The following is a 55,063-nucleotide window of genomic DNA, read 5'->3' on the forward strand; positions in this document are numbered from 1 at the left end:
CACCGAGCGCTAATATAGTCGCGTCTGGGGTGCAAAACTGTGCCCCAATGGGCGTTTCAAACACCAAAGCGCCATTTTGCCAACCTTTCCAGCGCCATCGGGTTTTGATCTCGACACCAGCCCGATCAAGTCGGGTCAACCACGCCCGCAATAAGGGCGATGCCTTCATCGCTTTGGGAAATACCCGGCCGGTTGAACCTGTAAAAAGTTCTTGCCCCAGACCACCGGCCCAAAACATGACCGCCTGCGCGTCAAACGCTTGGATCATCGGGTGCAGCCAGTTCGCAGCTTCCCCATATGCGGAAATAAGAGTCTCAAAGGATTCGTCTTTCGTCAGGTTCAGCCCGGACTTTCCTGCCATCAAAAATTTGCGCGCCACCGAAGGTTTCGCTTCGGCCACAAGAACCTTATGCCCCGCAGCAGCAAGTTGCTCGGCAGCAATCAATCCCGCTGGTCCTGCTCCTATGACAACGGTTTGCGCCATTGTGTTCCTCTTGCCCAATGCACGCTTCGGCGCAAAGTTAGGTCATGGCAAATTCTGATCCGATCTGCCCGCTCTGTAACCGCCCGATCCCTGAAGGGGGTGGTAGCCTGCACCATCTGATCCCAAAGCTCAAAGGAGGCAAGGGCGGGCCAACCGTTTTATTGCATCAGATCTGCCACAAAGAAGTACATGCTACACTCACCGAGGCCGAATTGGCGCGCGACTACAACACGGTCGATTCGCTGCGCGCGCACCCAAGGCTGAAAAAGTTTCTGGATTGGGTGCGTAAACGCCCACCGGGTTTTCGGTCAAAGGTGCCCGGTAAACGGCGCGGTCGTTAACTACCCGGGAGCCATGGATCACCGAATGCATCCTCTCGCGGGTCTGCCAAACCTTCGACCTCGATCCCAAGATAATCCGGCACCGGCGCAAACCGGGCACTTGGGATATGTTGGAACTCCAACGTCGTGTAGCGGCGCTTCCACAGCCATTCGCGATTCTCGACCGCCCAGAGATCGGGGTTAGGAGGCGCGTCGGCTGTAAACGCATAAAAATGCAGATCAAAGCCGTAAGGTTCGACATCTTGCATAGATAGCAAAGTCATTCCCTGAGATCGGCAAAACGCATCTTCAGCGGCGATGTCACCAGTCCGCAAGGTGATCTGACCAATGTGGGCCTCGGCAAATGGGGTGTCCGGGCCGGCGGCTTCGTCGGGTCGGTTACCCTCGAAATCATGCTGCAGCAGCTCGATGACAAACCCCTCGGGATCACTCAGATGGCACATGTAGCCAATGTCCAAAAACTGTCCCGGCGCGCTGACCGCGATACCCTTCTGGCGCAGTATATCTGCCGCAAGATCAACATTCGGCAGCGTGATCCCGATCTTCCAATAGCGCTGACCACGGTCGTGGTGATAGCCGCCGCCACCCGGCATCAGCAAAAGATCAGCATCTTGGCCGGGGTATCCCACGCGGCGATTGGCACCTTCGGCCTGAACCGACATACCAAGCGCATCGCGATAGAACGCAGCTAACCCATTCGGATCTGTCACTCGCAAGCGCAGTGCAGCCATCCTCATGGGCACAATCCGGCGATACCAGCTGCAATCGCTGGGTCAGCAGACAGACTGTCTGCTACCAACTCCCGCGCGGTGGGCATCAGTAGATCGGCCTCGACAACCCGATCAACCAACCCAAAGTTGTACGCTTCTTCGGCCGAGATCTTTTGCCCGGCCATCAAGATCATTTTAGTTCTGGATGGGCCAATCAAAGCGGCCATCCGTTTCGGATCAGAGGGTTGCGGCAAAAAACCCAGCTTCATGACTGGATAGAAAAACTTGGCTGACGGAACTGCGATACGCAGATCACAGGCCAGAACCATACCGTTGGCCCCACCCGCCAGCGTGCCATTGAGCGCCGCCACCGTCAGGCAGGGCAACGCAGCAATCGCACCCGAAAGTCGTTCCCACAGATCTGAGGTTGCAAGTCCCGCCCGCGCTTCCTCGAGATCTGCACCTGCGCTGAAAACCCGGCCTACGCCGGTCAGGATCAACGCGCGGGCCTCAGTTGCGGTCTCTGCGATGTGGACCAATTCACCCAGCATCGCTGAAGTCAGTGCATTGGCCTTTTCCGGGTTGTTCAACGTGACCGTCCACAACCCGTCTTCTTGGGTCAGATCAATCACGTCAGACCAACTCGTTTGCGGATTTCTTCATTGCGCAGCGATATCTCGGTCCCCAAAAACTCATCCGCATCCGCCGAACACATCCACATCAACGCCCGAGCCGGCCAATCTGCGGGGATATGATCGTCCCAATCCAGCTGGCTGACCGGGTTGATACCGCTGGCCTTGATCACCCGCTGCATATCGGTGGCCACGGTCCCCGGCGACAAGCCCATGGCGCGGATGCCATGATGCGCCTCTTCCAAATGCACGCATTCCGTTAACATCTTGGCACCAGCTTTGGAGGCGCAATAGTGGCTCCAGGCTTCCACGGGATTAGACGCCGCGCCGGACGAGACGGTCAAAACCGTGCCCCCGCCTGACGCCCGCATGATGGGCAAAGCCGCGCGCATTCCATAGAAGATACCTTTTAGATTGACATCGATCGCATGGCTCCAAGCCTGTGTATCCGCGTTCGACAGATGAAAAATCGGATCGATCACACCCGCGTTCCCGATCAGCACGTCCAGTGCACCAAACCGATCAATGCAGTCGGCAACTGTCTGTTCTACCTGCGCAAAATCGCTGACATCGCAAGCCAACGCGATCACATTTTCACCCAGCGCCGCAGCCAACGCTTCGATCTGATCACGGCTGCGCGCGACCAGAGCCACATTGGCCCCGGCTGCGGCAAAAACGCGCCCGGCTTCTGCGCCGATACCTCGGCTGGCCCCAGTGATCAATACAGTTTTCCCTTGCATATGCATCGCTTAAATCCCTGCATTTGAAATTGTCTTAACTCGTACCCTGCAAATGGGGAATTGGTCCACCCCTTCCCCCTTGACGCTGATCGCTACAGGCACGACGATGCCGTCAAATTGATCAAGAAGGGTTCTCTTATGACTGTTTTCCTTCGCCGCAGCTGCGGTGCAGCTTTGGCATATGCCGTTGCCACAAACGGCGCATTTGCAGATGTAACAGCCGATGATGTTTGGTCCGACTGGCAGGCCTATCTGGGCGGGATGGGCTATGACGTAACCGGTGAGCAAAGCGTATCAGGCAGCGTCACAACCATCTCGAACATGACGATGGCGATGGCGATTCCGGATACCGAAGGCACATTTGATATGGTCATCCCTGAGATGACGCTGACCGAGAATGGCGACGGCACGGTCAATATCGGGTTCCCTGCCAGCTTTCCAATGACGATTTCGGGTGAGGCTGAGGGGGAGACATTCTCGGCCGATCTGGTCTATTCTCATGACGCTCTGGAAATGGTCGTCTCGGGTACTCCCGAAAATATGACTTACGACTATACGGCGAACAGTCTGTCTCTCACGCTGGACTCGATGGAATTCGACGGTGAGACTGCGCCGGATGACATGCTGGCCCTGAATGTCCAGATGAACGATATTGCTGGCGCTTCCCAGATGGAAATCAATGAGAAACGCAATATAGAGCAGCAACTTACCGCTAGCAGTCTGTCCTATGACGTCGCCTTTAACGAGCCCGATAGCGAAGATACGGGCCGGATCAGCGGCAAGCTTGATGACCTGAAGTTTGACGGTGATACAATCATCCCACCCGGCATGGATGTCGCAAATATTGAAGACATCTATAAGGCAGGGTTTGCCGCGTCAGGGACCTTTACCTATGCCTCGGGTAGCACCGAAATGGCGGGTACATCAGAGGGCGAACCGTTCTCGCTGAGCAGCAGTTCCGAAGGTGGCAGATTTACCGGCAGCATCGATGCCCAGAGGCTTGTTTACGATCTTGCGCAGAACGGCACGAAGCTGGCGGTCACAACGGCCGACCTGCCGTTCCCAATCGAAATGGCAATGGCCAATGCCGGGCTGAAATTTGAGTTCCCCGTTCAGGCGTCGGAAGAGATCCAGCCCTTCGGGTTTGGCATAAACCTGACCGATTTCACCATGTCCGACATTTTGTGGAGCATGTTTGACCCTGCAGGCGCGCTGCCCCGTGATCCGGCAACCATTGCGTTGGATACGACCGGCACCGCCAAGGTTCTGGTTGATTTCATGGACCCAGAAGCAGTGGAAGAGCTTGAGACATCTGATGTGGTTCCGGGCGAGTTGCATTCACTGAAGATCAACGAACTGCTTGTGTCGCTGGTCGGGGCAGAGTTGACCGGGAATGGAGACTTCACGTTCGACAATTCCAACACCGAAGAGTTTGATGGTCTACCCGCCCCGTCGGGCGTCGCCAATCTGAAACTTGTCGGGGCCAATGCTCTGCTCGACAAGCTGATCGGCATGGGCTTTGTCTCGGAAAACGACGCGCTGGGTGCCCGTATGATGATGGGTCTGATGGCTGTTCCAGGCGAAGAACCCGACACGTTGAATTCGAATATTGAGTTCACCGAGGACGGACAGATTCTGGCCAACGGTCAGCGTATCAAGTGATCAACATATGGGGAAAGGCCGCAATCGTGGCCTTTCCCGCCTGAGGCACATTACGCTATTGTGCTGCAGGCCTTGCGGGACGAACGATCCGAGGCTAGGTCCAGTATAACCAGACCGGAGGCCTCATGACCCGAACACCTCAGAACATCAGCGACGAACTGCTGGACGCAGCCCGCAGGGCTGGCGCCGAGGCGGCCGATGCCATTGTTATTGATGGATCATCCGTTTCTGTCGAGGTGCGTGGTGGTGCGTTGGAACATGCCGAACGCTCGGAAGCAACCGATCTGGGGCTGCGGGTTTTTCTGGGCAAGCGTCAGGCGATCGTTTCCAGTTCAGACAGCCGTCCCGAGACCCTCAAAGCGATGGCCGAAAGGGCTGTTGCCATGGCCCGGGAAGCCCCGGAGGATCCGTTTACCGGTTTGGCTGAACCCGACCAGTTGATCACCGACTGGGACATGGATGCACTGGAACTTTTTGACACGGCCCCTGAACCCAGCGCCGAAGCTCTGATGCAGGACGCGTTGGCTGCCGAAGCAGCGGCGTTGGAAGTTGCGGGCGTATCGCAGGTTTCTGACGCGGCGGCGGCTTATGGCACTCACCGGGTCCATCTTGCCGCGACAAACGGCTTTTCGGGTGGCTACATGCGCAGCAGCCGTTCAACCTCATGCGTTGCCATATCCGGCGCGGGCACGGGGATGGAACGTGACTATGACGGTGACAGCCGTACCTTTCAGTCAGATCTGCGCAGCCCGGCCGAGATTGGCCGAACAGCGGGTGAGCGCGCGGTTCAGATCGTGGGTGCGCGCAAACCGCAGACCGGCAGTTTCCCTGTCGTCTTCGACGAGCGTATTTCTTCGTCCCTGATCGGCCATCTGCTGGCGGCCAGCAATGGCGCCGCTATTGCACGCGGAGCCTCTTGGCTGAAGGAAAGCCTAGGGCAGCAAGTTCTGCCGTCACACCTGTCGCTGATCGAGGACCCGCATCGCCCGCGCATCTCCGGCTCGCGCCCATTTGACGCCGAAGGCCTGGCAACACACCGGCGGGCTATCGTTGAGGATGGCGTGCTGACTGGGTGGACGCTGGATTTGTCCAGCGCGCGCAAACTGGAAATGAGTTCTACCGGGAACGCCGCGCGCGGCGTATCCGGGCCACCCTCACCCAGCAACTGGAACCTTAGCCTGACGCCGGGCGACAAAACACGTGCTGACTTATTGCGCGATATGGGGACAGGGCTGTTGGTTACGTCGATGATTGGTTCGACCATCAACCCCAATACCGGCGACTATTCCCGCGGTGCATCGGGTTTTTGGGTCGAAAACGGTGAGATCACACACCCTGTCAACGAATGCACCATCGCGGGCAATCTGCGCGATATGCTAATGCGCATCATTCCTGCCAACGATGCGCGGGCTTACCTGTCGCGCGTTGTACCCTCGCTGCTGATTGAAGGGATGACCCTTGCCGGCAACTGACCTGTCCCTGCTGATCGACGCCGCGCTTGAGGCGGGAAAGATCGCCACGCGCTATTCGGGCCCTGACGCCCAGCGCTGGGACAAACCCAAAGGCGCAGGACCGGTTACCGAAGCTGATCTGGCCGTCAATGCAATGCTCGAGCGTGAACTGCAGGCTGCCCGCCCGGACTATGGCTGGCTCAGCGAAGAAACCGAGGATTCACCTGATCGCCTGACCCATAATCGGGTCTTTGTCATTGACCCCATCGATGGCACCCGCAGTTTTGCCGAAGGATCACGCACCTGGGCGCATTCGCTGGCCGTGTCTGAGCAGGGGGAGGTAACGGCAGCGGTCATTTATCTGCCAATGCGCGATCTGCTTTATGCCGCCGCAAAAGGGCAAGGCGCAACGCTGAATGGCAGACCCATATACGTTTCTGGGCGGGTGCAGCTGTCCGACGCCGAGATTCTGGCCGCAAAACCTAATCTTGATCCGCGCCATTGGCTGTCTGAGGCTGTCCCGGACTTTCGCCGAGTGTACCGGCCGTCACTCGCTTATCGGATGGCATTGGTTGCACAAGGACGGTTCGATGGAATGCTGACCCTGCGCCCCAGTTGGGAATGGGATATCGCCGCCGGTGATCTTATCCTGCGTGAGGCGGGCGGACGCTGTACAGATCGGTTGGGGCATCCTTTACGGTTCAATAATGCTCACCCTCGCCTGAATGGCGTTGTAGCGGCGGGCTCAGAGGTTCATGAAAATCTTCGTTCCAGATTGGACCCGCGCGGGATCGGCATCTCAGCATGAATAAACCACGATCTCTCAGCCTGGCGGCCTATCGGGTCCTTTCTTGGGGTGTTCCCAAGAACACCAGCTTTGCAGGTGTAGCGCGACCTGAAGGAGAAGTTTTATGGGTGCATGTCAGCACACCATACCGGCTGCGCGCCGTTGATGATTTCTGTCGCCGCTTGATGTCCGCGCGACCGGGATTGTCGCTGCTTCTAACAGCGCCTCCCGACGCCGATTTCGGAGAATGGGAAGAGTGCAGCTGCCAAATTCTAAAGCTCCCGGCCGAACACACCGGTGCCGCACGAGCTTTCCTGGACCATTGGCGCCCCGATATGGGACTTTGGTTCGGCGGTGGATTAATGCCAAACATCATTACCCGTGCGCAGGAACGGTCAATCCCGCTCGTACTGCTTGAGGCATTGGTTGAAGTGAAGACGGCACGAGGTGGGCGTTGGCTCCCGGATATTACCCGTTATACGCTGGATTGCTTTACGACCATCCTCACCACAAATGATGAAACAGCACGCCAAATCCGGAGATTGGGGGTCAACTCGGCAAAAATTTCGGTGGAGCCTCCTCTTCATGTCAGCCCCAACCCAACCCCCTGGCCCGAGGATGAATTGATCGAGACCAACCACATTCTGGCCGGTCGGCCAGTTTGGCTGGCCGCATGGGTTCAGGCCAAGGAGTTTATTTCGGTACTCAGTGCACATCGCCAGGCACTACGATTGTTACCGCGTCTTGCTATGGTTCTGCACGTGGCCGATGCATCCGAGGCCGCGCCATTGTACAAACGTTTAGAGGCGATGGACTTGCGATGCGCTAATTGGGACGAAGGTCATGCCATTGAGGATACAACGCAAGTCATCGTGACATCAGAACCCGAAGATCTGGGCCTTTGGCATCGTGTTTCAGCCGTGACATTCATGGGCAGTTCGTTGGAACGCAACGCAGGTGGTCAAGACCCGTTAATTGCAGTCGCGTTGGGATCGGCGGTGATTAATGGCCCGCATGTCGGCAATTACCAGGTCCTTTATGATAGGTTGAACCAAGCCAACGCCGCCATAACCATAAAATCGGCGACTGAGTTGGGCGATGGCGTAGTCGAGTTGCTGGCTCCGGACCGTACCGCAGACATGGCATTGGCCGGTTGGCAGATTGTAACCGAAGGCGCGCCACAGGCGGATCAACTGATCGACATGGTGCAAGACACGCTGGACCGGCGGAGGGCCCACCATGCGCGCCCCTGATTTCTGGAATTCGGCCCCCGATCAGTTGGACTTGCGGGCCAGATTACTTGCACCACTCGGCCGCATCTACGCGTCCGCGACAGCCCGCCGCGTGGAGAGCGGGCAGAGCCTCTCACCGGGGATACCGGTAATCTGCGTCGGCAACCTGAACGCGGGCGGCACCGGCAAAACGCCAACCGTAATATGGGTACTGGATTGTCTTAGGGGCATCTGGCACCAGCCTCATGTTGTCACCCGCGGACATGGTGGATCTCTGGAAGGCCCAGTGCAGGTTGACCCACGGAAACACACCGCGGCGCAGGTGGGCGACGAACCCCTTTTGTTGGCCGCATTCGCCGAAGTCTGGGTTGCCAAGGATCGTGCCGCCGGAGCACAGGCTGCCGCAGCTGCGGGCGCGACCGCAATTGTACTGGATGACGGATTTCAAAATCCCTCTGTCAACAAAGACTTTTCGATCATCGTGGTGGATGCCGCGCGGGGATTTGGCAACGGGCTGTGCCTTCCTGCCGGACCCTTGCGAGAACCTGTGGAGGCGGGGTTGAAGCGAGCTGATCTTGTATTGTCCCTTGGCGATTTCGAGGCGCAATCGATTTTCGCTGAAAGATGGAGCCACGCCCTTTCGGTGCCCCACGCCACGGGTGAGATGCGACCGCTGCAAACCGGGATGGACTGGAGCGATACCTCTGTTCTGGCATTTGCAGGCATCGGATACCCCGAGAAGTTTTTTGAAACTCTGCGGCAACAAGGCGCAAAACTTCTGCGCGCCGAAGCTTTGGACGATCACCAGCCGCTGACAACCGCCCTTATGAGCCGCTTGGAGAAGGACTCCAAAGCGTTGGGCGCCCAATTGGTTACAACCGAGAAGGACGCCGTGCGCTTACCTGCGGCGTTCCGAAGTAAAGTCCTGACACTTCCGGTCCGGTTACACATCAATCAGGATGATATGGTCAAAGCGATGTTAACCAAAGTCGCGCCCTCACCCTGAACGAATGGCCAGCCCGATACAGGCTGGCCCAACAGGAATTAGCTGCCCAGCTCGTCTTCGATCAACTTCTTGAAGTCGTCATAAGACTGGTTATCAACCTTCTTGCCATTCACGATGAAAGAGGGTGTCGCCTGAATTCCATCACGTTCAGCGTTCTCTTGGTACCAGGCTACCAACGTCTGCGCGCGGGTGCCGTCCTGCAAGCAGGCTTCAAGCTGATCATTGTCGATACCTGCTAGACGACCAATCTTGCGCAGCTCGTCAACGATTTCGGCGGGACCTCCGGCGCGAGTCCATTCGGACTGACCTTCATACAGCAGATCGGTAATGCCAAAGAACTTCTCGGGGCCCGCACACCGCGCCACCATCGATGCCCAAAGGCCATAGCGGTCGAAATACACCTCGCGGTAGGTGAACTTGACCTTGCCCGTGTCGATGAAGTCCTTCTTGAGCTGCTTATACGCGCCCTGATGGAAATTCGCGCAGTGCGGACAAGTGTATGATGCATATTCGATGATCTCGACTGGCGCGTCTTCGGCACCCTGTACCATCTCAACGATGGTTGACGTGTCCAGATCCGCCTCTTGCGCCTCGGCGGTACCGACAAGCGGGTTCGAAGGGATCGTATTACTCGACGTTGTCAGCCAATAGCCGCCAGCGGCTACGGCGACAGCCGCACATATTACGGTTGCAATCCGGCTCATTCCTCAGCCCTTTCTTAGTGTTTCTGTCTGGATAAAACGTTGCGGCCCAATCGTTCAAGGGCTGCACGCAAATCTTCATCATGAACTGCGCGCGACACATTGTCGGCCTCAGCTGCAACGTCTGGTGAAACAACAGGTTTTGTCTGTTTCGGTTTATGATCGAAACTCGCCTGCCCCTCGGCAAATCCGGTCGGCGCGGTCTGGGTGATACGTACCCGATTGATCGCGTTGTAACCATAGACGGCATTCACCTTGTCACGGAGCTGCTCTTTCTGCATCTCCAGCATTGGAGCCTGCGGCCCGGTTGTCAGCACCGTCAGCGTCGCCCCAAATCCGCCCTTGGCGTATCCTACATTCACCGGCCGAGCGATCGACGCGATGTCCTGGCCCACAATCTCGGCCCAATGAGTCAAAAGGCGCGAGACGGCAAAACCCCGGCTTTCCCCGGCCTGCCTGATCCGGTCATTCAGCAAAGTGGCGGTGCGCTTGAACCCGCGGGTCGAAGAACGTCTGCGTTGCATCTGGTTTCCAACTCTTGCGCGGCTATTGTAATAAGCTGCGACCTGTGCGCCAGTGAAACCCGACAGGGAGTTACATAAAACTTGCGTGACTGCACCGAAATCGACCTGAGCAAGACGCTGTTGGACTGGTACGACCGCCACGCGCGGGAAATGCCGTGGCGCATTGGCCCGGTGGATCGCGCCGCCGGTGTCATGCCTGATCCCTATCGGGTCTGGCTTTCCGAAGTTATGCTACAGCAGACCACCGTAGCCGCTGTGCGCGACTATTTCATCAGATTCACCACCCGTTGGCCCACTGTCAAAGCCTTGGCACAGGCCCAAGACGATCAGGTCATGGGCGAGTGGGCTGGCCTTGGCTATTACGCCCGCGCGCGCAACTTATTGAAATGCGCGCGCGTTGTCGCTGCTGAATATGATGGTCGATTCCCCGAGAGATACGACGGATTACTGAAACTGCCGGGAATTGGGCCCTACACCGCTGCTGCTATTGCAGCGATTGCATTTGATCAATCCGAGACTGTTTTGGACGGCAACGTCGAACGAGTCATGGCGCGGTTATTTGACATTCACGATCCCCTGCCTGGTTCAAAACCCCTGTTGAAAGAAAAGGCCGCGTCACTGACACCACTGCTGCGGCCCGGGGATCATGCTCAGGCGGTTATGGATTTAGGCGCGACGATCTGCACCCCTAAATCTCCAGCTTGCGGGATTTGTCCACTCTATGCGCCCTGTCTGGCGCGGGCTGCGGGTACGCAGACAGAATTACCGCAAAAAACACCCAAGAAACCGAAACCTACACGGCTGGGCCATATCTATATCGCCCAACGCAGTGATGGCGCTCTGCTATTGGAACGCCGCCCCGACAAAGGCCTGCTGGGCGGCATGTTGGGCTGGCCCGGCTCGGACTGGTCCGATACGCCTGTAGAAAATCCTCCGTTCCGGGCGCGTTGGCAAGAAATACCGGGCGAAGTGCGGCACACTTTCACCCATTTTCACCTGATCCTGCGTATCTGGACGACCAAACTGCCCGATGGGTTTACTCCGGACGATCTTGTGATCATGGACAAACACCAGTTCAAACCCAGCGACTTACCCACCGTTATGCGCAAGGGTTTCGATCTCTGGCGCGGCCAATAGACCGCTGTGCAAAACATAAAGAGCGGTCTACTGTTCGGGCAACGTTTTGGAGCCCCAAGATGATTGCATCTGACACCCTCTCTCGCTGGCAATCTGCCGTTCCATTTTGGGTCTCATACCTGCTGGTCCCACTCATTTGGATGACTTCCTTCGCTGGTGGTTGGTGGGTCTTGCTTGTGCCTCTTTCAACTTGGTGGGCCTTTGCTGTGCTGGATCAACTGACGGGGCTTAACTTGGAAAATGCCGACCCGGATGCGCCAGATGAAGCGCTGGACTGGTATATTTGGCTGACCAAAGCATGGGCTCCGGTGCAGTTCCTCACGCTTTACGGCCTGATCTGGTACACGACCCGTACAACGGGACTGACCACAATCGAAAAAATCGGCGTGTTCTTCGGTATGGGCGTTATTTCAGGCACGATCGGAATCAATTACAGCCACGAGTTGATGCACCAGAAAGGAAAGCTGGAACGATGGCTGGGTGATATCCTGCTGTCGATGGTGCTTTACTCCCATTTCCGGTCCGAACATCTGCTGGTCCACCACCGCTATGTTGGCACCCCACGCGACCCTGTGACCGCACGCTACAACGAAGGCTTCCACCGTTTTTATCCGCGCGTCCTGCGCCAAAGTCTAAAATCGGCGTTTCACGCCGAAGCGAACAAACTGGCCCGCAAAGACCGCCCCTGGACAGCTTCCACGAACCCCTTCTGGCGGTATTGGGCCTTGCAATCGACCATGCTGCTTCTGGCGTACCTGCTCGGAGGATGGGCCGGGCTAGGCTTGTTCCTACTGCAGGCAGGTACCGCGATCTGGCAGCTAGAATTGGTCAACTATGTCGAACATTACGGCCTGACGCGCAAATATCTTGGCGACGGGAAGTACGAACACGTCCACCCGCGCCACTCGTGGAATGCGTCGCATAAAGCGTCGAACTGGCTACTTATCAACCTGCAACGCCATTCGGATCACCATTACAAACCAAGCCGCAGGTTCCCTTTGCTGCAACACCATTCCCAGGACGCCGCCCCGCAACTGCCATATGGGTATCCGGTCATGACAATTGCTGCGATGATCCCACCATTGTGGCGACGCATCATGAACCCCAAGGTCCGAGCGTGGCGACGTCAATACTATCCCGAGATCGCCGACTGGCAGCCCTATAACAAGGCGCAGAACCCTCTGCCTCGCACCTAACCGCAGCACGCGCCAGTGTGCTGCCCCGCCCAACAGGAAGGATCGCATCTTTGATGCGGTTCTGACAGGCGGGAGCCCCTATTTTTGGAGAACCCAAAAATCCATCGGGGCGGCGACACCTCGCACCGTCTGATCCGGCCGCTGTTCAAATCCTGCCATCAAGTCTTCTGAGTTCGGTGTTTCTTGCAACGCTTGGGTGCGCAATGCATCGCTGATAATTATGCGGGCAGCGCATTCGCGCGTCATGGCCTCAAGCTTTGCAGCAACATTTACCGCATCGCCTATCACGGCGAACTCCAGCCGGTTCGCTCCGATATCACCCAGGACAACTGAGCCATAGTGAACCCCTACTCCGATCTGAATCTCTGCCTCACCGGCGCGTTTGCGATCAATATTCCAGCGGTCGATCATATCGACCATCGACCGGGCACAAGCCAATGCATTGCTCGCATCCAATTCACCCGGCAGCGGTGTGCCAAACGTCGCCATCAATCCGTCTCCAAGATACTTGTCTAGCGTTCCATGATGGCGAAACACCTCTGTCTCCATCCGCGCATGGAACCCGCGCAAGACCTCGATAACCTCATACGGATCGCGCCCCGCAGAAAATTTGGTGAACCCAACGATGTCGATGAAAAGAACCGCGATGTCTTCTTTGCGGACCTGCTTCAAAGGCTCATCGTTCTGGCTGAGCTCATCAACCACATTCGGAGAGAAATAGCGCGACAAGTTCGCACGCTCACGTTCAAGCCCGGCATTCGACATCAACAAGCGATTGAGGCGCCGCATCGAAACACCAAGCGTCACTGCAACCATGACAAAAACAATCACCTGCTGAATACGAAGCGTCGGCATGAAACTGTTGGGATCCATGAATTCTGCGACGTCTGGATAACCTGCCAAGGCCTCGGATACGCGCTCGCTGATCCCCGGTATCGGGGTGGAGACCCACCATGCGATCACCCAACCTGCTGTCCACATGAACGCCGTCCAAGTTCCAATCGCAATGACGGTACGCCAAGAATAGGCAAGAGTTCCTGCAGCCAGAATGATGAAGAAATACTGGAAGTTGTCGAACCGATACTGCATTGCCAGCGGCCGCACATCGTCGCTGAACGGGTTAGGAACGATCATACCCAATGTCATGATCAGCAGATCAATGAAGATCAATAATAGCTCTGTTCGGGACTGACCAACGCGCCCCGCACGTCGGATCAGCCAACCATTGGCGCAGATCAGCAACAGAATGAAATGGTACCAGAGAACCTCCCAGTGGGGGTTCAGGTAAATCAGCAATAGTGCTGTAAAGGCCATTGCGATCCAACGCGCCCGAACTGCAAGCTCCAAACCCTCACGCTTATTTCGTTCCAGCGCGGCTTCGGTGTACTTGTTGTCTAGGTCATAATTGTCCGGCTGCGTGAAGAACAGTCTGCTCAGACGAGATTGACTGGCGGTTGTCTCGGTCATTGCATCGGTCTCCCATATGCGCTGTCAGGGGCTACCCTATGCAAACATCCTATAGAGGAAAACAAAAGACCCCGCCTAAACGGCGGGGCAAGGCTTAGTGCCTTGTGTCAGGCCACAGGCACCGGCGGTATTGAGTAAATCAGCTATGCATCTCTGATCGGATCTGCTGACGCAGCACATCAATTGGCACAGTCTTGCCATCGCGTTTGAAGCACCAGTAAGTCCAGCCATTGCAGGACGGCGCGTTTTCAAGATGCGCCCCCACTTGATGGATCGAGCCCTTGACGTTGTCGCCTACCAACGTCCCATCCGCGCGTACCTTGGCCTTGTGGCGCTGGTTCATGGAATAAAGCTCCTCACCCGGACGCAGCATGCCGCGTTCGACCAATTGGCCAAATGGCACGCGTGGCTCGGCGCGTTTGCTGGCACTGACTTCCAGCGCCTCGCGGTCGAATTTACGGACCTTGGCGATGCGCTTTTCAGCCACCTTGCGATAGCTTTCTTCGCGTTCGATACCGATGAACTCTCGCCCAAGCATTTTCGCGACAGCACCCGTGGTGCCAGTACCAAAGAAGGGATCGAGCACAACATCACCCGGATTGGTCGAGCCAATCAAAACACGATGCAGCAGTGATTCTGGCTTCTGTGTCGGATGCGCCTTGTCGCCATTTTCATCCTTCAAGCGCTCATGCCCTGTGCAGATCGGCAGCACCCAATCGCTGCGCATCTGTACGCCTTCATTCAGCGCTTTCAGCGCTTCGTAGTTAAACGTGTATTTCGCACCCTCACGTTTGGAGGCCCAGATCATCGTCTCATGCGCATTGGTGAAGCGCTTGCCGCGGAAATTCGGCATCGGGTTCGATTTTCGCCAAACCACATCATTCAGAATCCAATAGCCCGCATCCTGCAGGGCGGAACCCACGCGGAAAATGTTGTGATAAGACCCTATCACCCAGATCGCACCATTGGGCTTCAGCAAACGATGCGCCGCTTTCAGCCATTCACGCGTGAACTGGTCATAGGCGCCAAAGCTTGAGAATTGATCCCAGTGATCATCGACCGCATCGACCTGAGAGTTGTCTGGCCGGTGCAACTGGCCTTTCAACTGCAGATTATAAGGGGGGTCCGCAAAAATCAGATCAACCGACGCCTCGGGCAGACTGTTCATCACCTCGATGCAGTCCCCGGATAGAATCGTGTTTAAAGGGAGCGCGGTTGCGCCCTTCGTCTTGATTGTGGTCATATCACTGCCTCAGTTCCACGGCGCTTTTGCGCTCATTTGGTTGAGACAAGGATGAGTCAAAGATGATTCGCCGTCAATTTCTTTTTTGAATCAGCGACTTACGATTTACTCTTGATACAAGATATTGTGGACCGGTTTGAACGAACGTCTATGGTGTGGGGTCACCCCGAGATTTCGCAGCGCCTCGCGGTGCTGTTTTGTCGGATATCCGGCATTTGCCTCCCACCCGTAGCCGGGATGCTGTTGCGCCAAATCCACCATCAACTGATCGCGCCAGGTTTTCGCGATGATTGACGCCGCCGCAATCGACACCGACCGTGCATCGCCCTTCACCACCGCCTGCGAGGGCAGTTTCATCCCGCGCGGGATCAGGTTTCCATCGATCAGCAGAAAATCCGGTGCAGGGTCGAGCGCCGCGACCGCACGCACCATCGCCAGATGTGAGGCGCGCAGAATGTTGTGCTCATCTATCTCGGCGACTGTGGCTTCGGCCACCGCGACCTCTGCCCGATTGCGCAATGTCTCATCCAAACCAACGCGACGTTTGGCCGTCAGTTTTTTGGAATCGTTCAGCCCGTCCGGAATATCCTGCGAATTCAATACCACCGCTGCCGCAACAACCGGCCCGGCCAATGGACCACGCCCAACCTCATCCACCCCGGCAATTCGGGTGTATCCGCGCGCCAGCAAAGCCCGTTCGAGTTCGAAATCAGGTGTCGTCATACAATTGGCAAACCGCGTTTCCTTGCCGGGCGCAAGAAAAAAGAAGAGGGCAGCTTGCGCCACCCTCTCCCGCGTGGCGCTTCTGTGGCGCCACTCCTGCTCGAAACCGGTTACTGGTAAACGACGCGGTATCCTTTCTGGCGCAGGCAGGCGGGTTCGTATGCCCGTTTTACCCTTTTACCATTCCAGAAACCAACCTTGCATTGGTGTGGCAGGCTATCGGCATGTTTATAGTGCTTCTTAAGGCAGTTCGGCCCAAGCAAGGGACGATTGCTCGAATAGGCATTGAACGTGCGTAGGCAGCGCTGCGGCAGATCATAACGGGCCACCCGCTTTGGCAACGGGCGTACAGCATGTTTTTTCTTGGCCTTCTTCGCCTTGGCTTCCGCCTTCCTATGACGCTTGCGGCGTTCTGCCTCTTCGTCGCGCTTTTTCTCTTGATGATAGTGGTTGGCCGCAGCACCTATGATCGCGATTGCAGCCAATCCGCCGAGTATATCTCGGGTATCCGCCGCGCGTGCCTGTGACGCTGAGATCCCGGTGATGGCGACGGCGGTTGCGATGATCAGAGCAATGAACTTCCGGTGCATGATACGTGTCCTTTCGGATAATGGGGCAGGCCTGTTAACGACCGCAAAACTGATGACCCGACATTGCGACCTCCCCCTTCAGACAAGCAATAACGGCAATCTGTTATCCAATATCAGCACCTCAAAACCCCTGAGGTTATTGAATATCCGCCCAACCCATGCGCAGGATGCAGCCCATGAAACAGATCCTCTCTTCTCTGGCTCTGACGGCCCTGATATCGGTTGGGTCGCAGGCCGTCGCGGCAGATTGCTTTGCCGACTACAAAGCCAAGCAGGACAATCCCTTGCGCCTGCACTATGGCGTCATGCAGGTCTCAAGCTGCGATAAGGGCTCGGCCCGGAACGAAGTCGCAAAGCGGCTGAAATCAAACGGCTGGACCCTGCTGAACGTGATGACCGTTTTTGAGGCGAATGGATTGGATCAAAGGAAGGCCAATGCCGGAAAATTCTATCTCCGTTACTGAAGCACGCCGCTCGGGGGTTCGGCTGGTTGGTCTGGGGATAGCGGCAATCGTCGCGATCCTGGTGACTGCAGCGGTTTTCCTGTTCTGGACGCTACCGGATGCGAACGCTTTCAACGCGCGTGTCGAGCGGTTGTTTGTCGAGTCTGACCTGACCTCACAATCCGAAATCCGCCTGCTGGAAATACTGGCCCAATCCGGCACAGCATTCGCCGATACGTTGTCCAGCTATAGGATGGTGATTTTTGTCCTGTTGGTATTTGCAACCGCGATGCTGATCACTGCGTTGGTATTTCTGGTTATGCTGGTATTGCTGAATCGCCGCATGGCGCAGATTGAACGGACCGGGATTCAGGTGACCTCGCTGCTAATCAGCCGGGAGGAAAACACGGTCTACCTCAACAACATGGATTTCAGGCTGACTCCCGCAGCAATGGAAACCCTATCGGTACTAGCCGAATCCCGGCTGGATGACGAAGTTCTGTCCGGTGCGCAGATCGAAGCCATGATTTCAGGGCGGAACGTGATCGATTGCGAAGAAGCCGCTGGTGCCACCCGCATCAAACGCCTAAGGGACGCACTCGGCAATCAGATGGTCAGTGAATTGCTGGTGAAAAACATCGCAAAAAAAGGCTACATGTTGTCGATCGAAAAAGACGTTATTCAGATGGTCTGACTGCTTCACCGCGGTAAAATCTGTGTACACATCTTGGAATCGTCACCCTGAAGGCCCATCATATAAGGGCTTGGCCAGGGGAGGTTGCAGATGAACGTCCATGCCACACCAAATGTCAAAGGCTATGGTATTTCGGTTGAACCGTTAAAAGGGCGGATTGCGATCTACCGTGGTGATATCCTGCTAGCCGAAAGCCATAATGCCAAGGTTATGTATGAAACGCGGCTGCCCCCTGCAGTTTACATCCCGCGTGAAGATCTGTGCGTGGAACTCAGCCCCGAGACTGAGTTGCAAACATTCTGCCCCTTCAAGGGCACCGCAACCTATCACGACATCAGCCTGCCGGAAGAGCACTTGAGAAATTCGATTTGGGCCTATGAAGATGCCTTTCCCGAAAGCGCAGCCATTCAAGGACATATCGGCTTTATGCCCAACACGGCGACGCGGATCGACCTTGGAGAAAACCAACTTCGGCAACCCGATGACGGCAATATCAGCGGGCCTTTGATCGACTGGTTGATGCGCGGAGCGTCGGATATCGAAACACCTGATGCTTTCACCAAAGCACTGGCCGAGAAAATGCTGGAACACGGCATCGCAATACAACGCCTTAGCATCCTGGTCTGGTCGCTGCACCCGTTGATCGCAGGCAAACACTACATCTGGGAAAAGGACACGGCCGAGATTTCGACCCACACCCCGACCTACGAGATCCACGATCATCCTGCCTTTACCAACAGCCCACTGCGCCACGTCTCAAATGGCCTAGGCGGCGTGCGTCAACGCCTGAACAACGACAATCCCCATAACAGTTTTCCGATCATCGAAGATCTGCGCGCCAAAGGGGCAACAGACTATGTTGCCATGCCACTACCCTTTTCAGATGGGCGAATAAACGTCCTGACTCTGACCAGTGATCACCCCGATGGATTCACAACAGAAAACCTTGGCCTGGTTTTTGAGTGCTCTTCAGTAATCGCGCGCTTCTACGAGGTCTTCATGCAGCGCGAAAACGCCCAGGTTTTGCTTGAAACCTATGTTGGCAAACGATCGGGCGCTCGGGTTTTGGGCGGTGAAATCCGCCGAGGTGATGGCGATGATATCGATGCGGCCATAATGTTCTGTGATCTGCGCAACTCAACCGCGCTCGAAGAGACGTTGGGCCGCGATGAATACATCGATTTGCTGAACGCGTTCTTCGAAACAGTATCGGGGATCGTGCACGACCATGATGGAGAAGTGTTGAAATTCATCGGCGACGCGGTACTAGCTGTTTTCCCGGCGGGGGACGACGCCGCTAATGCCCGGACCAACGCGCAGCTCTCCGCGATTGAGATCGTCGAGAAACTGGCTGAGCTGCGCAACGGCGAAAATGACTATCATTGCGATTGCTCAATAGGCGTCGCCTATGGTCGTGTTACTTACGGCAATGTCGGCTCACAAGAACGGCTGGATTTTACAGTGATCGGACAAGCGGCCAATATCGCCGCCAGACTAGGGGAATATGGCAAAACAGCTGGCCACAGAATCGTTGTATCACACGATATCGAGCCCGCCTGCAAACAGGCCATCCCGTTAGGAGAGATCAAGCTGCATAACGTTTCGCAACCGATTAGTTCTTTTGCACTGCAAGCTTCTGCAGATATCTAACCGGATACTTAAATTGTTAGCGGATACGACGCGTCGAAAGATCTGAACACCTAGTTGCTGAAGCCTGGTCTTTAACACACTCGAATTCACGCTTCAGAGCTTTAGCGATTTCTGACCCAGATCGAACTCCGTCCGAGATCAGGAATTTAGTATCAAAACCCGCCACCCAGCAGGATCAAAGCCGTCTGTGCAGGTGAAGTTACACTCTGGATTTGCGCGATCTGGCTGCGGGTCAGATAGGTATCTGTCAATTTTTCGACGGCTTCTATATCCGTAAATTGCGCCAGATCCGAGGATCCGGTGGCGCGATGCAACCGATCCTTAAAGACTTCAAGTTGTTTGTCTAAATCCAACTGTGCAAATGATCTGGGCAGGCCTAATGCCGTTTCCATCATATTGCGCAACGGTGGCAATCCCATAAGGTCGAACCATTTTCTGTTCTCACTTCCACCTTGTTGAGCTATCTCGCTCAAGGCGTGCTGCGTGAATAATGCGATACGCATCATTTCATCGGATTCACCAACCGATATTTCGAACCGAGCGGTCAGATTATCTTCGGCGATCTTCTCCATCGCGCTGACCAAACTCGTCTTGGGAATCTCACCCGGCCCCAATCCAAAAGCTTTTGCAAAGTCACGATATCGGTTGTCAGACAACCTATTCGCCAATGCATCCTCCGCCTGAGTACCGTCCGACAGGATCTTTTGAATGAAAAACCGATTGTTCAGATCATCTTCGAGGCCAAAAGCGCCCAAGGCGATCTGTAGCAAGCGACGATCAGCAACCAGATCTTCAGCCGAGCGAACATTTCCTATGTTTTTCAGAAAATACGCTGTCTCACGCTCATTAATCGACGAGTTCGAAAAACTTTGCAGTTGCGCGTCATACGTCCGCTGAAGAAATCGCCAGCCCACAATTCCACCAGTGGGTACGACCGGTTGAAAGGTCATTGCTCATACGCCATCAACCGCTCTTCTCGTGGTAATAAAGAGCGCAACGCTTTTAGGCACTTATAGTATTGCTCGGCCACCAACGCTTCTGTGGCATCGGCTAACACTCGGCGGCTATCGGTATCTGTAAAGACCTGGCTTAACTCCTCTACGCGTCGCAGCAACTGCTGACGCGCTTGATCGGGTTCAGTGTCACCAGACAGCACAAGCTGTGCCGCATAGCAGACACGACGCACTGGGGTGTTCACCTCCTCAGGGTGAATTGCATCGCGCAGACGCAGAACTTTGGCTTGCGGTGTCATGATGGAAAATCTGCTGCGGCGGTCACCATTTTCGATGACGACACCGTTGATCAGAACCCGCTCTTTTGGGGCAAGCTTTAGCACCAGACCGCCCATCAATTCCCCCTCATTTGACGTAGTCCTCGCAAGACTGCCATGTTGATTTCAAGCAGCGGCTCTACTGTCGCTTTATTTCCCAACACCTGGCTGCTGTGTTGTTCCGTGAATTCAGCGAGATAAAATATTCGAGCCCGCAGATTGTTCGGCAGTGCATTATCAGCATCCGCAACATCGGTCGCCAACACGCTCCATAACCGGCGGTTTTCATGCAATGCCTGGACGAAGGCGCTAAAATCCGTTTCCCTGCGTGCTGCCGCAGACTTCAGACGGTGTGTGATTTTGGATATCGCCTCATATTCCGTATCCCGGGGCGTTCGCGTCGGCGCAGCAGATTGCGCATAAGCGCGTTGGGCGAGCGTTTGCGGAGTCACTTGAAATCCTTCCGATTGTCCATCAGCGGGCAGTTAAAGCCGGGGCACGGCGCGCGCGCCCCGGCTAAGTTCCTGAATTAGCGGAACAGCGACAGGATGGACTGCGGAGCCTGGTTCGCAATCGAAAGAGATTGCGTCGCCAGTTGTTGTTGCACCTGCAGAGCCTGCAACCGCGCCGACGTCTCTTCCATGTCGGCGTCGACCAATGAGCCAATACCGGATTTGAACGAGTCCGCCAGGTTCGAGATGAACTCTTTCTGGGTTTCAATCCGGCCCTGCGACGAACCAAATGCGGCCGATGCATCAATCGCGGTGTTGATCAGTGTCTCGATGGTTCCTAGTGCTGCCGCGGCACCTGCATCGGTCGATACGTCAATCGACGACAACGCACCCAAACCGCCTGCTCCGGCATTGGTGAATTGCGCCGAAACGGTCACATCGCGATCTGCGTCAGCACCCGCTGTCGCAGTCCCGGTAACGAATGAGAGCGTACCCGCCGCGCTGGAGTCATAGTCGATAGCCACACCGGTAATACCCAAGGCATCAATCTGGTTCTTCAACCCAACTGCGACAATCGCATCAGTATAAGCTGAGTCGTAGGTGCCCGACGGGTCCAGATCTCCAGCTTGAACCGTATAGGAAGCAACTTTGTCACCGATGGTAATCGACACCTGGTCACCAGCAGCAAAGTTGTCAGTCGAGCTGTCGATAACGATATCACCCGAACCGCCGGACTTATCCATTGTGAACCCGGCCGCATCATTGTCGGTGGTTACGTTATCCGACCCCGCCAGAACCCCCTTCGACGCATAGCCGCCGGTCGACAAATCCTGGCTCGCTACCGAAATTGATGATGCATTTACGTTTCCAGCGCTATCACGGTCCAGCGACGCAAGAATGGATGCTGTACCTGCCGACCCATCGACTAGATTTAGACCATTGAATTGCGCCGCGCCTACGACCGATGCGATCTGGTCCCGCAATGCCGTCACATCGTCATTGATCTTGCCGCGGTCGACATTGTCTTCCTGTGCCGCAACAATCTTGCCTTTCATCTGGTTCAGCAGATCTGTAACCGTTTCCGAAGCGTTCCGTGCAACTGCCACTGTGGATTCACCCAGCGCCAGGCTGTCTTTGATGGCGTTGAAACCCTTAACGTCCGATTCCATCACTTTGGAAATAGCCCAGACGGCAGAGTTGTCCTTGGCTGTCGCCACATCTTTACCGGTCGAAATCGCGTTCTGCGTCATCGCCAGGTTCTTGTTTACGGATTTGAGAGTTTGCAGCGCAACCATTGCGCCATTGTTCGTCAGAATGCTGGACATATTTGTCATCCTCTTTGCGTTCGAGCGCCTTCGACGCCCATGTTGGACCCACCGAACCGGCGGGCATTCCGTCGTTCTGACCTTTGCGTCGCGCCCTGTGGCCTTCGCGCCACCTGCTGTTCCAGGTGCAATCCCAACTTTGACCCTGATCCCCTAACGGAGTGCTAAGACGAATAAATCCAAAGCTTTGGATTTGAATCAAACCCAGCCTTATGCACGCTTCTCCAGCTTTGCCTGCAAGCGCACCGAATACCCATTCCGCTGACCCGCCGCGTCATAAGTACTGAACTCCTGACGCACGCGACGCAGTTCCGACATGCGTTCAGCAACTGCGCGGATGCCCTCGGCTGCACTGGTCAATAGTGCCTGATTACGCGCGACTTTCATCTGAACACGAGCAAGGTCGTCGCTATCAATGACTTTCAGGCCGTTGAGAGCATCAATCAGGTCTTCCTTTTCAGGTGCCAATCGGTTCAGGTCGTCAAGATCGCCGCCTATCAATGCCTTACGCTCCTGATCCAGCAGATCCTCCAACGCCTTTATCGGATTTTCACCCATCGGCCTTCTCCATCATTGCATTAAAGAGAACCTCTGACAGACCAATTCCACCAGCGCGGGCCATCTGCTGGGCCTGCTGCTGAACTAGAAACGAAGAAAACTGATCTTCACCTGCGCCTCCTCCGAACGATTGCCGCGCCTGCCCAAGGCCCGCGGATTTCAACATCTCGGCGAGAAAGGTCGCCTCAAGCTCGATTGAGGCAGCTCTAAGCTTATCTGAAGCTTGAGCGGCCGGCGTCGTTGCTCCAATCGCTGATATCGACATTGGATTCTCCGTAAATTGCTTCGAACTTTCATGATCAAAGAGGAAAGCAGTTAAAATAATTGTAACTTCCTGAGGTCAGAGTCAGGGTCAGGCAAACACAGCCGGAGCAAGAAATGTCCAACCCGCTGACCGTTTTGACGGCCTCAACCACAACAGGAGGCAAATCCGATGCCCAGCACGGGGGAGCGCGAGAGAACAAGGGAGCTCAGGCCTTTGAGGACGTCATGAACGAAGAGGCCGAGTTGAACGATCCTGAGAGCTTGCCAACAATTTCAAAACAGAAAGTCGCAGTAGAAGAACAGCCGGATGTCGAAATCAACGACTCTGTTAGAACTAATGAGGAACCACTATCCCAAAACGGTGATGAGGAGTTGCCAAATCCTGAGGCTGCGTTTCCGCAACTGTTGACGCTTGCGGACAGCGAATTGCAAGCGCCGAGAAAGTCGGAAATAGCAGTACCCTCGCCCGCTGTAGGACCGGTGTCTAATCAGAACATATCCACTTCACCAACCGATCAGACAAATAGGTCGAAAACAATACGTTCGACCACCCCGGCAGCGTCCGAAATCCCGGCAGCGCCGGAACAAAAATCCGATAAAGTTGAAAAACGGATGCTCACACGGACGCTAGGTCCGTACGGGATCAACCCGAATTCGAATGCACGCCCAATTCGGTCTCGAAATTCGGCCGAAGTCGGAATCCGCCCGGATTTAGACACACCGATCGCGTCGGTATTTAAAGTAGTCTCGCAGCAGCAAACAGCTAGCGCCACAAATGCGCTGATATCGGCCCAAGCCACAAATATAGCTCCTGTAGATACAATCCGCGAACCTGCAACAGACCACGAGATTCTCGATATTCCGACACTCAAAGAAGCCACATCTGTGCCCACCCAGCGGGAAACCATGGGCACAACACCATTTATACCCCATCGCGCCGAATATGCCCGCGCCATTGCGGGCCAATTAGTAGCCGTCATCTCAGCAAGGCCTGGCGCTCAGGGCGTAGACATCGCCCTCAACCCCGAGGAACTGGGCCGCGTCTCGATCACATTAACCAACCTTGAAGATGGGTTGCATCTGATGATCATGACGGAACGGCCAGAAACGCATGATTTGATGCGGCGGCACATTGCGCTGTTATCCTCTGAATTCGAGAAACTTGGATACCAAGGTATGTCACTTGATCTGGGCCTGTCCGGTAACACAGCCGAGCAAGAAAAAGACCCCGAGGCGCAGCAGTTCTCTGACACATCGGAAGTCGCTGTTGATGAGACTCATAGTGCACCAACAATTCAATCCGGCCAGCGTGGTGGCCTTGATGTGAGGCTTTAAGCGATGATCACCCCGTCGAGTTCAACCGCAAATCCAATCGCCACCTCAGAGGTACCCAGCAACGCGCAACGTTCTGCTTTGACGTCGGATTTCGAGACATTCCTGCGCATGCTGACGGTACAGGCACGAAACCAGGATCCGCTGGAACCATTGGACTCATCAGAATATGCCTCGCAGCTCGCGCAGTTTTCGATGGTCGAGCAACAGGTCAAGGCAAATGAACTTTTATCTGGTCTGGCTTTGACGTTGAGATCGGTCAATCTGAACCAGCTTGCCAGTTGGGTTGGTATGGATGTTCAAGTTGCCGCACCATTTCAGTTTGAAAATCAGCCCGTTACGCTCGTTGCCAGTGCAGCTCCTGATGCAACCAGAGCTGAACTGATCATCCGCAACACGCAGGGCGACGTGGTCGACCGAATTACCGTACCCGTCAATGAAACCGAATTCGAATGGCACGGTGTTGACAGTACCGGCACCGCGTTTCTGGCAGGAAGCTACTCTGCGTCTCTCGCGAGCTTTAAGGGAGACAAATTGCTGGCCGAAACCCCCACCGCAGCTTTTGGCCGTGTTGTTGAGGCCAAGGTTGGTGACGGCGCGGTCATGTTGAAACTTGAAAGCGGAGCAGAAGTATCTGCGGATGAGGTTACTCAGATACGAACAGGTGCTTGATCTGTTGGGCGGCGCAGGTCAAAGCTTGGCAAAATCGACTCGCTGCTCAATCTGGTAATTTCCCTGTCTGACCAAATCCCACCTCCGCCAAAGCTGGTTGCCCAGCTGCATTCTCAAGGGCTTATAGACGTTCAAGCCCAATTTCAGGTGCTGTACGGTGGGCGTACAAATCAGGTCTGGAAGGTACTGTCGGATCACAGCGACGCGGTCCTCAAGCTATATCGCGCACCGTTTCAGAACCCGCTGTTTCGCAACGACGCTAGACTTGAGGCGAACTGCTTGCGCGCACTCAACAGCACCGGCTTCGTGCCCAATCTTCGGGCAACCGGGTCTTTCGAGAAGGCGAGCTGGGTTTACTACGATCATGCACCAGGCAATCCATGGCGCGAAGGCGTCGAGAACGTCGCTGTTCTGCTAAGGCGACTACACAGTCTTTCGATAAATCTGGACCTTCCCGCTGGCTGCAATGGCAGCGAGGATCTGAGATGCCATGCTGAGCAAATCTTGCGCAGTTGCCAGAACGCTGAGGCGCAGCGGCTGATCGCGTTGAAACCGCGGGGGCATATACCACCCCTTGCCGAGCGATGTCTGATCCATGGTGACCCGGTGGCGGGCAACATTCTGCAATCATCAGCCGGGCTGACACTCATCGACTGGCAATGTCCGGCCTCGGGTGACCCATGCGAAGACTTAGCGATATTTTTATCGCCCGCGATGCAACAGCTTTATCGCGGTGCACCTCTGTCGGAGGCGGAGGTAACGAGCTTTCTAATCGCCTATGATCGGCACCAAGTTACTGCGCGATACTTATCTCTGCGCTCTTGGTATGGCTGGCGAATGGCGGCTTATTGTCTGTGGCGGTTCGAAAACGGATCACCTGAATATGTTCGGGCCTTTGAATTGGAAATCCAAGCCTTATAGGTCTGCAAGCCCAAGCAATGCGTAGGCTGGCGGCATCAAGGCACGACGCCATCTTCCCAATGGAAAACGGGCCGGCGGTTGCTTGATCGGCAAAGGAAGCTCGCTTGGTTGCCCGAGGACCATCCGGGCGAGAGCGCGCCCGCAATATGTCCCCATAGCGACGCCGTTGCCGTGATATGCAAAGCCCGCAAACAACCCGGCTTGATCCGGAACCGGACCCGCAAAGGGCACGAGGGCGCGGGACAGGCAGACCATGCCGGACCAGATATGCGTAACGTCAATCGAGGCCCACGCAGGAAATAAGCGTCTGAAATCCTGCAACGCCTTTTGCCGAATGCGCGTTTCGGCACGGGGTGACGACATCAATCCCCCACGCATTCCGAACAGAAACCGCCTATCGGGCATCAACCGGAAATAATGCAGCAGGTTGCGCGTGTCATATGCGATCTGATCCGAAGTCCAGCCTTGAGCCTGTAATTCGTCTTGGGACAGAACGCGTGTGACAAAAGCCGTCGATTGCGTCGGCATATAGCGCGCAGCCAGCCATCGGGGTAAATCCTCGCTGGAATACCCATTTGTGCAGGTTAGCACGTTCGAAGCCCGAACATGACCGGCGGGGGTATGCAGATCAAAGCCTTGCGCGATTTTGCATATCTTCTGAACCGGGCTGTGTTGGTACAACTTTGCACCCTCAGTCTGCGCTGCTTTGGCCAAACCAAAAAGGTACTTACGAGGGTTCAAACCAAAACCTATAGGCGTTGTGTATCCGCCAAAAAACGCGCCTCCCAACCCTAAATCTGCCAGTTCATGCTGCTCATGCAGCTGGCCTTCTGAGGCGACGCTTTGACGTAGTCGTGCCATCGCTCGCTTGGAATGGGCCAGTTGAGTTTCACCCCGCGAGTGCCTGTCCGCATCGATTTCATGACGCGCCAGAAGATCGGCAACCAACGACACTGCGTCTTTTTCAGCCTGAAAATATGCTGCTGCCTCAATTGCACCGTAACGACGTCTGAGAGTGGCTTCACTGAGCTTCGAACCACCCAGACAGCAGAATCCTCCGTTTCGCCCTGACGCGCCCCAGCCCGGAGCGTTCGCCTCGAACACAGCAACCGATACGCCCTTTTTCGCTAAATGCAGCGCTGCAGAAATGCCCGTGAAACCGCCACCAATAATGGCAACATCGACCTTCAAGTCTCCTTGATGCTTGGGCCAATCAGGTGCCTCAATCGTCTCGTCCCACCAGCATCCTGAACGAGGGGCCGCACTATAGGCGTAATCTGAAAAGATTCGCTTCATTCGGTGCGCGCCGCGGCTTGTTCATCCTGCTTTTGCCGCATCATCGCGCGTTTGGTCACCAATGATGCGGTGATGACACCCAATGTTACCACAGCGATCATAAGCGTCGACAACGCGTTGATTTCTGGACTGACACCCAGACGCACAGCCGAGAAAATCTTGATGGGAAGTGTCGTGGCGGATGGTCCTGAGGTGAAGGACGCAATGACCAGATCATCAAGTGACAAGGTAAACGCCAACAACCAGCCGGAAACCACGGCGGGCGCAATGATCGGCAACGTCACTAGGCGAAAAGCCTGCGCCGGCGAGCACCCCAAATCCAGCGCGGCCTCTTCCAGCGACCTATCAAATGTAACAAGGCGCGAAGAGACGACCACCGAAACGAAGCACATGGAAAATGTCGTATGAGCCAGAACGATGGTCAGGATCCCCCGATCCAACCCGATCCCGATGAACAACAGCAGCAGAGACAGGCCCGTTATCACCTCTGGCATCACCAGAGGGGCGTAGATCATCCCCGAAAATAGCGTTCGTCCAAAAAACCGCCCGCCACGCACCAAAACATATGCCGCTGCCGTGCCAAGGATCGTCGCCAAAGTCGACGAGAACACAGCGACCCGCAGTGTAACCCATGCCGCGTCAAGGAACGCCTCGTTCTGAACGAGCTCTCCGTACCATTTGGTCGAAAACCCGGCCCAGACGGTGACAAGCTTGCTTTCGTTGAAGCTGAAAATGATCAGGATGATCATCGGGATATACAGGAACGAGAACCCCAATGTCAGCGACACCGTGTTGAACCAGCTGAGTCTGCTCATTGTTCAGCCTCCGTCTGCTTTTGCTGGTTGCGCTGGAACAGTACGATCGGAATCACAAGGATCAGTAGCAAAACCACGGCCACCGCACTGGCGACCGGCCAGTCGCGGTTCGAGAAGAACTCTTCCCAAAGAACCTTACCGATCATCAGAGTTCCAGAGCCACCCAGAAGCGACGGGATCACGAACTCACCAATCACCGGGATCATCACAAGAAAACAACCCGCAATGATACCCGGGCGTGACAGAGGGATTGTGATCAACCAGAAAGCCTGCATGCGTGAACACCCAAGGTCTTCGGCGGCCTCGATCAGCGACCCGTCCATACGTTCTAGAGACGAGTAAATCGGCAGAATCATGAAGGGCAGGTAAGTGTAAACGATGCCAATATAGACCGCCGTATTGGTGTTAAGAATGGTCAGCGGGGTTGAGATAATGCCCGTCCACAGCAGCAACTGGTTCAGATAGCCCTCATTGCTGAGGATGCCCATCCACGCGTAGACCCGGATTAGGAATGACGTCCAGAAGGGCAAGATAACCAGCATCATGAATGTGGGCCGCCACTCTTCAGGCGCGCGCGCCATCGCGTAGGCGATCGGGTAGCCGACAATCAGTGTAAGAATAGTTGAAATCAGGGCGATTTTGACGCTGGATAGGTAGGCTTTCCAATAGAGATCATCCTCGGTCAGCCAGACAAAGTTTTCCAGATCAAGTTGGCTGAAGAAATCCTTGATACCCGCCCAACCTTCGGACAGGTCCAGCGTCGGAGTATAGGGCGGAATGGCAAGTGCGGTGTCTGAAAACGATATCTTCAGGACGATAAAAAACGGCACCAGAAACAGCGCCAGAAGCCAGACATAGGGAATGGCGATCAGAACAGCGCGACGCATCAGTTTTCCAACAAGACCGCGGCAGTCGCTGTCCAGGACAGCCAGACCGGGTCTTCCCAAGTAAACGAGCGGCGCGAGATACGACGGGTATTCGCCGTTTGTGCTTTGATGATCGTGCCGTTTGGCAGCTCAACATGATAGGTCGACAGGTTGCCCAGATAAGCGATGTCATGCACCTTGCCCTGGATCGCATTGATCGCATCTGTGGGGCGCTCGGCTGAAATAGCCACTTTCTCAGGACGGATCGCCAGATGGCAGCCCTGCCCATTGGACAACGCGGTCGCGGATGACGCCGTGAGCGGTGGCTGACCCTCGGCCCAATCGATCTGATAGCTTTCATCCCCTTGTGTCGTGGCACGCCCTTCGATGATGTTCACGTCGCCGATAAAATCAGCGACATAGACGGAATTCGGTGTCTCATAGATGCGATCGGGTGTCGCCACTTGCATCAACTTGCCCTGATCCATGACAGCCACTCGGCTGGCAACGGTCATCGCCTCTTCCTGGTCGTGAGTCACGATGACAAAGGTCGTGCCGGTCTTTTCCTGAATGTCCATCAACTCGAATTGGGTATCTTGACGCAGCTTCTTATCCAGCGCCCCCAAGGGTTCGTCGAGTAAAAGCAGTTTTGGCGCTTTGGCCAATGACCGGGCCAGCGCCACGCGTTGGCGTTGACCGCCCGAGATCTGATGCGGCTTACGGCGCGCAAACTGCTCAAGGCGGGTCAGGCGCAACATCTCTTCAACTCGTTCTTCCAGATCGCGCTTGGGCATGTTGTCCCGACGCAGACCAAAAGCGATATTGTCCCAGATGCTCAGATGAGGGAACAGGGCGTAAGACTGAAACATCATGTTCACCGCCCGCTTATTGGGCGGGATCGGATCGATATCCTGACCCCCAAGAAGGATATGGCCATCGGTCGGAGTTTCAAAACCGGCCAGCATCCGCATCATCGTGGTCTTTCCGCAGCCCGACGGCCCAAGCAGAGCAAAGAACTCACGCTCATAGATATCCAGCGAAAGGTTATCGATTGCGGTGAATGCGCCAAATCGTTTGGTGACGTTCTGGAACTGGATCAAGGGTTTCGCCTGCGGGTCGTCCCACGGCGCAAAGACTTCAGTGTTCAAAGTGGCCCCCGGTAATCGGTCAGGATAAATATGGCGCAAGGCAGTTTGTCTGCCTTGCGCATCAATCAGATCAGGTGCCTGATTTCACCTTGGTCCAGAGACGAGTCACCACCCGCTGGGTTTTTGCCGGATAAGGCGTGGTGATATAGAGATTCTGCATCGTCGTATCATCCGGATAGATCGCCGGATCTCCGATTACGTCCTCTTCCAGGAACTCTTGCGAAGCCTTGTTACCGTTGGCGTAGTAAACATAGTTCGACGCGGCAGCCATGTTGTTGGCATCCAGAATAAAGTCCAGAAACTTGTGTGCGCCTTCCGGATTTGGTGCATCAACAGGTATCGCCATCTGGTCAAACCACATCAGCGAGCCTTCCGCGAATGGATGGTATTCGATGACCACACCATTTTCTGCCTCATCGGCACGATCCCGAGCTTGCAGAATGTCCCCTGACCAACCGACGGCCACACAGATATCACCGTTGGCAAGCGCATTGATGTATTCCGAGCTGTGGAACTTCTGCACATATGGACGCACGCCGGTCAGAACCTCTTCGGTCTTCGCAATGACGTCCGTGTCATGGCTATCCGGGTCCTCGCCGATATATTGCAGCACCATCGGAATGATCTCGGCGGGTGCATCCAGGAAATGGACACCGCACGAGGCCAGCTTTTCCATGTTTTCAGGCTTCAGAACCAGATCCATGCTGTTGAGCGCAACATCGTCGCCCAGAACTTCTTTGACCTTGTCAACATTCAAGCCGATGCCGGTGGTTCCCCACATGTAGTTGATCGAATAAGCGTTGTTGGGGTCATACCCTGCGGTGCGCTCCTGAATCACATCCCACAGGTTTCCTGCATTCGATAGTTTGGCTGCGTCGAGTTCCTGGAACGCGCCAGCTTGAATCTGGCGTTGCAAAAACGTCCCCGAAGGCACAACCACATCATAACCTGACCCACCGGCCAGCATTTTGGTTTCCAGAACCTCATTGCTATCAAACACGTCATAGATCAGGGTCAGGCCTGTCTCTTCTTCGAATTTGCTCAGCAACTCCTCGTCAATATAGTCGGACCAGTTATAGACGCGCACTTCTTCGGCAAAAGCGGCCGAAGTCCCCAATGCGACGATCGCTGTCATCCCCAGCGTTTTTAGTTTCATAGTCTTCTCCCTGCGATTATGCGGCTATTTTCACTTTTTTTTGGATTTGATCAAGTTTTGCGTTTTGCAGTAGTTTCACCTATGGTCGGAACAGGTGTAAATTCAGACAAGATAGAAACGCGCGGATTGAGGTAAACCATTTGGATTTGATCAAAAATAAGGCGAGCACACAGCCGGATGATGAAGAAAAACGCCCTGCGCATGAACAGGTCTATCGCACTCTGAAATCGCAGATCCTGTTTGGTGATCTTGTGCCAGGACAGCCGGTAACGATTCAGGGTCTGACTGATTCGTTGGGCGTAGGCATGACCCCGGTGCGCGAGGCGATACGACGCCTAATTTCTGACGGCGCCCTGATCTTTCAAGGCAACCGACGGGTCAGCGTGCCCTTATTATCTGCCAATGATATCGAACAGATGATTTTTGCAAGAATATCAATAGAAACAGAGCTTTCAAGGCGTACCACCAGGAACATTTCGTCGACCGAAATTGACCATCTGGAGAAGCTGGATCAACGGCTCGACCTCATGATTGCAGATGGGGATGTTGGCGGATATCTGCGATTGAACCACGCCTTTCATCAAGACCTGTATTCGCATGCCGATGCCCCGATTCTGGTCGACCTGGCCGAACGTCTGTGGTTGAGGTTCGGCCCTTCACTGCGGATTGTTTGCGGTCGATTCGGCACCCAAAGCCTACCCGATAGACATAAGGATATCATCGTCGCACTGCGCAATAAGGATGCGGAGAAGGCTGCTTTGGCAACGGCACAGGACATTGAGCAAGGTATGGGAATGATGGGTGATGCCCTGCCCGGCACCTAGAATGCAGCGATTCGATTGACAGTATAAAATTTGATCATATTCTGTCCTGCAATCACGCTTGCAGGAGAATCGCCGATGTCCACTATCACCAATCACATGCCCACCGCCGAATTGCAGGCGCTGGATGCGGCGCATCACATTCACCCGTTCTCGGCAAATGGATCGCTGGGTGAGGAAGGCGCACGTGTAATCACCCGCGCCAACGGCGTGTATCTGACCGACAGCGAAGGTGAAGAGATTCTGGATGCCATGGCCGGGCTCTGGTGCGTCAATATCGGCTATGGCCGCGATGAACTGGCCGACGCCGCTGCCCGTCAAATGCGCGAACTGCCGTATTACAACACGTTCTTCAAAACGACTCACATCCCGGCCATCGCACTGGCCGCCAAGCTTGCTGAACTTGCACCCGGAGATCTGAACAACGTGTTCTTCGCCGCTGGCGGGTCCGAGGCGAATGACACCAATATCCGTCTGGTTCGCACCTATTGGGCTGAGAAAGGTCAGCCGGACAAGAATATCATCATCAGCCGCAAGAATGCCTATCACGGTTCTTCGGTCGGATCCGCATCGCTGGGTGGTATGGCCGGAATGCATGCGCAAGGCGGCATCCCGATTCCAAATATTCATCACATTAACCAACCAAACTGGTGGGCCGAAGGTGGTGACCTCGCCCCTGAGGAGTTTGGCCTCGCCCGCGCACGCGAATTGGAAGAGGCCATTCTAGAGCTTGGTGAAAACCGCGTCGCAGCCTTTATCGCCGAGCCAGTGCAGGGTGCGGGTGGTGTTATCGTTGCGCCAGACACTTACTGGCCGGAAATCCAACGTATTTGCGACAAATACGATATCCTGCTGATCGCAGATGAGGTGATTTGCGGGTTTGGTCGGACCGGGAATTGGTTCGGGTCACAAACTGTCGGCATCAGACCACACATCATGACCATCGCCAAAGGACTCAGCTCGGGCTACGCGCCTATCGGTGGGTCTATCGTAAATGATGAAATCGCTGAAGTTATCGGCAACACCGAATTCAACCACGGATATACATATTCCGGCCATCCCGTTGCTGCTGCGGTTGCGCTGGAAAACCTGCGCATTCTGGAAGAAGAAGGAATTGTGGATCATGTCCGCGATGTTGCGGCCCCCTATCTGAAGAAGAAATGGGAGGCACTGGTTGATCACCCATTGGTCGGCGAAGCTAAGATCGTTGGAATGATGGCGTCAATCGCGCTGACACCGGATAAATCCAGCCGCGCCAAATTTGCGTCTGAACCCGGCACGATTGGGTATATCTGTCGCGACCGCTGCTTTGCGAACAACCTGATCATGCGCCATGTGGGCGACCGGATGATCATCTCGCCACCCCTGATCCTGACGCCAGAGGATATCGATGAGATGTTTGTGCGCATTAACAAATCGCTGGACGAAGCATTGGAAGAAATCAACAACAGGGGATTGATGAAATCCGCGTCCTAATAACGATCAAAGGGCGGCCCATTTGGTCCGCCCTTACTTTCAACGCATCCGCTCCAGCAGACTGAGCGACGGGTACCCGTCCGGAACCAGCCCTTGAGCGACCTGGAAAGCTCGGACCGCATTGATCGTATTCGGACCGGTGCGACCATCAATCCCTTGAGTATCAAACCCAGCCTGCGTCAACCGACGCTGCAACTCTTTCTTTTCGGTAAAACTCAGCACGCGATCTCCACGTGGCCATTCGGCTTGAAACGGAGCACCGCCTGCAATTCGGTCAGACAGATGCCCGATCCCGATCACATAAGCATCGGCACCATTGTATGCTTCGATCACCTTGAAATTGTCGAAAATCATCAGAGCAACACCACGGCCGCCCGCTGGTAACAGAATTGCCGCTTTTCCATAGTCGGGCACCACTTGGCCTGTGTGCGCCAGAACTCCTCGGGCCGCCCATTCTGACGGCGTCAGTGTAACGTCTCGTCTTGCATCTGCATAATCAAAGCCGGATGGCAACTTGACCTCTACCCCCCATGGTTGGCCTTTGGTCCATCCATGCTTTGCCAGATAGGCGGCGGCTGACGCCAGAGCATCAGTTGGATCATCCGACCAGATATCGCGCCGCCCATCGCCATCGAAATCTACTGCGTGATCCAGAAATGAGGTCGGCATGAACTGCGTGTGCCCCATCGCTCCGGCCCAACTGCCGACCATATTCACAGCATCCACGTCCCCGGACTGCAGGATCTGAAGGGCCGCGATAAGCTGGGATTCAAAGAAACTCGCCCGCCGTGCATCAAAGGCCAGTGTCGCGAGCGATCTGATAGTTTGATTGCCGCCCCGATAAGTTCCAAACGAGGTTTCGAGTCCCCAAATCGCGGTGACAACCTCTTTTTCAACGCCATATTGCGCCTCAATCCGGGTCAGAGTCTCCCGGTGCCGGTCCAAGCCCGCGCGTCCATTCGAAATCCGCGTTTTTGAAACTGCCGAATCCAAATACTCCCAGATCGGTTTTGAGAACTCGGCCTGATTGCGATCTCGTTTGATGGTGTCGCTGTCATAGGTCATCCCGGCCAACGCTCGGTCCAGCGTTCGGGCCGAGATTCCTTGAGCGCGGGCCCGCTCGCGAAACGCTTCAAGCCAAGCCTGGAATCGCGCGTTCCCTTCGGCTGATACGCGATAGTGCTCGACCTCAGGACGCAATACTGGTCTTACCGAAACCATGACGTCTGCCGAAGCCAGTTGAATATTGTCGACCAATGGTCGGGCCAGAGGCCGTATTGATTTGTCTGTTGTATCCGCCTGCACGATGGATGCCCATAATGCGGCGGTCATGACGCCACCTACGCACTTACGCATTCCGATTTTTCCTGATTACTGCTCAGGTGCAATGATAGCGCACAATCGGTATTTCTCAAAATGTAGAAAATTAGCTTTCCTGTTCCTGTGCCTCGCGTTCAGCACGAATACGGGCAATCGCCTCTCGCAGTAACGACACGCGCTTGGGGCGGAAACTTTCGTCGGACACGCCCATGTCTTGCATACGGTCCAGCCGGAAAACGCGAAAGTCCTCGCGCAAGTGACACCAGCTGAGCAGAACGCTGGCGCGATCCATGTAGACGATACTCAGTGGATTGACCCGACGCCGGGTTCCCGCGCCCTTGGCATCGGTATAGGCAAACTCAACCGCGCGTTCGTCCCATGCTGCTTGGCGCAAGACTGCAACATCAATTGTTGGCACCGCTGGCCTGTCAAACCGCGTGGCAGTCAGAACAGCATGACTTAGTCGGTGGGATTGGCGCTGCGGCAACCGGCCCTGCAGCTTTCGCAAGGCCTCGCTTGCCGCATCAGACAGCGCCGGATCGCCAATCAACTGCACCTCTCGTAGACCTAATACCAACGCTTCAAGCTCGTCATTGGTAAAACCCAGTGGTGGCAAAGTTGCATCTTCGACCAGGGTAAACCCAAATCCGGCCTCGCCGTCTATTACGGCCCCCAGAGCACGCAAAGCATCGATATCCCGATGTATTGTACGCGGTGAAACACCCAAATCCTGTGCCAACTGCACCGACGTTCTGGGTGATGGGCCAGAACGCAGGGCTTGCATCAACTGAAACAGGCGAGCGGTACGAGACATACTGCACACTAACCTAAACCTAATGTCAGAAACTGTCATTAGTCAGGCGTATCCCTCGGACATCCTAATTATGGAGCTGATGATGCTGACCCTTCTTACTTTCCCCTCTGCGTTCGGCCTGTTCAGTGCCAGCCCGTTCTGTGTGAAAACCGCCCTGATGCTTCAACGGGCAGGACAGCGCTGGCAGCGGTCCGACCTTTTGGACCCCCGCAAGATGCCGCATCAGAAACTACCGGTTCTGCGCACACCCGAGCGCCTGATCCCCGACAGCGACTTGATCCGCGAGTGGCTCGAGTCTCAGGGTGCAGATTTCGATGCCGGTTTGAATGGCCTGCAAAAAGCCCAATCCCGTACCCTAATCCGCATGGCCGAGGAACATCTTTACTTCCATGTCGTCCAGGATCGCTGGGCCAATGATGAGGTCTGGCCAATCCTGCGCGATACGTTCTTCACAGTCATTCCAGCACTGATCCGCAAGCCGGTCTCGAACTCGATCCGTAAATCCGTTGTCAAAGGGTTGGCCTTTCAGGGTGTTTCCCGATTCTCACCCGTAGAACGACAGGACCGGCTAGAGCGCGACCTTGAAGCTATCTCAACCTACCTTTGGCAATCGCCTTATCTGATGGGTGAGGAACCGACCTCGGCGGATATGAGTGTCGGCCCGATGCTGGCGGCGATGCGCGCCACACCGTCCGACACCCCCCTGACCCGCCGGATTAAACAGGATAAACTGCTCAACAGCTATATCGATCGAATGGAACAGGCGATCCCACTGTCATGACACCCTTTGAGGATGCAAAAGTCGCCGCAGCTTACGAGGCGCTGCCAGAAGACACTCGCGCAGGAGCACTTATGCTGCGCGAGTTGATTTTCGAAACTGCGACCTCGCTACCGCGGGCTCAGCCACTGGAAGAAGCATTGCGGTGGGGCCAGCCCGCCTATTTGGCACCCAAGGGATCAACGATCCGACTGGGAGGACACAAAGCCGCTCGGTTTGCGTTGTTCGTGCACTGCCAGAGCAGACTGATGAGGGATTTCACTTCCGCTTTTCCCGGTGAGGATCAGATCGATGGCAATCGCGCCATTCTGTTCAATACGACTGATCAGATTGATCCAACGCGCCATGGCTGGCTCATTGCGCGCGCGCTAACCTATCACCTCTGACGGCGCTTACGTTCAACCTTTCGCTTGATTTTGTCCTTCTTGCGCTTGGTGCTGACCGCCTTGCGCCGCGACCCGCGTTTGGTTGGACCGCGTCCTCGTGGCAGGGCTTGATCATCGATAGAGAGCAGTTCCAATTCCAATCCGCCGGTTACAGGCGTTGCCTCGGTCAGCCGCACGGTGACTCGCTGACCAATGGCAATAATCAGGCCGGTATCCGAACCCATCAGCGTCCCGGCTTCACGGTCAAAATGAAAGAACTCACGCCCTAGCGAGCGCACGGGCACCAGACCGTCCGCTCCGGTCTCGTCCATCTTCACGAAGGCCCCGAAACGCGCGATGCCGCTGATACGGCCGGTGAACTCATTGCCGACCCGCTCGCTGAGATAGGCCGCCAGATAGCGATCAGTCGTATCGCGCTCGGCCATCATGGATCGGCGCTCGGTATCCGAGATATGGGTGGCCGTTTCCTCCAGCCGCGCGATTTCCTCCTCGGTCAATCCGTCCTTGCCCCAGCCATGGGCCGTGATCAGCGCGCGGTGCACGATCAGGTCCGCATAGCGGCGGATGGGTGAGGTGAAATGTGCATAGTTCCGCAAAGCCAGTCCAAAATGTCCAAAGTTTTCAGGGTTGTAATAGGCCTGTGCCATCGACCGTAAAGTGGTTAGGTTGATCAGCTCGGCATCTTCGGTACCCGCGGCAGCATTCAGCAGCGCGTTCAGGTGGCGGGTCTGCAACACTTGCCCTTTGGCCAGATTCAAACCTGCTGCTTGCGCCGTCTCTCTCAGGCTTTCCAGCTTCTCAGGTGCGGGCTCTTCGTGGACGCGGAACAACAGCGGGCGGCGTTTGGAGATCAGGGTCTCAGCGGCGGCGACATTGGCGAGGATCATGAACTCCTCAATCAACTTATGCGCATCCAGCCGGTCACGGAACGCGACGCTGGTCACCTCGCCTGCGTCGCTCAGAACGATCTTACGTTCAGGCAAGTCCAGTTCCAACGGCTGGCGCTCCGCCCGCGCTTTTTTCAATGCGGCATAGGCGGCATAGAGCGGATTCAGAACGGTCTCCAGCAACGGCCCGGTGCGGTCGTTCGGATTGCCATCGATCGCTTCTTGCACCTCGGTATAGTTCAGCGAGGCGGCAGAGCGCATCAGGCCGCGCACGAACCGGTGGCCGATCTTATTACCCTCGGTATCAATCTGCATCCGAACCGCGATACAAGCGCGCGGCACACCATCGTGCAGGGAACACAGATCGCCGGATAGGCGATCCGGCAGCATCGGCACCACGCGGTCCGGGAAATAGCTGGAGTTGCCCCGCTTGCGCGCCTCGCGATCCAGCGCCGTACCGGGTGTCACATAGGCGGCCACATCGGCGATGGCGACCCAAATCACATGGCCACCTTTATTCTTCGGGTCATCGTCTGCGTGCGCATAACAGGCGTCGTCATGGTCCCGTGCATCCGCAGGATCGATCGTCAGCAAGGGCATATCCCGCAGGTCTTCGCGCCCTTTCAGGCCAACAGGTTTGGCCTTGTCGGCCTCTTCAATCACCTTGTCCGGGAAATCGTCAGGAATGCCATGTTGGTGGATGGCGATCAATGAGACAGCCTTGGGCGCGGTCGGATCGCCAAGCCGTTCAACAATGCGCGCCCGTGGCAGGCCCATGCGGTTCTTGGGTCCGGCCTGCTCGGCCTCGACCAACTCCCCGTCCTTGGCGCCCAGAACTGCCCCGCCCGCGACCAGCCATTCAGTGGAACCAGCCTTGTCGATAGGTACGATCCGGCCACCCTCGGCCCCTTTGCGGAAGATGCCGACAACCTTGCGTGGGTTGGTGCCGATACGGCGGATCAGACGTGCCTCGTAATTGTGGTCTTCCTCGTGCACGACGGTCAGCCGGGCCAGAATGCGGTCACCCTCGCCCAATGCCGGATCGCTGGCGCGGGTGATGAGCAGAATAATGGGCTCGACCCCCTCACCGTGCCATTCCAACGGCCGCGCAAACAGATCGCCATCCACGTTCGGAGCCTTGACCTGCAACACGCTGACCGGCGGCAGGCGGTCAGGATCACGATAGCTGCGCTTGCGCTTTTCCAGATGCCCTTCGGCCTCAAGTTCCTTCAGGATGCGCTTCAGGTCGATCCGATCTGCGCCCTTGATGCCAAAGGCCTTGGCGATATCACGTTTCGAGGTCAGGGTAGGGTTCGCCGAGATCCAATCGAGGACCTCTTGCTTGGTCGGAATGCGTGTCATGAGTTTGGCCTAGCACGGGCATGCGACCGCGTCATGACCAAAAAGCGGCCTGTCGGGTCAGCCGTGCAGATCCGCCACGGTATCCACATCGCGCAGGTGATCCAGCAACGTCACCCGACGTCCATTTACCGAAGCCAGCGTGTCGGCCAAAGCGTTTTCAGTCGACCAGCGCACGTTGTTGAACATCCCTGACGGCAACGCGCTATAACGCTGCGCACCGACCAACCAATAGCCCCCGTCAGGGGCTGGCCCGAACACGATTTCAGCCCGGCCCAATGCGCCGAAGGCCCGCGCGATGTGTACGCGTGTAATCCCCGGAATATCTGCACCGATCAAACATACTGGCCCATCGGGGGCACCGCGCAGCATCCGCCCCATACGATCACCGAGATTTCCGCGCCCTTGCGGCTTACGCGGCAGATCGACTGGCCAGACACGGCTGTTCATCCCCTCCCGATCCGGAGTAACCGCCAGAACAATCTGCCAGCGCGGATCGCGCAGGCGTCGGACAAGTGACCGCGTTTGATGTCGAAACCACCAAGCCGCACCGACCATGCCAATATCGCGTCCCAGACGGGTTTTCACCCGCCCCGGACGTGGCTCTTTCACCATGATGACCAAAGTCTTTTGCATCAATCAGGCGAAATAATCCGATAGAATGCGCGCGTATATTGCCTTGAGTTGATGAATTTGTGCCACCTCAACGCACTCATCAACCTGATGCATCGTGCGCCCGACCAGCCCGAATTCGACCACTGGGCAATGTTTTTTGATGAACCGGGCATCCGAAGTGCCGCCAGTGGTTGAAAGCTCGGGGCAGATATTGGTTTCTGCCTCAACGGCGCGCGCTACCAGATCCGAGAGCGGACCTGGAGGAGTCAGAAAGCTCTCACCTGAGATTTTGATCTTGGTTTCGATTTCAACTCCAAACGCCTTGGCAACTGATTCAGCCTCGGATTTCAACCAGTCGCTCAGACCGGCGCCCGAGTGCAGGTCATTGAACCGGATGTTCACTGTTCCAGAGCATTGCGCAGGGATGACGTTCGTCGCTGGATTGCCCGTATCGATCGTCACCACGGCCAATGTTGAGGCATCAAAGTGGTCGGTCCCCTGATCCAGCTCGCGACTGGCCAGCCGATCCATCAACCGCGCCATTGCTGGCAATGGGTTTTTCGCCCGGTGCGGATAAGCAGAATGCCCCTGCACCCCGGTCGCGGTAAACCAAGCTGACATCGAGCCGCGCCGACCGATCTTCATCATTTCACCCATCTTATTCGGACAGGTTGGTTCCCCTACTAGACAGACCGACATCCGCTCATCCGTCGCATCCATGTGATCCAGCAGAGCGACGGTGCCATCCAGTGCGTCACCCTCCTCATCCCCTGTAATTGTCAGGATCAGGGCGCCATCTGGAGGCGTATTGCGCACAAAATCAATGGCTGCTGCGGCAAAGGCCGCCACACCCGATTTCATGTCCGTTGCACCACGACCATACATTACTCCATCACGAATTTCTGCTCCGAACGGGGGCGCGGTCCAAGCTGCCTCATCTCCCAACGGAACAACATCTGTGTGGCCGTTGAAGCCAAAGCTGCGAGCGTGCCCTTTCTTCCCCCAACGCGCAAATAGGTTGCTGACACCTCCGCGATCCACACGGGTGCATTCAAAACCTGCATCCGCAAGTTCACGTTGCAGTAAAACCAGCGCGCCGCCCTCTTCGGGTGTGACCGAAGGGCAACGGATCAGATTTGCGGTCAGCTCAACTGGATCGGTCATAACGGGCCTCTTGTTCTGATGGATGCCGGCGTTCGTGCACAGATTCAACGAATTGCCCGGCTTGCCAACCCCGAATAGTCAGATTTCCAAACCAAAATCCAAAGACTTCGATTTTAGCACCCCAATAAAACATGAGCCTTGACCCTGCGGCTGCCTTGCCGCGCTGCCCCGAACTAGGTTAGAGGGCCGCGAAACAGGTGATTCCAAATGAAGCGCGTCTTCTTCGCATTGATCTGCCTGACTTTCGCGACTCTCGCGCAGCAAAGCCAGGCTCAGACCCTCACGGTTACAACTGTGACCCGCCCTCCGTTCTCGTTTGTCGAGGACGGGGTCCAGACCGGTTTCTCGATGGACCTGCTGGCGGCATTATCTGAGTCGCTGGGCTGGGAGTATTCGATCAACCGTGTCGAGAGCTTTGGCGAAATGCTGGGGGCTGTTCAGGATGGTTCAGCCGATCTGGCCATCGCAAATATTTCGATCACCGCCATGCGTGAAACCCGCATGGATTTTACGCAGCCCATCTTTGAAGCCGGGCTACAGATCATGGTTCCGTCCGAGGCAGCGCGCCAACCGTCTTTACTGCACGCCCTGCTGTCGCGCGAGCTGTTCATCGCCATTGGTCTGGCCTTTGCCATTCTTCTGGGCGGCGGCATGCTGATGTGGAGTTTCGAGAAACGCGCGCAGCCCTATTTTGACCGGAAACTGAATGAGGCTTGGTTCCCTTCCTTCTGGTGGGCGCTCAACCTCGTGGTTAATGGCGGATTTGAAGAGCGGATGCCCCGCACTCCGTTCGGGCGCATTCTGGGGGTTGTGCTGGTGGTTTCCTCGCTGTTCATCGTATCGGTGTTTACGGCCCGGATCACATCGGTGATGACTGTAGATGCTATCACCGGCAGCGTGAATTCGGTTAATGACCTCTATGGCAAGCAAGTCGGAACCATCTCTGATTCAACAGCAGCCAACTTTCTGAACCGCCGCGAGATCGAGTTCACGGGCTATGCCGACCTTCAGGACATGCTGGCTGCGTTCAAAGACAAGGATCTGGATGCAGTCGTATTCGATGCGCCCATTCTGTCCTATTACGCCAGTCATGAGGGTCGAAGAACGGCAAGTATGACCGGCGGGATTTTCCTACGCGAAAATTATGGCATCGCCTTCCCAACCGGTTCGCCTTTGGTTGAAGACGTCAACCAGGCGCTTCTCTCTCTTCGCGAAGACGGTACCTATGATGAAATCTACCGCAAATGGTTCGGAGCGCGAAACTAAGCCGGGCTCTCGTCTCCAAAGAATGGCGTCATCTGCGCAACTATGACGGCGTTTTCGTCCAGCGCCCGCTGCATCAATGCCCGCTCATCCGGATCGATATCGTGCCCCTGCGCTTCACGCTCGGCAAGCGTGCCGTAGCCGGTGACATCCAGAGGAGCGGTATCGGCCTGTTTTAGAATCGCCACCGTTTCACGCACGGCTTCTGCCTCATCCACACCGCTGGCAAAACACATCAGCGCGGCTCCGGTTGCGTCTTTTGGCAAACCATCTCCATCCTTCCGGCCAATCTGAACCAGAAGAGTATAGACTTGCTGACGCGAAGGTTTCTTTTGCTTCTGCATAAGGCCCGCAATACGCCGACCCAGAGTGTGGGTCAACTCAGGTCCGACCGCTCTGGCAGGCCGCTTCCAGCAAAACCAATGCGGCTGCGCGCTGCCTGTCGCGCCACCCTTCCTTTGGAACCAAGGGCATTACCGCATCTGTATTGAAGTAAATCGCTGTGATCCCTGCAGCCGCGACATCCACAAGATTCGGATCAGCGCTTGTATTCTCAGCGCGGATCTCAGCAGCGATAAGGTCTTCAAACTCGTATACGAAGCGCAACAGTGGTTGGCGAATTTCTTTGTGCCGCTCCGAGGCCGCAACCAAAGCCGCAAAAACGGCGGCGCTTTCAGAAGAATAATCAACGCGTCCAAACAACGCTTCGATCAAAGCATCAATGCGCCCTGTTGCTGGCAACATATCGAAGAAGGTTTTTGTCCGCGTAGCAAAATCACTCAGAACATGGTCCAGCAGGCGCTGGATCATTTCTTCGCGATTGCCAAGGTAGTGACGAAGCAGAGGCCGCGCGATCCCCGCTTCTTCGGAGATACGGGCGAGTGTTGAGCCATCCAATCCATACCGCGCGACACATCTGGTAAATGCGCTCAGTATTTCCTGCGTACGAACGTTTTTCAAACTGGTTCTGGGCATGAGCTATTCATTCAGGCGGTCTGAGTGGGGAAAATGTCCGTCAGGATGTAAAGTACTCCGAAGCCGAACCACATCGCCGTTAGCACCCAGAATAAAACCGGGTTCTCTCTGCGCTCAATAGCTTCAACAAGAAAGGCCTGCCCTGATCGAATTGCCAGAACGCCCCAGTACACAAAAACCACGCCCCAGATCGCATATACCCCCGCCAGTGTTGATGCCAACAGCACCAGCACAGCCGCGATAGTCATCCATTTGTGATGCCTTAGGCTGTTTCCAGGTTTCATCTGCCCGCCTTATCCTTCGGTCGAAATCTTGAAATTGGATACTGGACAAATCGTATTATTGTCAATAATGATAATTATCATTTTTGACAATCTAAGGAAGTGACATGCAAGCCCCGGCATCGCTACCCGACAAACCGAAAAACCGACTACCACGAGAAGCCTATGTTTCAGAGAATTGGTTTCAGGTTGAACAAGCACAAATCTTCAGCCGCTGCTGGACCTTTGCCGGTGTGACAATGGATTTTCCTGAACCCGGAGATTTTCGCACGATCAAAGCCGGAGCAAATTCCGTAATTGTCATCAAAGGCGCCGATGGTGAGTTACGCGGGTTTCACAATCTTTGCCGCCATCGCGGCACAGAACTTCTGGAAGGATGCGGAAATGCAGGCAAAACCATTGTCTGCCCCTATCACAACTGGGTCTATAATCTGGACGGTGCTTTGCGCGGAGTTCCTGCCCAGCGTGAGTGCTTTCCTGATCTCGACAAGAAATCCAATGCGCTTTTTGGGGCGGCTGTGGGCGTATTTCGCAATCTTGTTTTCGTTAATCCTGACCCGGATGCGGATTTTGACAACTGGCTGAGCGGGCTGGATCAGGTTCCCTGGCCGCATGATCTGAACTCGACCGAGCTGCAGGAAAATCCCGACAACGTGGTTTATGAAATCGAGTGCAATTGGAAGGTCTTCTTCGAGAACGCAATTGATGGCTATCATCTCGCCTATCTGCACAAAGACACGCTGGGAGGGCCGACCCATGACAAAAACCTGTGGGAGGTGTTTGGTCAAAATATGATTTGGTGGTCGACCGAGCGCGAAGGTGTGAAACACAGGATTCCGCAATTCGTTGAAAACTCTGCCAAAGGTTCAGGTTTGAAAACCGTCAAAAATGCTGAAACTCCGGGGTATGGCGGGGTCTACATGCTGTTCCCAACCACGATCCTGACGCCCAATCCCTGGGGATTCTCGATTTCAACGATGGAGCCCATAAGCGCAAACAGGATGCGATTAAGGGTGCGGAACTGGTCTCCGAAGGGCTGGTTTACTTACACGCACCGCGCGTCTGACATTCCCGGGTACGATGCCGAAACAGGGCTGATCAAATCCTCGCACTGGACCAAACACCCGCTGGAAACGGGCGATTTCCAAACCGAAGATGTCTGGGTTTGCGAAAAGATGCAAAAATCCATGCAGTCTCCGCGCTTCGAAGTGGGCGCCCTCGCCATAGGCGCTGGCGGCGAGGCCGCAATAGATTTCTTTCAACAGACAGTGCTAGGATTGATGCCCAAGCAATAATAGATTTGGCCGCAGCATCTATTCTGCGGCCAAATCTTAAAAAAACAGCTCAGGATCAGTCGCGCAGCAGATCGTTGATCCCGGTTTTCGAGCGCGTCTTTTCATCAACGCGTTTCACGATGACCGCGCAATACAGGCTGACGTTGTTCTTGGACGGCATCGAGCCTGCAACAACCACTGAATAGGGCGGAACCTCGCCATACATAACCTCACCGGTTTCGCGATCGACAATCTTGGTCGACTTGCCAATGAATACGCCCATGCCCAGAACCGAACCTTCGCGGACAATACAGCCTTCAACAACCTCGGAACGGGCACCGATAAAGCAGTTATCTTCGATGATGGTGGGACCAGCCTGCATTGGCTCCAGCACTCCGCCGATGCCAACACCGCCCGACAGGTGCACATTCTTTCCGATCTGTGCGCAAGAACCGACCGTTGCCCAGGTATCGACCATGGTGCCTTCGTCCACATAAGCACCCAGGTTCACAAATGACGGCATCAACACCGCACCGGGTGCAATATAGGCTGACTTGCGCACGACGCAGTTGGGCACCGCCCGGAAACCTGCAGCGCGCCACTGGTTCTCATCCCAACCGGCGAACTTGCTGTCGACCTTGTCCCACCAGCCACCGGCTTGCGGGCCGCCATTTTGGATCTCCATATCCTTGATACGGAACCCCAGAAGAACGGCCTTCTTAGCCCACTGGTTTACGTGCCAGTTGCCATCTGCCTGCTTTTCGGCAACGCGCAATGAACCGCTGTCCAACGCATTCAGAGTATCCTCGATGGCCTCACGCTGCTCGCCCGTCGTGGCCGGTGTGATCGTATCACGCATGTCCCAGGCGGCTTCGATGGCGGCTTCAAGTTGCGCGTTTGACATAGGCGTCTCCCTAGAGAATCTGTTCACGTTGATGTGGCCTATACGCAAGGTGAAACCATGGCGCAATGCGACGCAAGCAACCCTACATGCGTCAATCTTCTGCTATTGCGCCAAGAACTGTAAACATGTCCCTGTCATTTTGCGTTCCAGCATTGGGTGCGGTCAGCAAAACATCTCCGTAGAAAACCGAGTTTGCGCCGGCGAGAAAACACAATGCCTGCTCTGCGGTCGAAAAGTCAGACCGGCCCGCCGACAAGCGTACGCGGGTTGCTGGCATGGTGATACGTGCGGTCGCAACCATGCGCACCAGGTCGAAGATGCTCACCTTCTCTCGTTGCTCCAGCGGAGTGCCCTTAATCGGGATCAGAGCATTGATTGGAACGCTTTCGGGATGTGGGTCAAAACTCGCTAGAACCCGCAATAGAGAAGCACGATCCCGCAGACTTTCACCCATGCCGATGATACCTCCACAACACAGATCGATACCTTCGTCACGGCAATAGCTGAGTGTTTCCAACCGATCCTGATAGGTGCGCGTCCCGATGATCTCACCATAGAACTCCGGCGAGGTGTCAAGGTTGTGATTGTAGGCAGTTAGTCCCGCGTCGGCGAGTCGTTGGGCCTGATGCGGCTTCAACATACCCAGTGTCACGCAGGCTTCCATCCCCAGATTGCGAACGCCCCGAACCATTTCCAGAACATTGTCGAATTCTTCCCCATCCCGCACTTGGCGCCACGCGGCCCCCATGCAGAACCGCTCAGCCCCGGCATCCCTGGCCCGTTTCGCCAGCGAGACCACATGCCCGGGGTCCATCAATTTCTCTTTGGTCAGTTCGACCTCTCGGTGATGCGCGGATTGAGGGCAATAGGCACAATCTTCCGGGCAGCTGCCGGTTTTGATCGATAGCAGGCTGGCCTTCTGAATGTCTTCCGGGTCGTGATACGTCCGATGGATGGTATTTGCACGGCCAACCAGATCCAGCAGCGGGAGGCGCAGTAGCGCCTCCACCTCATCCACGGTCCAGTTGCTGCGGATGTCCTGTCCGGTATCAAGCATCCGCTTGCGACCCGCGGATTTTCTGCATCAAACCCGTTGGCAGACCAATCACGATAACGGCCGCCAACGCGATCTTTACAAGATCACCTACGATAAACGGGCTGAAACCGTAAACCAGCACTTTGTCTGCAGGTACAAACTGGGCCAGCCACCCCAGACCCAGAGCGTAGATCGCTACAAGCCCAGCTAACATGGCCGGGACCAAAAACAGCTTGCGTAGATTATCCGCCACCCATCCGACGATGGCCGCGGCAACAACGAAGCCGAGCAGATAGCCACCAGTGCCGCCCATCATATAGGCCAGTCCGATGCCTTTTTCGGGTGTCCCGGCAAAAACCGGCAGACCGACGGCTCCAGCCACCATGTAGCCAATCACAGTTGCGGATCCGAGGCGCATCCCGAAAGCTGCAGAAATCGCCATGACGGCAGCGACCTGCAGGGTCATCGGCACCGGCCAAAATGGCACTTGGACTTTTGCGCTGGCTGTCAGCAGAAAGATGCCCATCACGACACGGATGATCTGTCCCGCCGGGCTGAGCGCACCGGTAGTCCGCAAGGCGGATCGCAGCATGGTTTTCATTGTACTTCCTTTTATAGATAATTATTGACCAGTTGACTCATGATCATCATTTTTATCTATTAAAAATCAAGTGAAATCTTCAGCGGTGAAAAAATAGCACTTAACTGCCTGAAAGAATTCAATTTGCGCGGCGAATATGGCGCACCAGAATCGATGTCGCCGCTGACACATCTTTGCTTTTTAACGCCTGAATTATGGCCGCGTGATCCGTATCGATCCGCTGCATCCATTTTGGTCGCCAGTGCGCGAACAGATGCCGCGCGCTGGCAATATGCAGATCATCAATCGCATGCAACAGGCGAGGTAGGCCGCATGGCGTCAAGATAGCTCGGTGAAAGATTCTGTTCCGCGCTTCCCATTGCGGCATACTGTCAGCCTCATCGCAGTCTTTTCGCGCCCGATCAGCTACTTTCAGTGCGGTTGGGGTCATGTTTTGCGCTGAATGCTGCAATGCCAGAGTTTCAAGCGCGACACGCATTTCGATCACCTCACGCACTTCGGCGGGGTCCAAGGCAGTGACACGCATGCCCTTTCGCGGCTCGCTTTTGGCCAATCCATGTGCCTCAAGCCGCAGCAGCGCTTCGCGCACTGGCACATGGCTGGTTTCAAAGTCGCGCGCGATATGGTCCTGACGCAACTTCTCACCGGCGACAAGGTCGCCAGTTATGATCTTCTGGCTCAGCGCTTGATATATCGTGTCGGCAATGGTCGCAGTCATAAATTATAGATAAAATTCACAACGTGTTTCCACAAGCAGTTAATTCAATCGGCCAGGGGGTCCGGCGCAATATTCCCACCGCAGATAAGAACCGCAACCCGCTCATCTGGTTCGGGCTGATATGCACCTGAGATCAGCGCAGCCATGGCTGCGGCCCCAGCTGGTTCCACCAAAATTCGATGAGCTTGCCACAATGTCTGCTGGGCCTGCGCTATCGCCTCATCGGGAACCAAAACCGAAGTCATCCCCCGTGCTAGACCGAAGCAGATATCGCCAATTCGACGTGCGCCTAACGCATTCGCTGCAATGCCTGAGACCGAAACATCAACCGGCTCACCTTCAGCCAAGGCAGCATTCAGCGCGCAGGAGGTTTCCGGCTCGACAGCCACAACCTTGCGCGCACCCTGAAACCAAGCCAGCGCCCCAGCAATCAGGCCGCCGCCACCGACAGCAACCAGAACTGTATCTGCCTGCAAACCCTGCGCGTCCCATTCAGCAAAACACGTCCCTTGCCCAGCGACGGTTGCGGGCGCGTCATAGGCGTGGATTTGCATTGCACCAGATTCAGCCTCATGTGCCTGAGCCATGGTCAAAGCGTTGGCATATTCCCCCGGAACCACGCTCAAATCGGCTCCGATCCGTTCGATCAGGGAAATCTTCGACGGTCCTGCAAGCTCGGGTACAAAAATCTTCGCCGGATGACCTAACGCATGCGCCGCATAAGCCGCAGCCGCTCCATGGTTGCCACCCGATGCCGCCACCACGCCCGCCGAAGGAACATCCATGCTTAGCAAAGTGTTGAACGCGCCGCGCGCTTTGAAGCTGCCAGTGTGTTGCATATGCTCCAGCTTCAACTCGACCGGATAGCCCAGCGCATTGCTCTGCATCACAGGTGTGATTTGTGCATGTCCGGCAATGCGATCCCGCGCTGCCAATATTTCACTTTTCCAATCCATTCTTGTCTTTCCGTGACTGGCACTCTTCCCGCGAACCCTATAGCTGTTTTGGAAACACGCAAGCAGGGAACACCGTTTATGAGAGAAGATCGCCTCAGCCCCTTTCGCGACGCACAGACCGACCGCTCGACCGCAAGCGAAGTGCCGGACACGCCGCAGACGCGGTCATCGGCCTATCGACTTGCCTTCGCTGATGATGATTTCCTGTGCCGGGATGAGCTGCGCCCCGTTCGCCTGCAACTGGAGTTGCTCAAGCCCGAGATGATCATGACCGAGCGTGAAATCACCTCGACCATCGTCATGTTTGGGGGTGCACGTATCCCGGAACCAGCCCAGAAACACACGGCGCGAACCGCGACCTTGGCCGGTCTGTCAAAGTACTACGATGAGGCGCGCGAGTTCGCGCGACTGATGACAGAGAAGTCGAACCAGACCGGCTGTCGTGAAAATGTGATCGTCACCGGCGGCGGCCCCGGCGTAATGGAAGCGGGTAATCGCGGTGCACAGGATGCGGGGGGCTGCTCCATCGGCCTGAACATCGTGCTGCCGCACGAACAGGCCCCGAACCTGTATGTAACGCCTGATCTCAGCTTCAACTTTCACTATTTTGCTATCCGCAAGATGCATTTTTTGATGCGAGCGCGCGCCATCACTATTTTCCCGGGCGGGTTCGGCACTATGGACGAGTTGTTCGAATCCTTGACCCTAATCCAGACAGGACGGATGGAGCGCGTTCCCTTCCTGCTGTTCGGGCGTGAGTTCTGGGAGAAAGTCATCAACTGGGAAGCGCTGGCGGACGCGGGCACCATCTCGGACGAAGATCTGGACCTGTTCCGCTTTGTCGACACCGCGCAGGAGGCGGTCGAGATTATCGAGAACTGGGAGCCCGCTCCCCCGCGTGACCAAATTCCAGGACGCTGAACCATGACTGGACCCAAGACCGGCGAGATGCTCCACTTGCGCGGAAACGCGTTGGACAAGGGCGAGCCTGTGGCCCTGCCATTGATCCAAAGCAGCATGTTTCATTTGCCGGGTGATCCAGACGGTCACGCCAGTTATGGCCGGGTCGACAACCCGACTTGGGTTCACCTGGAGCACGTCCTGTCGCATCTCGAAAACGCGGCCTGCCTCAGCTTTCCTTCTGGCATGGGGGCGATTTCGGCTGCGTTGTTTGCCACGGTCAAAGCAGGGTCACGCTTGCTAATCCCATCCGACGGATACTATGTGACCCGGCTTCTGGCCGACCGGTTCCTGTCGAATCTGGGCGTTTCAATCGTCGAACGCCCAACTACTGCCTTTGCCGAAGGTGGCTTTGACGGAATTGATGTCGTGTTCTTGGAAAGCCCATCGAACCCCGGTCTGGATATGCTTGATCTGCCAGCAATCGCCAGGGCCGTGCGCGAGGCTGGTGGCATCACGATTGCCGACAACACAACCATGACGCCATTGGGCCAACGCCCACTGGACCTTGGCGTCGATGTAGTGGTGAGTTCGGATACGAAGGCGATGGGCGGGCATTCGGACCTGCTGATGGGCCATGTCGCCAGCCGCGATTCGCAAATCATGGAACGCGTAGAGGAATGGCGCCGCGTTTCAGGTGCGATACCGGGGCCGCACGAGGCGTGGTTGTTGCACCGTGGCCTTGAAACGCTGGATGTGCGGTTTGATCGCATGTGTAGCTCGGCGCAAGTTCTGGCCGAACGGTTGGTATCGCACCCGGCCGTAGAACACATTCGCTATCCCGGCCTGCCCGGTGATCCATCACACGCATTGGCGGCTGCCCAAACCGCTCGGTTCGGTTTTCTGCTGACAATCACGCTGGAGTCTGAGACCAAAGCCGAACAGTTCATCAACGCCTGCCCCCTGTTGCGCCCTGCCACATCCTTCGGCGGTGTCCACAGCTCAGCCGAGCGGCGTGCCCGCTGGGGCGATGCGGTCGACCCTGCCTTTATCCGCTTGTCTGTCGGGTGCGAGCCGGTAGAAGAACTGTGGCGGGCGATCGAGGCCAGCCTGAACGCGTTATGATTTCTTCTTAGGTTCACGCAGCTCGGTGAACACGTAGATTGGCAGCACGATGCTGGCGATCAACGCGCCCAGCCATACCAGCAAAGTCGCTGCCAGTAAGTTGGAAATACCTCCAACTGTTAGCCCCGCTGTTATCAGATCGGTCACCAGCAAGCCCACAAATGTGACAATCAGTGCGATCCCACCTTTCAGCGCCGGGGCCTTCTTCTCGCCCAGCTTCAGGATCAGCGGTTCGGCTACGACTTGAACCAGCGTAAAGACAATCACTACAACGATGAACGAGATCGGCTTGATTGCAAAGCCCGCCAGCAGCAACGAAGCAAGCAACAACCCGATGGCATTCCCGGCTAGTAACGCGAGAGCGGATTTTATTCTGCGTGACATAAGGTGATCTCCGACAATCAACACTTCGAAACATGCAGATATTAGCAGGACAACCAGAATTTGCGAGGTAATTCGACCCCGAAGGTTTTTTGACCTGTTGAAATCACATGATAAAATACCTTCATCAAGGCCAGGCCATACCTACATCGACGAGAGGCAATATGAGCGACGATCCCTATACCGTTCTTGGTGTCGCCAAAGACGCCAGCGATGCCGAGATCAAGAAAGCCTACCGGAAGATCGCGAAGGAGTGTCACCCGGACCTTAAGCCGGGTGATGCGGAAGCCGAAGCCAAGTTCAAAGCCGCTGCCGCCGCTTATGACCTGTTGAAAGACCCCGAAACACGCAAACGCTATGACAATGGCGAAATTGATGCGACCGGTCAGGAACGTCCACAGCAGCAATATTATCGGGACTATGCCGAAGCTGCAGGCAACCCCTATCGCGGGTATTCGACCGAGCAAGACGACATGTCCGACATCTTCGCCGAGTTCATGCGCGGGCGGGGTGGTTATGGCCAACGAACACAAGAGTTCCACGCGCCAGGGCACAACCTGAATTACTCACTGCAGATCAGTTTTCTGGATGCCGTATTCGGCGCCAGCCAAAAGCTGACCCTACCGGATGGGAACCGGATTGAAGTGAAGATACCGGCGGGCATCACGACCGGTCAAACCATCCGCCTGCGTGGCAAGGGGGCACCGGGATATGGTGAAGGCCCTCCCGGGGATGCGCTGGTCACCATCTCGGTTGCGGATCATCCGGTGTTTGACCGTCAGGGCGATGACATCCACATTACTTTACCCATCACCATTGACGAGGCGGTATTGGGCGGCAAGGTCCAAGCGCCGACCATCGACGGGGGCGTCAATGTCAGTGTCCCCGCAGGGACCAGCAGCGGCAAAACCCTGCGCCTGCGTGGCAAAGGGGTCAAGAAGCGCGGCTCGTCCGATAGGGGTGATCAGTTCATCGAATTGACCGTCGCAATGCCAAACAAGGTAGACGATGAATTGAAGCATTTCATGGAGACATGGCGCGAAACCCACAGCTATGATCCGCGCAAAGGAATGCCGTCATGAGCCGTACATTGACCGAAGCCGAACTGATCGACGCCATCACCCGGCTGACCTCGGACCGCCTGACCGAGTATCTTGCCGCTGAAATCGTGATCCCCGAGCAATCGGAGCAAGGGCTGCGATATCAGCGCATCGACGTTGCCCGACTGGAACTGGCATGCGAACTGCATGACCAGTACGACATGGAGGCCGATGCCCTGTCGATGATGATCTCGCTTATCGACCAGATGCATGGGCTGCGCGCCGAATTGCGCGAGGTGCTAAACGCGGTCGAGGCGCAACCAGAACCGGTTCGCCAACAACTGATCGAAGTGATCGGAACAGCGCGATTCCGTCGCAGGTAACGGGGTTTTGGGCACAGGGGATTTGGCGTAGAACACGCCCTTGATCCTTAGCCCGGTATCCCTATGACCCAGTCCAGATCCGAATTGCTGATGCCTGCGGGCAATCTACGCAAGTTAAAACTCGCCATCCTGTATGGTGCGGATGCGGTCTATCTGGGCACACCGGATATGTCTCTGCGCACGAAATCCGAGTTCTCGCTGGAGGAGGTGATGGAGGGGGTCGAGTTCTGCCATAGCCATGGCCGGCGCGCGTACCTGACGCTGAACCTTTTCTCGCACAACAAAGATATCCCAAAGCTAGATGAATACATCGACACCGTCCGCAAGGTGAAGCCCGACGGGCTGATCATCGCTGATCCCGGCGTGTTCCAATACGTCCGCGAACGGGCACCGGAACTGCCGCTGCATATCTCGACGCAAGCCAATATCTGTTCGTGGCTGTCGGTGAAGTTCTGGCAGGATCAGGGGGCTGAGCTTGTGGTACTGGCCCGCGAAGTCTCCTACACCGAACTGGTCGAGATTCGCGAGAATTGCCCCGACATCAAGCTAGAGGCATTCGTCCATGGCGCGATGTGCATGACCTATTCGGGCCGCTGCCTGCTATCGAATTTCATGGCCGAACGCGGAGCGAACCAAGGCAACTGCGCCAATTCCTGCCGCTGGAATTATGGTCTGAAGCTGCGCCTCAAAGATGGCACGCATCAGGAGCTACGCATTACCGACGAAAACGCCGACCTGTTCGAGTTCTTGTTGGAAGAAGGCTGCCGCCCCGGCGATTTAATGCCCATCGAAGAGGATGACCGGGGGTCCTACATCCTCAACTCGCGCGATCTGTGCATCATGCCGAAACTGGATGAATACCTGAAGATCGGCGTCGACAGCCTGAAGGTCGAAGGGCGCGGCAAGTCGGAATACTATGCTGCCATCGTCGCGCGCGCCTATCGTATGGCCATCGACGATTATCACGCCGACCCCGAGAACTGGGACCCGAAACCTTACATGCGTGAACTCGAAACCGTCGGGAACCGAGGCTACACGCTTGCCTTCCACGAAGGCCGACTGACAAACTACGCACATGATTACGAGCACACCGCGTCTATCGCGCAGTGGGAATATGCGGGAATCGTCACTGAAGTGACCGAGGATGCCTTTCTAGTCGAGGTGAAAAACAAGCTGGAACCTGGGGATGTGTTAGACTTCGTCTCTCCGATTTCACGCGATACCGTGTTGTTACGGGTTTATAACTTCGAATGCGCCCAAGATGGCGCGAGACTGGACGTGGTGCATGGGAGCACCAAGACAATTATCCGCCTGCCATTCACGCTTTTCGATCACGAGGATATCGAAGATCTACGCGCGCGTTTCCCTGTCTATTCGGTCCTGCGCAAAGAACGCGCCCTGACCGACGAACATTGGAGCCGCATTCGGTTCGACAAGCTGGTGCAAGGGCTGGAAACCTCGGGTCGTGACAACGCCAAAGCTTATGCGCGCCGTCGCGATGAACTGATTGAGAAAATCGGAGAAGACGGCAACAAACGCCGCTTCAAAACCAATCGCATCGGAACCGAAGGATGTTGCGGCAAAGGCTGCAACGGCTGTTTGATCTTCTGGCAGGATGAGAAATACGCGCGTGCACGCGAAGTTCTGTCCAAACGCAAGCAGGGTGAGCAACTTAGCCGCCGTGAGGCCACCGAACTGACCTTACCAGCAAGCTGAAGTTCAGTTCTCGACGCGATACTCTTCAGGCACGTAAAACGTATAATCCCTGTCAGCAACTGCCTCGTGGCAGACATGGCAGTAATCGACCTCGGACGCGCGAAAGCCCATCGTGTCGCCAAACAGCGAACCATCCGGCATCACCATGATGTATCGCCAATCTGCTGTCTCAGGGTTGGTACCCGCCGGTAGTTTTTCCATCACGAACAAGGCACCCGGATGCATGTTACCCTCATCGGTGACGGTCATGCTGTCTTTGGCCAGAACCGAGCCCACAGGCAAAACCTCACCTTCCTGCAAGGTTCCGTAATTATGCGCCATGCGATTGGCGTAGCTGTTGACATAGCGCTGCCCATGGGTGGCCGAGATATAGGGCGCATCGTTGAACAGCGGCCAGGCTTG

General features: G+C 55.8%; 61 protein-coding genes (2 of these 61 running past the window's edge). 25 read left to right on the forward strand and 36 right to left on the reverse strand.

The genetic code is table 11. The features are described 5' to 3' along the window. A protein-coding gene (locus ACRZ91_RS12410; RefSeq protein ID WP_480905739.1) for a TIGR03862 family flavoprotein crosses the window boundary here: on the reverse strand, positions 1–484 show its beginning. Its footprint begins 695 nt before the window's first position; only the first 484 of its 1,179 coding nucleotides appear in the window; its start codon is at positions 482–484; the stop codon falls past the left edge of the window. A 44-nt stretch (positions 485–528) separates the two neighbouring features. Here ACRZ91_RS12410 and ACRZ91_RS12415 point away from each other — a divergent pair, with 44 nt between their 5' ends. Then, complete coding sequence (locus ACRZ91_RS12415) at positions 529–825, forward strand: HNH endonuclease (RefSeq protein WP_260023286.1); 297 nt, start codon at positions 529–531, stop codon at positions 823–825. Here the strand turns inward: ACRZ91_RS12415 and ACRZ91_RS12420 are convergent. From ACRZ91_RS12420 to ACRZ91_RS12430, 3 genes are read right to left on the reverse strand one after another with little or no spacing between them, the layout of a single operon-like run. Next, a complete protein-coding gene (locus tag ACRZ91_RS12420) occupies positions 822–1,562 on the reverse strand; it encodes a VOC family protein (RefSeq protein ID WP_480905742.1) in 741 nt (246 codons plus the stop codon). The two genes, ACRZ91_RS12415 and ACRZ91_RS12420, sit on opposite strands and share 4 nt — an antisense overlap. Beyond that, positions 1,559–2,167, reverse strand: coding sequence for an enoyl-CoA hydratase/isomerase family protein (locus tag ACRZ91_RS12425; protein ID WP_170545257.1), 609 nt, complete (start codon positions 2,165–2,167; stop codon positions 1,559–1,561). The genes ACRZ91_RS12420 and ACRZ91_RS12425 overlap by 4 nt, the downstream gene beginning before the upstream one ends. Further along, positions 2,164–2,913, reverse strand: a complete 750-nt coding sequence (locus tag ACRZ91_RS12430) for an SDR family oxidoreductase (RefSeq protein WP_480905745.1) — start codon at positions 2,911–2,913, stop codon at positions 2,164–2,166. Before ACRZ91_RS12430 ends, ACRZ91_RS12425 begins: the two co-directional genes overlap by 4 nt. 132 nt (positions 2,914–3,045) lie before the next feature. On the opposite strand from ACRZ91_RS12430, the gene ACRZ91_RS12435 reads away from it, so the two are divergent. From ACRZ91_RS12435 to lpxK, 5 genes are all read left to right on the forward strand, one after another. Beyond that, positions 3,046–4,569, forward strand: a complete 1,524-nt coding sequence (locus ACRZ91_RS12435; protein WP_480905748.1) for a DUF2125 domain-containing protein — start codon at positions 3,046–3,048, stop codon at positions 4,567–4,569. 125 nt (positions 4,570–4,694) lie between these two features. Then, complete coding sequence (locus tag ACRZ91_RS12440; protein WP_480905751.1) at positions 4,695–6,041, forward strand: TldD/PmbA family protein; 1,347 nt, start codon at positions 4,695–4,697, stop codon at positions 6,039–6,041. Beyond that, positions 6,028–6,828, forward strand: coding sequence for an inositol monophosphatase family protein (locus tag ACRZ91_RS12445; RefSeq protein WP_480905754.1), 801 nt, complete (start codon positions 6,028–6,030; stop codon positions 6,826–6,828). The genes ACRZ91_RS12440 and ACRZ91_RS12445 overlap by 14 nt, the downstream gene beginning before the upstream one ends. Next, on the forward strand, positions 6,825–8,060 hold the full coding sequence (locus ACRZ91_RS12450; RefSeq protein ID WP_480905757.1) for a 3-deoxy-D-manno-octulosonic acid transferase: 1,236 nt from the start codon (positions 6,825–6,827) through the stop codon (positions 8,058–8,060). Before ACRZ91_RS12445 ends, ACRZ91_RS12450 begins: the two co-directional genes overlap by 4 nt. Further along, the gene (gene lpxK, locus ACRZ91_RS12455; RefSeq protein WP_480905760.1) at positions 8,047–9,045 is read left to right on the forward strand and encodes a tetraacyldisaccharide 4'-kinase; all 999 of its coding nucleotides are present in this window, start codon (positions 8,047–8,049) and stop codon (positions 9,043–9,045) included. The genes ACRZ91_RS12450 and lpxK overlap by 14 nt, the downstream gene beginning before the upstream one ends. Before the next feature lie 38 nt (positions 9,046–9,083). Here the strand turns inward: lpxK and ACRZ91_RS12460 are convergent, their stop codons facing one another. Both ACRZ91_RS12460 and ACRZ91_RS12465 read right to left on the reverse strand, forming a co-directional pair. Next, positions 9,084–9,749, reverse strand: coding sequence for a DsbA family protein (locus ACRZ91_RS12460; protein ID WP_170771577.1), 666 nt, complete (start codon positions 9,747–9,749; stop codon positions 9,084–9,086). 14 nt (positions 9,750–9,763) lie between these two features. Further along, entirely contained in the window at positions 9,764–10,270 is a 507-nt protein-coding gene (locus ACRZ91_RS12465; RefSeq protein WP_480905763.1) for a DUF721 domain-containing protein, read from the reverse strand. A gap of 150 nt (positions 10,271–10,420) precedes the next feature. Between ACRZ91_RS12465 and ACRZ91_RS12470 the strand changes: the two genes are divergently transcribed. Together ACRZ91_RS12470 and ACRZ91_RS12475 are read left to right on the forward strand one after the other, a co-directional pair. Further along, a complete protein-coding gene (locus tag ACRZ91_RS12470; RefSeq protein WP_480905907.1) occupies positions 10,421–11,407 on the forward strand; it encodes an A/G-specific adenine glycosylase in 987 nt (328 codons plus the stop codon). Positions 11,408–11,466: 59 nt separating this feature from the next. Continuing rightward, positions 11,467–12,603: an alkane 1-monooxygenase gene (locus ACRZ91_RS12475; RefSeq protein ID WP_480905766.1), complete on the forward strand. Its 1,137-nt coding sequence runs from the start codon at positions 11,467–11,469 to the stop codon at positions 12,601–12,603. Positions 12,604–12,681: 78 nt separating this feature from the next. Here ACRZ91_RS12475 and ACRZ91_RS12480 read toward each other — a convergent pair whose 3' ends face one another. The 4 genes from ACRZ91_RS12480 to ACRZ91_RS12495 all read right to left on the reverse strand — a co-directional run bounded on the left by ACRZ91_RS12480 (position 12,682) and on the right by ACRZ91_RS12495 (position 16,626). Next, the gene (locus ACRZ91_RS12480; protein ID WP_480905769.1) at positions 12,682–14,070 is read right to left on the reverse strand and encodes an adenylate/guanylate cyclase domain-containing protein; all 1,389 of its coding nucleotides are present in this window, start codon (positions 14,068–14,070) and stop codon (positions 12,682–12,684) included. Positions 14,071–14,209: 139 nt separating this feature from the next. Continuing rightward, complete coding sequence (locus ACRZ91_RS12485) at positions 14,210–15,313, reverse strand: site-specific DNA-methyltransferase (protein WP_170545279.1); 1,104 nt, start codon at positions 15,311–15,313, stop codon at positions 14,210–14,212. A gap of 105 nt (positions 15,314–15,418) precedes the next feature. Further along, positions 15,419–16,036: a ribonuclease HII gene (locus ACRZ91_RS12490; protein WP_480654006.1), complete on the reverse strand. Its 618-nt coding sequence runs from the start codon at positions 16,034–16,036 to the stop codon at positions 15,419–15,421. Between the two features lie 110 nt (positions 16,037–16,146). Then, the gene (locus ACRZ91_RS12495) at positions 16,147–16,626 is read right to left on the reverse strand and encodes a hypothetical protein (protein WP_480905772.1); all 480 of its coding nucleotides are present in this window, start codon (positions 16,624–16,626) and stop codon (positions 16,147–16,149) included. Positions 16,627–16,802: 176 nt separating this feature from the next. Here ACRZ91_RS12495 and ACRZ91_RS12500 point away from each other — a divergent pair, with 176 nt between their 5' ends. From ACRZ91_RS12500 to ACRZ91_RS12510, 3 genes are all read left to right on the forward strand, one after another. Beyond that, on the forward strand, positions 16,803–17,090 hold the full coding sequence (locus tag ACRZ91_RS12500; RefSeq protein WP_170476327.1) for a hypothetical protein: 288 nt from the start codon (positions 16,803–16,805) through the stop codon (positions 17,088–17,090). Next, positions 17,062–17,763: a helix-turn-helix domain-containing protein gene (locus ACRZ91_RS12505; RefSeq protein ID WP_170476330.1), complete on the forward strand. Its 702-nt coding sequence runs from the start codon at positions 17,062–17,064 to the stop codon at positions 17,761–17,763. The genes ACRZ91_RS12500 and ACRZ91_RS12505 overlap by 29 nt, the downstream gene beginning before the upstream one ends. A 90-nt stretch (positions 17,764–17,853) precedes the next feature. Further along, positions 17,854–19,413, forward strand: coding sequence for a DUF427 domain-containing protein (locus ACRZ91_RS12510; RefSeq protein ID WP_170476332.1), 1,560 nt, complete (start codon positions 17,854–17,856; stop codon positions 19,411–19,413). Positions 19,414–19,565: 152 nt separating this feature from the next. On the opposite strand, the gene ACRZ91_RS12515 is transcribed toward ACRZ91_RS12510, so the two are convergent. The 6 genes from ACRZ91_RS12515 to ACRZ91_RS12540 all read right to left on the reverse strand — a co-directional run bounded on the left by ACRZ91_RS12515 (position 19,566) and on the right by ACRZ91_RS12540 (position 23,283). Then, entirely contained in the window at positions 19,566–20,363 is a 798-nt protein-coding gene (locus ACRZ91_RS12515; protein WP_480905776.1) for a DUF1217 domain-containing protein, read from the reverse strand. Beyond that, the gene (gene flbT / locus ACRZ91_RS12520; protein WP_170545296.1) at positions 20,360–20,761 is read right to left on the reverse strand and encodes a flagellar biosynthesis repressor FlbT; all 402 of its coding nucleotides are present in this window, start codon (positions 20,759–20,761) and stop codon (positions 20,360–20,362) included. Before flbT ends, ACRZ91_RS12515 begins: the two co-directional genes overlap by 4 nt. Beyond that, complete coding sequence (gene flaF / locus ACRZ91_RS12525) at positions 20,761–21,135, reverse strand: flagellar biosynthesis regulator FlaF (RefSeq protein WP_170771591.1); 375 nt, start codon at positions 21,133–21,135, stop codon at positions 20,761–20,763. The genes flbT and flaF overlap by 1 nt, the downstream gene beginning before the upstream one ends. A gap of 77 nt (positions 21,136–21,212) precedes the next feature. After that, the gene (locus ACRZ91_RS12530) at positions 21,213–22,460 is read right to left on the reverse strand and encodes a flagellin (protein WP_170545302.1); all 1,248 of its coding nucleotides are present in this window, start codon (positions 22,458–22,460) and stop codon (positions 21,213–21,215) included. Between the two features lie 210 nt (positions 22,461–22,670). After that, complete coding sequence (locus ACRZ91_RS12535; protein WP_480905781.1) at positions 22,671–23,018, reverse strand: flagellar biosynthesis protein FlgN; 348 nt, start codon at positions 23,016–23,018, stop codon at positions 22,671–22,673. Then, the gene (locus tag ACRZ91_RS12540; RefSeq protein WP_480905784.1) at positions 23,011–23,283 is read right to left on the reverse strand and encodes a rod-binding protein; all 273 of its coding nucleotides are present in this window, start codon (positions 23,281–23,283) and stop codon (positions 23,011–23,013) included. The genes ACRZ91_RS12535 and ACRZ91_RS12540 overlap by 8 nt, the downstream gene beginning before the upstream one ends. A gap of 113 nt (positions 23,284–23,396) precedes the next feature. On the opposite strand from ACRZ91_RS12540, the gene ACRZ91_RS12545 reads away from it, so the two are divergent. From ACRZ91_RS12545 to ACRZ91_RS12555, 3 genes are all read left to right on the forward strand, one after another. Beyond that, positions 23,397–24,617, forward strand: a complete 1,221-nt coding sequence (locus ACRZ91_RS12545) for a flagellar hook-length control protein FliK (RefSeq protein WP_480905787.1) — start codon at positions 23,397–23,399, stop codon at positions 24,615–24,617. 3 nt (positions 24,618–24,620) lie between these two features. Next, entirely contained in the window at positions 24,621–25,286 is a 666-nt protein-coding gene (locus ACRZ91_RS12550; protein WP_480905790.1) for a flagellar hook capping FlgD N-terminal domain-containing protein, read from the forward strand. Between the two features lie 147 nt (positions 25,287–25,433). Next, positions 25,434–26,207, forward strand: a complete 774-nt coding sequence (locus ACRZ91_RS12555) for an aminoglycoside phosphotransferase family protein (protein ID WP_480905793.1) — start codon at positions 25,434–25,436, stop codon at positions 26,205–26,207. Here the strand turns inward: ACRZ91_RS12555 and ACRZ91_RS12560 are convergent. The 5 genes from ACRZ91_RS12560 to ACRZ91_RS12580 all read right to left on the reverse strand — a co-directional run bounded on the left by ACRZ91_RS12560 (position 26,202) and on the right by ACRZ91_RS12580 (position 31,488). After that, positions 26,202–27,503, reverse strand: a complete 1,302-nt coding sequence (locus tag ACRZ91_RS12560) for an NAD(P)/FAD-dependent oxidoreductase (protein ID WP_480905796.1) — start codon at positions 27,501–27,503, stop codon at positions 26,202–26,204. The two genes, ACRZ91_RS12555 and ACRZ91_RS12560, sit on opposite strands and share 6 nt — an antisense overlap. Then, complete coding sequence (locus ACRZ91_RS12565; RefSeq protein ID WP_480905799.1) at positions 27,500–28,318, reverse strand: ABC transporter permease; 819 nt, start codon at positions 28,316–28,318, stop codon at positions 27,500–27,502. Before ACRZ91_RS12565 ends, ACRZ91_RS12560 begins: the two co-directional genes overlap by 4 nt. Beyond that, positions 28,315–29,205, reverse strand: coding sequence for an ABC transporter permease subunit (locus tag ACRZ91_RS12570; protein ID WP_170476360.1), 891 nt, complete (start codon positions 29,203–29,205; stop codon positions 28,315–28,317). Before ACRZ91_RS12570 ends, ACRZ91_RS12565 begins: the two co-directional genes overlap by 4 nt. Further along, positions 29,205–30,332 (reverse strand): ABC transporter ATP-binding protein, encoded by a 1,128-nt coding sequence (locus ACRZ91_RS12575; protein ID WP_170476362.1) that lies wholly within the window; start codon positions 30,330–30,332, stop codon positions 29,205–29,207. Before ACRZ91_RS12575 ends, ACRZ91_RS12570 begins: the two co-directional genes overlap by 1 nt. A 70-nt stretch (positions 30,333–30,402) precedes the next feature. Next, positions 30,403–31,488, reverse strand: coding sequence for a polyamine ABC transporter substrate-binding protein (locus tag ACRZ91_RS12580; RefSeq protein ID WP_010440724.1), 1,086 nt, complete (start codon positions 31,486–31,488; stop codon positions 30,403–30,405). Between the two features lie 140 nt (positions 31,489–31,628). Here ACRZ91_RS12580 and ACRZ91_RS12585 point away from each other — a divergent pair, with 140 nt between their 5' ends. Together ACRZ91_RS12585 and ACRZ91_RS12590 are read left to right on the forward strand one after the other, a co-directional pair. Then, positions 31,629–32,312, forward strand: a complete 684-nt coding sequence (locus tag ACRZ91_RS12585; protein WP_480905804.1) for a GntR family transcriptional regulator — start codon at positions 31,629–31,631, stop codon at positions 32,310–32,312. Positions 32,313–32,387: 75 nt separating this feature from the next. Then, positions 32,388–33,785, forward strand: coding sequence for an aspartate aminotransferase family protein (locus ACRZ91_RS12590; protein WP_480905807.1), 1,398 nt, complete (start codon positions 32,388–32,390; stop codon positions 33,783–33,785). Between the two features lie 39 nt (positions 33,786–33,824). On the opposite strand, the gene ACRZ91_RS12595 is transcribed toward ACRZ91_RS12590, so the two are convergent. Together ACRZ91_RS12595 and ACRZ91_RS12600 are read right to left on the reverse strand one after the other, a co-directional pair. Continuing rightward, a complete protein-coding gene (locus ACRZ91_RS12595) occupies positions 33,825–35,141 on the reverse strand; it encodes a lytic murein transglycosylase (protein ID WP_480905810.1) in 1,317 nt (438 codons plus the stop codon). Positions 35,142–35,211: 70 nt separating this feature from the next. Beyond that, positions 35,212–35,919: a helix-turn-helix transcriptional regulator gene (locus ACRZ91_RS12600; RefSeq protein ID WP_260023311.1), complete on the reverse strand. Its 708-nt coding sequence runs from the start codon at positions 35,917–35,919 to the stop codon at positions 35,212–35,214. Between the two features lie 82 nt (positions 35,920–36,001). On the opposite strand from ACRZ91_RS12600, the gene ACRZ91_RS12605 reads away from it, so the two are divergent. Both ACRZ91_RS12605 and ACRZ91_RS12610 read left to right on the forward strand, forming a co-directional pair. After that, a complete protein-coding gene (locus tag ACRZ91_RS12605) occupies positions 36,002–36,700 on the forward strand; it encodes a glutathione S-transferase family protein (protein ID WP_480905813.1) in 699 nt (232 codons plus the stop codon). Then, positions 36,697–37,083 carry a DUF1801 domain-containing protein gene (locus ACRZ91_RS12610; RefSeq protein WP_480905816.1) on the forward strand — a complete coding sequence of 129 codons (387 nt, stop codon included), beginning with the start codon at positions 36,697–36,699 and terminating at the stop codon, positions 37,081–37,083. The genes ACRZ91_RS12605 and ACRZ91_RS12610 overlap by 4 nt, the downstream gene beginning before the upstream one ends. On the opposite strand, the gene rnr is transcribed toward ACRZ91_RS12610, so the two are convergent. The 3 genes from rnr to dapE are packed head-to-tail and all read right to left on the reverse strand — an operon-like array spanning position 37,074 to position 41,108. Continuing rightward, a complete protein-coding gene (rnr, locus tag ACRZ91_RS12615; RefSeq protein ID WP_480905819.1) occupies positions 37,074–39,332 on the reverse strand; it encodes a ribonuclease R in 2,259 nt (752 codons plus the stop codon). The two genes, ACRZ91_RS12610 and rnr, sit on opposite strands and share 10 nt — an antisense overlap. A gap of 57 nt (positions 39,333–39,389) precedes the next feature. Next, positions 39,390–39,965 (reverse strand): TIGR04282 family arsenosugar biosynthesis glycosyltransferase, encoded by a 576-nt coding sequence (locus tag ACRZ91_RS12620; protein WP_480905822.1) that lies wholly within the window; start codon positions 39,963–39,965, stop codon positions 39,390–39,392. A 3-nt stretch (positions 39,966–39,968) separates the two neighbouring features. After that, positions 39,969–41,108, reverse strand: a complete 1,140-nt coding sequence (gene dapE / locus ACRZ91_RS12625; RefSeq protein WP_170476379.1) for a succinyl-diaminopimelate desuccinylase — start codon at positions 41,106–41,108, stop codon at positions 39,969–39,971. Between the two features lie 207 nt (positions 41,109–41,315). Here dapE and ACRZ91_RS12630 point away from each other — a divergent pair, with 207 nt between their 5' ends. Continuing rightward, positions 41,316–42,374 (forward strand): transporter substrate-binding domain-containing protein, encoded by a 1,059-nt coding sequence (locus tag ACRZ91_RS12630; protein WP_010440707.1) that lies wholly within the window; start codon positions 41,316–41,318, stop codon positions 42,372–42,374. Here ACRZ91_RS12630 and ACRZ91_RS12635 read toward each other — a convergent pair. From ACRZ91_RS12635 to ACRZ91_RS12645, 3 genes are read right to left on the reverse strand one after another with little or no spacing between them, the layout of a single operon-like run. After that, the gene (locus ACRZ91_RS12635; protein WP_010440705.1) at positions 42,371–42,715 is read right to left on the reverse strand and encodes a hypothetical protein; all 345 of its coding nucleotides are present in this window, start codon (positions 42,713–42,715) and stop codon (positions 42,371–42,373) included. The genes ACRZ91_RS12630 and ACRZ91_RS12635 overlap by 4 nt on opposite strands. A 37-nt stretch (positions 42,716–42,752) precedes the next feature. After that, positions 42,753–43,346: a TetR family transcriptional regulator gene (locus ACRZ91_RS12640; protein ID WP_170780883.1), complete on the reverse strand. Its 594-nt coding sequence runs from the start codon at positions 43,344–43,346 to the stop codon at positions 42,753–42,755. 11 nt (positions 43,347–43,357) lie between these two features. Beyond that, complete coding sequence (locus tag ACRZ91_RS12645; protein ID WP_260023317.1) at positions 43,358–43,630, reverse strand: hypothetical protein; 273 nt, start codon at positions 43,628–43,630, stop codon at positions 43,358–43,360. Between the two features lie 104 nt (positions 43,631–43,734). On the opposite strand from ACRZ91_RS12645, the gene ACRZ91_RS12650 reads away from it, so the two are divergent. Further along, positions 43,735–44,922 carry an aromatic ring-hydroxylating oxygenase subunit alpha gene (locus tag ACRZ91_RS12650; protein ID WP_480905826.1) on the forward strand — a complete coding sequence of 396 codons (1,188 nt, stop codon included), beginning with the start codon at positions 43,735–43,737 and terminating at the stop codon, positions 44,920–44,922. Between the two features lie 55 nt (positions 44,923–44,977). Here ACRZ91_RS12650 and dapD read toward each other — a convergent pair whose 3' ends face one another. The 5 genes from dapD to ACRZ91_RS12675 form a co-directional block, all read right to left on the reverse strand. After that, positions 44,978–45,805: a 2,3,4,5-tetrahydropyridine-2,6-dicarboxylate N-succinyltransferase gene (dapD, locus tag ACRZ91_RS12655; protein WP_010440698.1), complete on the reverse strand. Its 828-nt coding sequence runs from the start codon at positions 45,803–45,805 to the stop codon at positions 44,978–44,980. 91 nt (positions 45,806–45,896) lie between these two features. After that, positions 45,897–46,862, reverse strand: coding sequence for a biotin synthase BioB (gene bioB, locus ACRZ91_RS12660; RefSeq protein WP_480456556.1), 966 nt, complete (start codon positions 46,860–46,862; stop codon positions 45,897–45,899). Next, the gene (locus ACRZ91_RS12665) at positions 46,855–47,442 is read right to left on the reverse strand and encodes a biotin transporter BioY (RefSeq protein WP_480905830.1); all 588 of its coding nucleotides are present in this window, start codon (positions 47,440–47,442) and stop codon (positions 46,855–46,857) included. Before ACRZ91_RS12665 ends, bioB begins: the two co-directional genes overlap by 8 nt. 118 nt (positions 47,443–47,560) lie before the next feature. Next, the gene (locus ACRZ91_RS12670) at positions 47,561–48,160 is read right to left on the reverse strand and encodes a GntR family transcriptional regulator (protein WP_480905833.1); all 600 of its coding nucleotides are present in this window, start codon (positions 48,158–48,160) and stop codon (positions 47,561–47,563) included. Positions 48,161–48,204: 44 nt separating this feature from the next. Continuing rightward, the gene (locus ACRZ91_RS12675; protein WP_480905835.1) at positions 48,205–49,116 is read right to left on the reverse strand and encodes a threonine/serine dehydratase; all 912 of its coding nucleotides are present in this window, start codon (positions 49,114–49,116) and stop codon (positions 48,205–48,207) included. 78 nt (positions 49,117–49,194) lie between these two features. Here ACRZ91_RS12675 and ACRZ91_RS12680 point away from each other — a divergent pair, with 78 nt between their 5' ends. Together ACRZ91_RS12680 and ACRZ91_RS12685 are read left to right on the forward strand one after the other, a co-directional pair. Further along, positions 49,195–50,037, forward strand: a complete 843-nt coding sequence (locus tag ACRZ91_RS12680; RefSeq protein ID WP_170545375.1) for an LOG family protein — start codon at positions 49,195–49,197, stop codon at positions 50,035–50,037. Positions 50,038–50,040: 3 nt separating this feature from the next. Continuing rightward, positions 50,041–51,141, forward strand: coding sequence for a cystathionine gamma-lyase (locus ACRZ91_RS12685; protein ID WP_480905837.1), 1,101 nt, complete (start codon positions 50,041–50,043; stop codon positions 51,139–51,141). On the opposite strand, the gene ACRZ91_RS12690 is transcribed toward ACRZ91_RS12685, so the two are convergent. Further along, positions 51,136–51,525, reverse strand: coding sequence for a hypothetical protein (locus ACRZ91_RS12690; protein ID WP_170476398.1), 390 nt, complete (start codon positions 51,523–51,525; stop codon positions 51,136–51,138). The two genes, ACRZ91_RS12685 and ACRZ91_RS12690, sit on opposite strands and share 6 nt — an antisense overlap. Positions 51,526–51,686: 161 nt before the next feature. On the opposite strand from ACRZ91_RS12690, the gene ACRZ91_RS12695 reads away from it, so the two are divergent. The 3 genes from ACRZ91_RS12695 to ACRZ91_RS12705 all read left to right on the forward strand — a co-directional run bounded on the left by ACRZ91_RS12695 (position 51,687) and on the right by ACRZ91_RS12705 (position 54,661). Further along, entirely contained in the window at positions 51,687–52,604 is a 918-nt protein-coding gene (locus tag ACRZ91_RS12695) for a DnaJ C-terminal domain-containing protein (protein ID WP_480905841.1), read from the forward strand. After that, a complete protein-coding gene (locus tag ACRZ91_RS12700; protein WP_480905844.1) occupies positions 52,601–52,945 on the forward strand; it encodes a hypothetical protein in 345 nt (114 codons plus the stop codon). The genes ACRZ91_RS12695 and ACRZ91_RS12700 overlap by 4 nt, the downstream gene beginning before the upstream one ends. Positions 52,946–53,008: 63 nt before the next feature. After that, positions 53,009–54,661: a U32 family peptidase gene (locus ACRZ91_RS12705; RefSeq protein WP_480905847.1), complete on the forward strand. Its 1,653-nt coding sequence runs from the start codon at positions 53,009–53,011 to the stop codon at positions 54,659–54,661. 3 nt (positions 54,662–54,664) lie between these two features. Here ACRZ91_RS12705 and ACRZ91_RS12710 read toward each other — a convergent pair whose 3' ends face one another. Further along, positions 54,665–55,063 carry the 3' portion of a cytochrome P460 family protein gene (locus ACRZ91_RS12710; protein WP_480905849.1) on the reverse strand. It continues 225 nt past the right edge of the window, so the window shows 399 of its 624 coding nt (coding positions 226–624); its start codon lies off the right edge, out of view; it ends in the stop codon at positions 54,665–54,667.

Source organism: Ruegeria sp. O11, assembly GCF_056535285.1.

Bases quoted from the DNA above. Each gene is read 5' to 3' on its own strand.
- ACRZ91_RS12415 (WP_260023286.1), top strand. From the start codon at position 529: ATGGCAAATTCTGATCCGATCTGCCCGCTCTGTAACCGCCCGATCCCT.
- ACRZ91_RS12420 (WP_480905742.1), bottom strand. From the start codon at position 1,562: ATGAGGATGGCTGCACTGCGCTTGCGAGTGACAGATCCGAATGGGTTA.
- ACRZ91_RS12430 (WP_480905745.1), bottom strand. From the start codon at position 2,913: ATGCATATGCAAGGGAAAACTGTATTGATCACTGGGGCCAGCCGAGGT.
- ACRZ91_RS12435 (WP_480905748.1), top strand. From the start codon at position 3,046: ATGACTGTTTTCCTTCGCCGCAGCTGCGGTGCAGCTTTGGCATATGCC.
- ACRZ91_RS12440 (WP_480905751.1), top strand. From the start codon at position 4,695: ATGACCCGAACACCTCAGAACATCAGCGACGAACTGCTGGACGCAGCC.
- ACRZ91_RS12450 (WP_480905757.1), top strand. From the start codon at position 6,825: ATGAATAAACCACGATCTCTCAGCCTGGCGGCCTATCGGGTCCTTTCT.
- lpxK (WP_480905760.1), top strand. From the start codon at position 8,047: ATGCGCGCCCCTGATTTCTGGAATTCGGCCCCCGATCAGTTGGACTTG.
- ACRZ91_RS12460 (WP_170771577.1), bottom strand. From the start codon at position 9,749: ATGAGCCGGATTGCAACCGTAATATGTGCGGCTGTCGCCGTAGCCGCT.
- ACRZ91_RS12465 (WP_480905763.1), bottom strand. From the start codon at position 10,270: ATGCAACGCAGACGTTCTTCGACCCGCGGGTTCAAGCGCACCGCCACT.
- ACRZ91_RS12470 (WP_480905907.1), top strand. From the start codon at position 10,421: ATGCCGTGGCGCATTGGCCCGGTGGATCGCGCCGCCGGTGTCATGCCT.
- ACRZ91_RS12475 (WP_480905766.1), top strand. From the start codon at position 11,467: ATGATTGCATCTGACACCCTCTCTCGCTGGCAATCTGCCGTTCCATTT.
- ACRZ91_RS12480 (WP_480905769.1), bottom strand. From the start codon at position 14,070: ATGACCGAGACAACCGCCAGTCAATCTCGTCTGAGCAGACTGTTCTTC.
- ACRZ91_RS12485 (WP_170545279.1), bottom strand. From the start codon at position 15,313: ATGACCACAATCAAGACGAAGGGCGCAACCGCGCTCCCTTTAAACACG.
- ACRZ91_RS12490 (WP_480654006.1), bottom strand. From the start codon at position 16,036: ATGACGACACCTGATTTCGAACTCGAACGGGCTTTGCTGGCGCGCGGA.
- ACRZ91_RS12495 (WP_480905772.1), bottom strand. From the start codon at position 16,626: ATGCACCGGAAGTTCATTGCTCTGATCATCGCAACCGCCGTCGCCATC.
- ACRZ91_RS12500 (WP_170476327.1), top strand. From the start codon at position 16,803: ATGAAACAGATCCTCTCTTCTCTGGCTCTGACGGCCCTGATATCGGTT.
- ACRZ91_RS12505 (WP_170476330.1), top strand. From the start codon at position 17,062: ATGCCGGAAAATTCTATCTCCGTTACTGAAGCACGCCGCTCGGGGGTT.
- ACRZ91_RS12510 (WP_170476332.1), top strand. From the start codon at position 17,854: ATGAACGTCCATGCCACACCAAATGTCAAAGGCTATGGTATTTCGGTT.
- ACRZ91_RS12515 (WP_480905776.1), bottom strand. From the start codon at position 20,363: ATGACCTTTCAACCGGTCGTACCCACTGGTGGAATTGTGGGCTGGCGA.
- flbT (WP_170545296.1), bottom strand. From the start codon at position 20,761: ATGGGCGGTCTGGTGCTAAAGCTTGCCCCAAAAGAGCGGGTTCTGATC.
- ACRZ91_RS12530 (WP_170545302.1), bottom strand. From the start codon at position 22,460: ATGTCCAGCATTCTGACGAACAATGGCGCAATGGTTGCGCTGCAAACT.
- ACRZ91_RS12535 (WP_480905781.1), bottom strand. From the start codon at position 23,018: ATGGGTGAAAATCCGATAAAGGCGTTGGAGGATCTGCTGGATCAGGAG.
- ACRZ91_RS12540 (WP_480905784.1), bottom strand. From the start codon at position 23,283: ATGTCGATATCAGCGATTGGAGCAACGACGCCGGCCGCTCAAGCTTCA.
- ACRZ91_RS12545 (WP_480905787.1), top strand. From the start codon at position 23,397: ATGTCCAACCCGCTGACCGTTTTGACGGCCTCAACCACAACAGGAGGC.
- ACRZ91_RS12550 (WP_480905790.1), top strand. From the start codon at position 24,621: ATGATCACCCCGTCGAGTTCAACCGCAAATCCAATCGCCACCTCAGAG.
- ACRZ91_RS12560 (WP_480905796.1), bottom strand. From the start codon at position 27,503: ATGAAGCGAATCTTTTCAGATTACGCCTATAGTGCGGCCCCTCGTTCA.
- ACRZ91_RS12565 (WP_480905799.1), bottom strand. From the start codon at position 28,318: ATGAGCAGACTCAGCTGGTTCAACACGGTGTCGCTGACATTGGGGTTC.
- ACRZ91_RS12570 (WP_170476360.1), bottom strand. From the start codon at position 29,205: ATGCGTCGCGCTGTTCTGATCGCCATTCCCTATGTCTGGCTTCTGGCG.
- ACRZ91_RS12580 (WP_010440724.1), bottom strand. From the start codon at position 31,488: ATGAAACTAAAAACGCTGGGGATGACAGCGATCGTCGCATTGGGGACT.
- ACRZ91_RS12590 (WP_480905807.1), top strand. From the start codon at position 32,388: ATGTCCACTATCACCAATCACATGCCCACCGCCGAATTGCAGGCGCTG.
- ACRZ91_RS12595 (WP_480905810.1), bottom strand. From the start codon at position 35,141: ATGCGTAAGTGCGTAGGTGGCGTCATGACCGCCGCATTATGGGCATCC.
- ACRZ91_RS12600 (WP_260023311.1), bottom strand. From the start codon at position 35,919: ATGTCTCGTACCGCTCGCCTGTTTCAGTTGATGCAAGCCCTGCGTTCT.
- ACRZ91_RS12605 (WP_480905813.1), top strand. From the start codon at position 36,002: ATGCTGACCCTTCTTACTTTCCCCTCTGCGTTCGGCCTGTTCAGTGCC.
- ACRZ91_RS12610 (WP_480905816.1), top strand. From the start codon at position 36,697: ATGACACCCTTTGAGGATGCAAAAGTCGCCGCAGCTTACGAGGCGCTG.
- rnr (WP_480905819.1), bottom strand. From the start codon at position 39,332: ATGACACGCATTCCGACCAAGCAAGAGGTCCTCGATTGGATCTCGGCG.
- ACRZ91_RS12620 (WP_480905822.1), bottom strand. From the start codon at position 39,965: ATGCAAAAGACTTTGGTCATCATGGTGAAAGAGCCACGTCCGGGGCGG.
- dapE (WP_170476379.1), bottom strand. From the start codon at position 41,108: ATGACCGATCCAGTTGAGCTGACCGCAAATCTGATCCGTTGCCCTTCG.
- ACRZ91_RS12630 (WP_010440707.1), top strand. From the start codon at position 41,316: ATGAAGCGCGTCTTCTTCGCATTGATCTGCCTGACTTTCGCGACTCTC.
- ACRZ91_RS12635 (WP_010440705.1), bottom strand. From the start codon at position 42,715: ATGCAGAAGCAAAAGAAACCTTCGCGTCAGCAAGTCTATACTCTTCTG.
- ACRZ91_RS12640 (WP_170780883.1), bottom strand. From the start codon at position 43,346: ATGCCCAGAACCAGTTTGAAAAACGTTCGTACGCAGGAAATACTGAGC.
- ACRZ91_RS12645 (WP_260023317.1), bottom strand. From the start codon at position 43,630: ATGAAACCTGGAAACAGCCTAAGGCATCACAAATGGATGACTATCGCG.
- ACRZ91_RS12650 (WP_480905826.1), top strand. From the start codon at position 43,735: ATGCAAGCCCCGGCATCGCTACCCGACAAACCGAAAAACCGACTACCA.
- dapD (WP_010440698.1), bottom strand. From the start codon at position 45,805: ATGTCAAACGCGCAACTTGAAGCCGCCATCGAAGCCGCCTGGGACATG.
- bioB (WP_480456556.1), bottom strand. From the start codon at position 46,862: ATGCTTGATACCGGACAGGACATCCGCAGCAACTGGACCGTGGATGAG.
- ACRZ91_RS12665 (WP_480905830.1), bottom strand. From the start codon at position 47,442: ATGAAAACCATGCTGCGATCCGCCTTGCGGACTACCGGTGCGCTCAGC.
- ACRZ91_RS12670 (WP_480905833.1), bottom strand. From the start codon at position 48,160: ATGACTGCGACCATTGCCGACACGATATATCAAGCGCTGAGCCAGAAG.
- ACRZ91_RS12675 (WP_480905835.1), bottom strand. From the start codon at position 49,116: ATGGATTGGAAAAGTGAAATATTGGCAGCGCGGGATCGCATTGCCGGA.
- ACRZ91_RS12680 (WP_170545375.1), top strand. From the start codon at position 49,195: ATGAGAGAAGATCGCCTCAGCCCCTTTCGCGACGCACAGACCGACCGC.
- ACRZ91_RS12685 (WP_480905837.1), top strand. From the start codon at position 50,041: ATGACTGGACCCAAGACCGGCGAGATGCTCCACTTGCGCGGAAACGCG.
- ACRZ91_RS12690 (WP_170476398.1), bottom strand. From the start codon at position 51,525: ATGTCACGCAGAATAAAATCCGCTCTCGCGTTACTAGCCGGGAATGCC.
- ACRZ91_RS12695 (WP_480905841.1), top strand. From the start codon at position 51,687: ATGAGCGACGATCCCTATACCGTTCTTGGTGTCGCCAAAGACGCCAGC.
- ACRZ91_RS12700 (WP_480905844.1), top strand. From the start codon at position 52,601: ATGAGCCGTACATTGACCGAAGCCGAACTGATCGACGCCATCACCCGG.
- ACRZ91_RS12705 (WP_480905847.1), top strand. From the start codon at position 53,009: ATGACCCAGTCCAGATCCGAATTGCTGATGCCTGCGGGCAATCTACGC.